This is a genomic window from Caballeronia hypogeia (genome assembly GCF_001544875.2).
GTDB lineage: Bacteria > Pseudomonadota > Gammaproteobacteria > Burkholderiales > Burkholderiaceae > Caballeronia > Caballeronia hypogeia.
The window spans coordinates 57,672-112,515 of the sequence record NZ_FCOA02000013.1 but is presented as its reverse complement, the minus strand read 5'-3'; the positions used below and the strand labels follow the sequence as shown (position 1 = coordinate 112,515).

Below are 54,844 nucleotides of genomic sequence, written 5' to 3'. Positions count from 1 at the left end.
GATTCGAAGCGTGCGAGCCCGAGCCGCTCGGAGATGCCGAGCGCCTTCATGATCTGCCACGCCGCCCAGTTCGAAACGCCGATATAACGCACATGCCCGTGCTGCACGAGGTTGTCGAGCGCGCGCAGCGTTTCCTCGATCGGCGTGGCCGGATCGAAACCGTGAATCTGGTACAGATCGACGTGATCGAGTTGCAGGCGTTTCAGACTCGCCTTCACTCCGTCGATGATGTGGTAACGCGACGCACCGCGCGAATTCGTGCCCTTGGTGCCGGTCTCGCCGAGAATCTTGGTCGCGACGACCACGTTCTCGCGCGGCACTTTCAGATTTTTCAGCGCCTGGCCGGTGATGACTTCGGATTGACCATCCGCGTAGACGTCGGCGGTGTCGATGAAATTGATGCCCGCATCGAGCGAGCGGCCGATCAGCTTGTCGGCATCGGCTTGCTGAAGCTGGCCGATGTTGTCCCAGATGCCGCCGGTCCCGCCGCCGAAGGTCATCGTGCCCAGACAGAGTTCGGAGACGAAAAGACCGGTATTGCCGAATTTCCTGTAGCGCATGGTTGCTCCCGAGTAACGGATGAGGCGCGGCGTCGCCACGTAGGCTGCGCGGTCCGCGCCGGCAATGCAGTATCTTCCCGGCGCGCCGCGCGTTCATAGCCTGATCCTGTCCAATCCTTGCCTGTTCCTGCAAACGCTGGGGATGCCTGCGAGCAATCTCGCGCCTGCGCGAGTAAGCTAGGCGGACCGCTCCTTCTCAAAAATGTCCGCAAACCATGGCTCTGAACGACACGCCCGGACTGGCCGGAAAAGACACTCACGAACAGCATCGTGACGCCCATCACACTGGCGCGCCCGATGCCGCACTGGATCAGGCGCGACTCGATCTCGTCGCGCTGCTCGACCGTTTCACCGCGGGCTGCGAGGGTTCCGTCGAAACGCCGGTGCCGGGCCTGTTCCTGCATCGCATCATGAATCCGGGCGGGCCGAAGCACGGCATCCAGACGCCCGCGCTCGCGCTGATCGCGCAGGGCAGCAAGCGCCTCATGGTCGGCGACGAAGTCTATGTCTACGATCCGATGCACTATCTCGTGTCGTCGGTGGATCTGCCGGTGTGCGGGCAGGTTTCGGTGGCGAGCGAATCGGAGCCGTATCTCGGCATGCGGCTCGATCTCGATGTCGACGAGATCACTTCGCTGATTCAGGACGAAAAGCTGCCGCCCGCGACGCAGGCCGACGCTTCGCGCGGCCTCTATGTGAACCGCCTCGGCAATTCCATGCTCGATGCCGTGCTGCGCCTTCTGCGCCTGGTCGACGCACCGGAGGACGTGGCGATCCTTGCGCCGCTGGTCAAGCGCGAGATTCTCTATCGGCTGCTGATGAACGGCTCCGGCGCGCGACTGCGGCAGATCGCGCTGCAGGACAGCCAGACGCAGCGCATCGCGAAGGCGATCCAGCTGCTGCGCCAGCATTTCGATCAGCCGCTGCGCGTCGAGGATATCGCGCGCGACGTACATATGAGCGTGTCGTCGCTGCATCATCACTTCAAAGCCGTGACGGCGATGAGCCCGCTGCAGTATCAGAAACAGTTGCGCCTTCAGGAAGCGCGCCGCCTGATGCTGCTCGATATCGCAGATGCAGCGACGGCCGCGCATCGCGTGGGTTACGAGAGCGCTTCGCAGTTCAGCCGCGAGTACAGCCGGTTGTTCGGCGCGCCGCCGTTGCGCGACACTCGCCGCTGGCGCGACGCCACCGCGGCGGCGGCCGGTGCGTGAGCGGCGCCACCACGACGAAATTTCGCTGAATCACTGGCCACGAGCGCCCGAATGGTCTTGAATGGATTGCCGAGCCAAGATGCGACAGCGCTGCCGCATCGATTTATTTCATCGTCCGCGGAATAGTGCAGCGCTTACGAACGTTCTACGGATACTTCGACAACAAGGAAGATGAAATGAAGAAGCGCATCCAGATGTTCGCCGCGGCCGCAACCGTCGCCACCGCTTTCGCAGCGCTCGCATCGAGCGCGTATGCCGCCGCGCCGAAAGAGTCGAACGGCATGTTCGTCGATGAAAACGGCATGACGCTCTATACCTTCGACAAGGACACGAAAGGCGGCCCGAGCGCCTGCACCGGCGGCTGCGCGAAAGCCTGGCCTGCGGCGATGGCAGGCGCTTCCGATACCCCGAGCGGCAAATGGACCATGGAAGCCGCGGACGGCGGCAAGCAATGGGCCTACGACGGCAAACGCGTGTATCGCTTTTCGAAGGACACCAAGCCCGGCGACAAAAACGGGGACAACTTCCACGATGTCTGGCACGCCGTGAAGCCCTGAGCGTCGCATCTTCCGGGCCGGACGCATACTCCGGAACATGGCGGACGCGCGGGGAATAAACCGGCGCGCCCGTCAGTCAATCAGGAAACGGGTAACGATCATGAAACGATCGATCGGGGTGACGGCGCTCCTGATCGCGCTCGGTCTGGCGCTGGGCGCGGCGGGTTGCGCGAGCGGCACGCAAAGTGCGCCGAATTCATCGGGCGGACCGAGTGCGCCTGCCGGCGGAGGCAGCTACTGATGGTGGACGCCGCACACGCTTTGGTCCCGCTCATGCCGCGAATGGACGCCACGCCGTGAGCTTCGAGGGCGATCTTCTCGCGCATCTGCCGCAGTTGCGCCGCTACGCGCGCGCGCTGACGGGCGATCGCGCATGGGCCGACGATCTCGTGCAGGACGCGACCGAACGCGCGCTCAATCGCGCGAAGTCGTTCCACGCCGGCACGAATCTGCGGGCGTGGCTGTTCACGATCATGCGCAACCTGTATATCGATCAGTTGCGTGGCCGGCGCGATATCGCCGTCGACGACGAAACCGCGCCCTGGCGGCAAATGGCCGCGCCGCGCGGCGAAGTGGACGGGCTCGTGCTGCGCGACGTCCAGCGCGCCCTGTATTGCCTGCCCGTCGAGCAGCGCGAAGTGATGCTGCTCGTGTGCGTCGAGGAAATGAGTTATCAGGAGGCTTCCGTGGTGTTGAACGTGCCGACCGGAACCGTGATGTCGCGCCTCTCGCGAGCGCGCGAACACATGCGCGTTCTGCTCGGCGAGGAACCGGGCCGCAGCAAGGCGTCGCCGACGTCCTCGCTGAAAGTGGTGAGCCGCTCATGACGAACCAGGACCGTCCATCCGAAGGCGGCGACCGTATGGGACCGCCGAAGCCCGATCGCGATCTGCAGGCGCTGTCCGCCTGGGTCGACGACGAATTGCACGGCGACGAACGCGACGCCGTGGCCGCGTGCATCGCCGGCGACGCCGCGAGCGAGGCGACCGTCGCCGCTTATCGCGCGCAGGACAATGCGCTGCGCGCGCTGTTCGCCGATCAGAGCGGGCCGCAGATCATCCGGCTCAAGCCGCGCCCCCGCGAGCGCTGGCTGATCGCGGCGTGTTTTCTGGTGGTCGGCATCGCGTGCGGTTTTCTGATGCACATGCTGCTGCCCGCGCTCGGCGATTCGAAGCCGCGCTTCGCGGAGCGTGCGGATATCGCCTATGCCGTGTTTGCGCCCGAGCAGCGGCACGCGGTGGAGGTGGCGGCGTCGCAGCAGGATCATCTCGTCACGTGGCTGTCGAAGCGGCTGAATCGCGCGGTCACGATTCCTTCGCTGACCGAATATGGCTTTCAGCTCGTCGGCGGGCGTCTGCTGCCGGACGAGGAGGGGCCCGCCGCGCAGTTCATGTATCAGAACGCGGCCGGCGAGCGTCTCACGCTCTACATGACCACGGCCACGATTCGCGGCAACGACACGAAGATCCGCACGCTGCGCGACGGCTCGCGCACGACGTTTTACTGGGCGTGGGATCGTGTCGGCTATGCGCTGTCGGGGCAGATCGGCGAGGCCAAACTGCAGGCGATCGCCTATGACACATGCAAGGAGCTCGGCGGCGATCCGAAGAGCTGGTGAAGTGCGAGTCGAAAAAAAAGCCGCAGCGGTATCTCGCCGCTGCGGCTTTTTCATGCGCGATCACCCTTAGTAGTAACGATGCGGAGGCGGGGGCGCGACATGGTGATGATGACGCTCCCATTCCTGGCGCTCCCAGTAGCGATGTCCGTCCCAGTAGCGGTCGCCATGCCAGCCCACTGTGACGTGGTGCGGCGCGGGCGCGTAGTGATGCTCGTCCGCCGAAGCGGCGTTCATCAGACCCATGCCCAGCGCAGCGGCAAGGGAAGCGATCAGCAGGCTCTTCTTCGTCTTGTTCATCATGATGTTGGCTCCTTCTTCGTATGCTTGCACGTGAAACCGCGATTCAGCGAGTAGCAGTTTCATTGTGATCCAATGGAACCCGGACACGGCTTCAGTCGCGGTAGTAGTCGTGATGATGGTGCCATCCGCCACCGTCCGGCACGACGATGCAGCCCGATAGCGCGCTACTCAGCAACACGCCCAACGCTGCAAGGATCGCTAGTCTCTTCATGAGTTTCTCCGTGTGAATCCATGGAGACCAATGTAGCGGACCGCAAAATGACAAGCCGTGTTCGTTTGTAAGCAAACGTGTAATCTGAAATATTTGCGACGGCCGTCTGTAAAGGCATGTCCGCGCCCGCGCAGTCGTTGCGCGCGGACGTGCGACGCGTTATCCTGAACTACGATTCAGAAAGTCGGAGTTAATATGTCTCACATCAGCACGGGCGTGGAGTACGCGCTGCACTGCATGCTTTATCTCGCGGAGCCGCCGCACGGCGTTCGCGAGGCCAGCGTACGCGATCTCGCGGAATTGCAGGGCGTGCCGGCGGAATATGTCGCGAAGCTCTTCACGAAGCTGCACAAGGCGGGGCTCGTCGTCGCGACCGAGGGCGCGCGCGGCGGCTTTGCGCTGGCGCGGCCGTCGAGCGAGATCAGCGTGCTCGATGTCGTCGACGCGATCGACGGCGACAAGCCGCTCTTCGATTGCAGGGAGATTCGCGCGCGCTGCGCGGTGTTCGGCGAGGACGCGCCGCCGTGGGCGACCAGCGGCGTCTGTGCCGTTCACGCGGTGATGAAGAACGCCGAGAAGCGCATGCGCGAGGCGCTCGCCGCGGACCGGCTGGCGGATCTCGCCGGCCGCATGCACGCGAAGGCGCCGCGCACCTTCGGGCCACAGGTCGTCAAATGGCTCGACGAACGCACCAGTCAGCGGCGCACGGCAAGAAGCTGAAGCGTCAACGAACGATCTTCGGCTTGAGATTCGGCGTGAGCGACACGCCGACCACCTGACCGTCGCGCACTCCGCAACGGCTGTCCACACGGGTCCATTGCGCCTTGCCGCGCGACTTCGCGAACGCGCGCATCACGATGACCTTGTCCACCGGAATCGGGTTTCCGACACTGAAGATCGCAGTATCGTCGTCGATCTTCGCGGCCAGCACGCGCCGGTCGGGCACGATGAGCGTGTCGTACTTCGGCGCGTTCTCAACCCAGCGGTCGAAAGCGGCGACGCATTGCACGACGGCGTCCGGCACGCGGAGCTTCGTCAGGTACGCATAGTCTTCCGGCATATCCGGCGCTTCCTGCGCCGCGACGAGTTGAAACATCGAGGCGGATAGCGCGAGGGCGCACAAGGCGGGAGAAAGAATGTTCTTCATGCGATGGGCGATGAAAAGAAGCGTTCGGGGCAGAGCGCGGATCGCCGGGGCACGGATCGCGTGAATGGCGCTGAAAGTGCAATGCGGTGCGCGCGCCTGCGCAGGGATGGCGCGGAGTATACCCTGTGACGTTTTGTGACGTCGAGTGAATCGCGGGTTTCGAATGCCGATCGAAAGCATTGCGGCGCGCGTTGTATCCTTCACGCACACAACTCACGCCCGAGAGGTGCGCGATGAAAGCGGCGCGATGGACCCAGCAGGACGGCACGGGGCTCGAGCATCTCGTCCTGAACGAGAGGCCCGACAACATCGTGATCGAGAGCGCGGTGGTCGGCGAGAATGAAGCGCATGCCTTCGGTCTGATCTACCGAATCGAATGCAACGCGCGCTGGCAGGTCACGCGGCTCGCGCTTAAACTCGCCGGCGGCGCGACGCTCGATCTGCATCGCCGCGACGGCAACAATGGCGACGCGCACGCCTGGAGCGATGCGGACGGCGCGCCGCGGGAAACGCTGCGCGGCTGCATCGACGTGGACCTCACCGCGACGCCTTTCACCAACACACTGCCCATTCGCCGGCTGAAGCTCGAACGCGGCGAGAGGCGTGTGATCCGCGTGGTCTATGTGCGCGTGCCCGAGCTGAGCGTGAGCGCGGTGGAGCAGGCGTACACGTGCATCGAACCGAATCATCGCTATCGCTACGAAGGGCTGGACACGGGCTTCACGGCCGATATCGCCGTCGATGAAGACGGCCTCGTGCTCGACTATCCCGGTCTCTTCAAACGCATCGTTGGCCCCGAGGCGCGATAATGCCGGTATCGAACGACTCAGCGCCCGACACTTTTCTCATGAACGACACGACTTCACCCCGTCTCACGAGCCTTTCTCACGGCGGCGGCTGCGGCTGCAAGATCGCGCCCGGCGTGCTTGCAGGTCTGCTCGCGCGCAGCGCGCCCATGCAGGCGTTCCCGAACCTTCTCGTCGGCAACGACACCGCCGATGACGCCGCGGTCTACAAGCTCAACGACGAGCAGGCGATCGTCGCGACGACGGACTTCTTCATGCCGATCGTCGACGATCCGTTCGACTTCGGCCGCATCGCCGCGACCAATGCGCTCTCGGACGTCTACGCGATGGGCGGCAAGCCTATTCTCGCGCTCGCACTCGTCGGCATGCCGATCAACGTGCTGCCGCATGACGTGATCGCGCAAGTATTGAAGGGCGGCGAAGCGGTCTGCGCGGAAGCCGGCATTCCGGTTGCGGGTGGCCATTCGATCGATTCGGTCGAGCCGATCTACGGGCTCGCGGCGCTCGGCATCGTGCATCCGTCGCGTGTGAAGCGCAACGCGGCCGCGCGTGCCGGCGACGTGCTGGTGCTCGGCAAGCCGCTCGGCGTCGGCGTGCTGTCGGCGGCGCTGAAGAAGGACAAACTCGACGCCGCCGGCTACAAGTCGATGATCGACGCCACCACGAAGCTCAATCGCCCGGGCGCCGATCTCGCGCAACTCGACGGCGTGCACGCGCTCACCGACGTCACCGGCTTCGGTCTGCTCGGTCACACCCTGGAACTGGCGCGCGGCGCGAAGCTCACCGCGCGCATTCGCTACGCCAATCTGCCGTGGCTGCCGCAGGTTCGCGAATTCGTGCGCGCGGGCATTTTCACGGGCGCGTCGGGCCGCAACTGGGCCGCGTACGGTCAGGACGTTGCGATGAGCGCGGAATCCGACGAGGCCCGCGCCTTGCTCACCGATCCGCAAACGTCCGGCGGCCTGCTGGTCTCGTGCGCGCCCGAAGCGGTCGATGACGTGCTCGCGATCTTCCGCGCCGATGGTTTCAGCGAAGCCGCGATCATCGGCGAAATGGTGGACGGCGCGAGCCGTGTCGAAGTGATTTGATCCAACATTAAAAGGCATGCAGGAAGAATCCCCGAAAGCCATTTTCTACGCGCTCGCCGCGAACTTCGGCATCGCCGTCTGCAAGTTCGGGGCGGCGGCCTTCACCGGCTCCGGCTCGATGTTCGCCGAAGCCATTCACTCGACGGCAGATTGCGGCAATCAGTTGCTGCTGCTGTTCGGCCTGAAGCGCGCGCAGGCGCCCGCCAACGCGCTGCATCCGCTGGGCTCGGGCCGCGAGATCTACTTCTATGCGCTGCTCGTCGCGTTGCTGCTGTTCTTCGTCGGCGGCGCGTTTTCGGTGTACGAGGGCGTGCATCGGTTGATGCATCACGAGCCGTTGTCGAACCCGATCGTGGCGCTCGTGATTCTCGGCATTTCCGTCGTGCTGGAAGCGTTTTCGCTCGCGGGCGCGATCCGCGAGATTCGCAAGGGCACGCCCGACAAGACCCTCTGGCGATGGTTCCGCGAAACGCGCGAATCGGAATTGCTGGTCGTGGCGGGCGAGGATGTGGCGGCGCTCATGGGTCTCGCGATCGCCTTCGCCGCCGTGCTCATGACGATGATCACCGGCAACGCCGCCTACGACGCGGCCGGTTCGATCGGTGTCGGCGTGCTGCTGATGGTCATCGCGTATCTCGTGGCGCGCGAAGTGAAGTCGATGATCGTCGGCGAGTCCGCGAGCCCGGAAGTGCGCAAGGCCATCGACGCCCGTCTGCGCGCGCGGCCCGAGATCACGCGCATCATCAGCCTCATCACGCTGCAATGGGGCAAGCACGTGGTCGTCGCCGTGCAGGCCGAAATGATCGATTACGCGAGCGGCCGCGCGATGATCGATGCGATCAATGTCATCGAGGACGATTTGCAGCGCGCGTTTCCGCAAGTGCGCTGGGTGTTCTTCGAACCGGACGTGGCGCGCGATCGCGGCGAGCCCGCAAGCGCCGCCTGAGCCGACCCGTGTTTCAAGCGGGAGCGCTTAGTGCTACCGCAATCGAATCGGCCCGAAGCGGGCGGCCGCATCTTGGTTGCACATCGTGAAACGATCGCGTGCGACCGCTCCGGAGCGTTTCTGCCGCGCCAACGGCATCGCGTTAACATCTGTCGTTCGCCTCGTCCGCATCGAGTCCCCGAAATTCCGTGATCTTCATCCGACCCCATGCGCAAATTTCTGCTTGCTGTATTGCTCGTCGCCATGTCGGGCGTTCTCTCGACAATTTCTTCATCCACTTACGCCGCAACCGCCGCCGCGCAGCAGGCATCGCAGGCGGTCGCGCTGACGCCGCAACAGGCGCGCGATGCGCTCGCGGTGCTCAACGATCCCGCGCGCCGTTCGCAAGTCGCGGATACGCTGCGCGCGATCGCGGCGGCAGGCGCGCTCGCCACGCCGGCGCAACCCGCGAGCGCGGCTAGCGGAGCATCGGCTGCCGCGGCCGCACCGGCGTCGGGTGCCTCCGGCGTGCTCGCTCATTCGCTGACGGCGAACGGGCTCGCTTCGCAGTTGTCCCGGCAGGCGAGCCACTCGCTCGTGCAGATCGGCGCAGGCATGCGCCATTCGACCGCGGCGCTGCTCGATTTCGGCTCGGTGCGCGCGTGGTGGCGCGAACGCACCGCGACCGACGCCGGGCGCGCGCTGATCGGCCATGTCGCGTGGACCGTGCTGGCGTCGCTCTTGCCCGCGCTGCTGCTCGAATTCCTGTGCGTGCGGCTGTTGCGCAAGCCGCGCGCAAGAATAGCGGCGCGCGGCGTCGCCGATGCCGAGGAGCGGCAGCCGGAACTGGTGCGCGAAGAGAAGGCCGCTGCACGCGCGGAGGACGCCGCGGCGCGAAGCGGCGACGAAACCGCGCTGCACCTCGCCGAGCGCCACGCCGACGACGCGCGCGGCCAGCGTCATGCCGCGCGTCACTGGACGCTGTTGCAGCGCCTGCCGAGCGCGCTGCTGCACGGCCTGCTCGCGCTGATTCCGCTCGTCGTGTTCATCGGTGTCGTGACACTGCTGATGTCGATTTTCATCGACGACAATACGCCCGAGGCGCGCGTCGCGGGTGCGCTGATCGACGTGTATCTCGCGTGCCGCGCGATCGTGATCGGCAGCGGCTTCTTCCTCGCGCCGCGTGCGCCGGGCCTGCGCCTCCTTCAGATGCGCGACCTCTACGCGGCCTATACGCATCGCTGGGTGCGGCGCACGGTGTGCGTCGCCGGCGCGGGCATCGCGATCGCCAACGGGGCCGAGCCGCTTGGACTCTCCGACGATGCACGCATCGCCATCCTCAAAGCCGTACTGCTGATCGTGCATCTGATGATCGCGTTCGTCATCTTCCAGTGCCGCACGCCGGTGGCCGAACGCATCCGCGAGCGCGCCCGGAACAATCGCTCGGCTCGCGTGGTCGGCGGCTGGGTGGCCGACGTCTGGGCCGGCGTCGCGATTTTCTTCGTCATCGCGCTGTGGTTCGTGTGGGCGCTCGACGTGCAGAACGGCTACAAGACGCTCTTCAACCTGGGGGGCCTGTCGCTGCTGGTCCTGGTCGGTGCGCGCGTGCTGGCGATCGTCGCGTTCGGCGCGCTCGGCCGCGTCTTCCACGACAACGACGCGGATGAGTTCGACGACCGCTCCATCGCGCGCCGCCGCGCCTATCGCTATTACCCGGCCTTGCGGCGCATCGTGCAGACGATCATCTTCGTGGTCACATGCGTCGCGCTGTTGCAGGTGTGGCACGTCAACATCATTCATTTCTTCACGTCCGGCGGCGTCGGCAACCGGCTCGCGGCGGCGCTCGTGACGATCGCGGTCGCGGCGCTGTTCGCGGTGCTCGTCTGGGAAGGGGCGAACATCGCCGTCGAGCGGCGTCTGGAGCAATGGACCGCGAGCGGCGAGCGTCTGCGCGCCGCTCGCCTGCGCACGCTGCTGCCCATGATGCGCACCGGCCTGTTCATCGTCATCGCGATGGTCGTCGTGCTGACAGGCCTCTCCGAGATCGGCGTGAACACCGCGCCCTTGCTCGCGAGCGCGAGCATCTTCGGCGTGGCGCTCGGCTTCGGCTCGCAGAAGCTCGTGCAGGATCTGATCACCGGCATCTTCCTGTTGATGGAAAACGCGATGCAGGTCGGCGACTGGGTGACGCTCGCGGGCGTGTCGGGCACGGTCGAGTATCTGTCGATCCGCACGGTGCGTCTGCGCGGCGGCGACGGCTCGCTCTACACGGTGCCGTTCAGTTCCGTATCGACGGTGAACAACACGAATCGCGGGATCGGCAACGCGGCGGTGCGCGTGTCGATCGCACTCGGTCAGGACGTCGATCTGGCGATCTCCACGCTCAAGGAGATCGGCTCGGCGTTGCGCGAGGACGAAGCGTTCCGCAACGGCATTCTTTCCGACTTCAGCTTCTGGGGCGTCGATGCCGTCGACGGTTCCACCGTCACGCTCGCCGGCCAGATACAATGCCGCGACAGCTCGCGCTGGCCGGTGCAGCGCGAATTCAACCGGCGCATCCTCAACGAGTTTACGGCGCGCGGCATCGAGATCGCCAATCCGCAGCGCAACTTCGTGATCGTGAACGGCGGCAATCCGGACAGCGCGCCGGAAGGCGAGGAAGGCGCGCCGACGGACACCGCGGGCGACGCCGGAGCGGAGCAGCGCGGCGAGCCATCGAAGGCCGCGCAGCATCCGACGAGCGAGGCCTCGGGGGCGCCGAGCGTCGCGTCGAACGCGCCGCCGCCGCGGGCATCCCAGAGCGGGACGTAGCGAAGGCGCGAAGCATCGCTGATCCGGGCTCCTATAATCGTTCGGCCGACCGCGCCAGAAACCGGGCGCGGTCTTTTTTCGCAGGTCGAACCTTTACGAGGAACCGCTCGTCATGAGAAGCGTCAGCGCGCAACGAACGAAACAACGGCCACGAACGAGCCGCCTCAAACGAGCCGCGCGCGCGGCGCTGTTCGCAGCCGGCCTCGCGAGTCTTTCCGCCGTCACCGGCTGCGCTTCCACCCAGCCATCCGATAAGGCTGACGGCGGCCGCAAGGTCAAGGTGATGATCGTCACGATGTTCGCGCCCGAAGGCAAGATCTGGCTCGACCGGCTCGGGCCGTGGCAGGCCGTCGAGGTGCCGGGGCTGTCGCCGGACTATCCCGCGGTCCACTGCAATCGCGACGACGTCTGTGTGACGACGACCGGCATGGGCCACACCAACGCCGCCGCTTCGATGATGGCACTCGCGTTCTCCGACCGCTTCGATCTCCGGCAGACGTACTTTCTGATCGCGGGCATCGCGGGCATCGATCCGGCGCAGGGCACTATCGGCTCGGCGGCATGGGCGAAGTATCTGGTCGATTTCGGCATCCAGTGGGAGCTGGACGCGCGCGAAAAGCCGGTGGACTGGCCGACAGGCTTCCTCGGCATCAACACAAAAGGGCCGCTCCAAAAGCCGCCGCTCGACTACCGGACGGAAGTATTCGCGCTCAATGCGTCGCTTGCCGATACGGCCTTCGCCATTTCGCGCAACGTGACGCTTTCGGACAGCGACGCCGCGAAAGTCGCGCGCGCGAAATTCGGGTATGCGCCGGCGAACCAGCCGCCGCGTGTGATCCAGTGCGACACGCTCGCGGGCGATACCTGGTGGTCGGGGAAATACATTGGCGAGCGTGCGCGCGCGTGGACGCGCCTTCTCACTGATGGCCGCGGCGTCTATTGCACGACGCAGCAGGAAGACAATGCGACCTACGAGGCGCTCAAGCGGGCTGCGAGCGTCGAGCGCGTGGATCTGTCACGCGTGGCCGCGCTGCGCGCCGGATCGGACTTCGACCGGCCATATGAAGGACAGACGGCGTCCGACAATCTGCTCAATTACGCGGATCAGGGCGGTTTCACACCGGCCATCGAGAATTTGTATCGGACCGGCAATCCGTTGGTTCAGGAAGTTGTTACACATTGGGACGCCTGGCGCGAAGGCGTGCCGCAAAAGTAACAGGGGTTGTTACATACGCCGGTTACAAACGGGCTGTTTCGGGCCGTAACATGGTCGTTACAGAGTGACGGTAAAAATTACGCTAATCGCCGCGAGTCGGGAAAAGTCGATTTCGCGGCATTTTTTCGCCTATTATTGTCAGATGATTAACCGCTGACAATTTGATTCCGGCGTCAACCGACTCCCGCAAATGCCCGTTATAGCAGGCGGCAGGCAATTATTAGGATAAAAATGAAGCCGCGCCGGCTGGTGCTCGCAAACGTTAGACAAATGGGGCGACAACGGCGTAAACGGTAGAAATCTCCATACCGAAAAAATTACCGATCTAAAGTGTTGTTTGCAACAAAATATTATTGAGATGATCTTGCTTTAGTTTCATACCGTACTTAGAATCCGTCTCACAGTGGTTGTTACAAGATGTAACGCCCTGAAACAAAGATTACGCAGTACGTAGCCGGGCGGAATTAGTCCGGTGAGGCACAAAAAAGATATCGGCAAAAAGCCGGCGGGAAATTCGGGGATTTACTGGAAGTTGCAACCATGAACGGTCGCGAAACGCTGGAATCGATCCGGGAAATCAACTTGTCGTACATCATGCTCGCGCAGCGTCTGTTGCGCGAGGACCGCGCCATCGGCATGTTCCGGCTCGGTCTGTCGGCGGAACTCGCCGATCTGCTGTCGGGCCTCACGCTCGCGCAGGTCGTCAAGCTCGCGTCGTCGGATAACCTGCTTTGCGCATTCCGCTTCAACGATCACACGATGCTGTCGGCTCTGGTGCAACCCGCGAAGAACGCGGATATCGCGCCGACGCACGCGGCAATCCTGCTGGCTGGCCAGCCGGCCGAACAGTTCGCTTAAGTGATGACGGAGCGAGCCATGCTGAAGAAGAGCCTCACTGAAGACGCCCAGGAAGTGTTCCGCGCCATCGCGCTGATCGAGCTCGGTGCGCGCATGCAAGTGCTGGAGAGCGAACTGACGCTCTCGCGGGACCGCATGATTCGCCTCTATCGCGAAGTGAAGGGTGTATCGCCGCCGAAGGGCATGCTGCCGTTCTCGGCCGACTGGTACATGACGTGGCTGGCCAACATCCACGCATCGCTTTTCTATAACACCTATACGTTCCTGAAGAACGAAGCCGGCTGTTCGCATCTCGATGCGTTGACCAAAGGGTATCGGCTGTATCTCGAGCACTGCAACCATAGCGGCGCCGAGGCGGTACTCGACCTTACGCGGGCCTGGACTCTTGTGCGCTTCTTCGACGCGGGCATGCTGCAGATGACGCCGTGCTGCCGCTGCACCGGGAAGTTTGTCGCACACAAACATGATTTGCAGAACAACGTGGTGTGCGGGGCCTGCCAGCCGCCGTCACGCGCGGGGAAGACCAAGAAAGCGGCGGCCGCGAAACAGGCCAGTCAAGAAGCCGCGCTGGAGGCAGTGATGTCGAAGAACGAAGTGCCGGAGCACGTGGAGCACACGGTACTCGGTAACGTAGCGGCGTTACAGCCGCAACGGGCAAGCCTGGTCGCACAGGCTGCTTAGGCGGTAGCGGCGCCGGCCGCCCTTTCCGGGGACCGTCCGCGAGGATGGTGGACGACCGAATCGCCGCTACCGCGTTTTACTTGTTTCCTTTTTCAGAATTGACGAGCCTGGCCACGAAAGTGCGCCGGGCTCTTTGTTTTGGGCCCAAGTAAAATGCTTCGTTGGCACGCGCTCATCGAAGGTAACGGCTTGGCTTCCGCACATCAGGGTTTTTTGCTGACTCGTCACTGGCGCGACACCGCGGCGGGGACCGAAGTCGATTTCTGGCTCGCCACCGACGACGGCCCGAAAAAAATCCGCATCGCGCTGCAGACGAGCGTCGCGTTCATTCGCGCGGAGGATCGCGGGAAGGCGGAGCCGGTCATCGCCAGCGTGCGCGACGCGCAGTTGCGCGAGCTGCCGCTGAAGGACTTCCGCCAGCAACCCATGCTCGGGCTCTATTGCCCGCAATACCGCCAGTTGCTCGCGCTCGAAAAGAATCTGCGGGCAGCGGGCGTCAATGTCTTCGAAGCCGACATCCGCCCGCACGAACGCTATCTGATGGAGCGTTTCATCACAGCGCCGGTGTCGTTCGAGGGCGCAGATCGCGATGCTCGCAATGGTTACATTCCCAGCGAGCTCAGGCCCGCGCCGGACTACCGGCCGTCGCTCCGGCTCGTGTCGCTGGATATCGAAACGAGCGTGAAGGGCGCGCTCTATTCGATCGCGCTCGAAGGCTGCGGCGCGCGTCAGGTCTACATGCTCGGCCCGCCGAACGGCGCCGCCGTCGAAACCGATTTCGCCCTCGAATATTGCGAGACCCGCGCCGACATGCTGCGCCGCTTCAACGCGTGGATCGCGAAGCACGATCCGGATGCGATCATCGGCTGGAATGTGGTGCAGTTCGACCTGCGTGTGCTGCAGCAGCATGCCGATGACTACGGCGTGCCGCTCGCGCTCGGCCGCGACGGCGGCACGGTCGAGTGGCGCGAGCACGGCATGAAGCGCAATCACTTCTTCGTGTCGATCGCGGGAAGGCTCGTCATCGACGGTATTGAATCGCTGCGTTCGGCGACATGGAATTTCCCGTCGTTCAGCCTGGAATACGTCGCGCAGTCCTTGCTGGGCGAGGGCAAGGCGATCGACAGTCCCTATGCGCGGATGGACGAAATCGAGCGGCGCTTTCAGGAAGACAAGCCCGCGCTCGCGCGTTACAACCTGGGCGACTGCGAGCTCGTCACCAAGGTCTTCGAGAAGACCGAGTTGCTGCCGTTCCTTCTCGAACGCGCGACCGTCACCGGTTTGCAGGCCGATCGCAGCGGCGGCTCGGTTGCGGCGTTCACGCATCTGTACATGCCGCGCATGCATCGGCTGGGCTACGTCGCGCCGAATCTCGGCGACGTGCCCGAGGAAGCCAGTCCCGGCGGCTTCGTCATGGATTCGCGGCCCGGTCTCTACGACTCCGTGCTCGTGCTCGATTACAAGAGCCTGTATCCGTCGATCATCCGTACGTTTCTCATCGATCCGGCCGGGCTCGCGCAAGGCATGAGCATGCCCGATGACGCCGACACCGTGCCCGGCTTTCGCGGCGCGCGCTTCTCGCGCGACAAGCATTGCCTGCCCGCGATCGTCGCGCAGGTCTGGGAAGGGCGCGAGGCCGCCAAGCGCCAGCACAACAAGCCGTTGTCGCAGGCGCTCAAGATCATCATGAATTCGTTCTATGGCGTGCTCGGTTCGAGCGGCTGCCGCTTCTTCGATCCGCGTCTCGCGTCATCGATCACGATGCGCGGTCACGAGATCATGCATCGCACGCGCGAGCTGATCGAGGCGCGCGGCTACAGCGTGATCTACGGCGACACGGATTCCACCTTTGTCTGGCTGAAACGCGCGCGCAACGAGGACGATGCCGCGCGCATCGGGCGCTCGCTCGTCGCCCATGTGAATGCGTACTGGCGCGACCATCTGCGCGAGACGTTCGCACTCGAAAGCGCGCTCGAACTGCAATTCGAAACGCACTTCAAACGTTTTCTGATGCCGACCATCCGCGGCACGGAAGAGGGCAGCAAGAAACGCTACGCAGGACTGACGACGCGCGCGGACGGCGGCGAAGAGATCATCTACAAAGGGCTGGAAACGGTGCGCACGGACTGGACGCCACTCGCGCAGCGCTTCCAGCAGGAGCTTTATATGCGCGTATTCAAGGGCGAGCCTTACGAGGATTTCGTGCGCGATTATGTCGGGCGCACGCGGCGCGGCGAGATGGACGAACAGCTCGTCTATCGCAAGCGCCTGCGCCGCACCCTCGGCGATTATCAGCGCAACGTGCCGCCGCACGTGCGCGCCGCGCGTCTCGCCGACGAGCACAACGCGCGCGCCGGCCGTCCGCTGCAATATCAGAACGGCGGCTGGATAAGCTACGTGATGACCACGGCCGGTCCCGAGCCGGTGGAGGCGCGACATGCGCCGATCGACTACGAGCACTATGTGAGCAAGCAGCTTCAGCCGGTGGCGGATGGCATCCTGCCGTTCCTGCGCGACGATTTCAGCGCGCTGATGTCCGGGCAGAAAGAGCTGTTCTAGGCTGGAAGCGCAGGCCGATCCCGCCTTCGATGATGTCCGCGTCGCGGTCGTAACGCGTGACCAGGCGATTCCACGAATGAGGAACATTCTCACCAAAATCGATCTCGTCTGAGCATATCGGATGCGCGTGGTGAAACGTTTGCGCCGGGGCTCTGTAGGCGTGCGCACAGAGAATCGATCGGCCTACGTTCGCAGCCACTCACAGGCAGGGTTACGCGCCGCGCGGACCTTCAGTAGATTGACCACATCTTCTGTCCATTCAAGCAAGCGAGGTCGGCGATGGACTGCACTCCAATCGAATATCGGGGCTGCGAGCTCTCGGTCATTGTCCGGCACCTGTCCGGTGAATTCGTCGCGACGCTGCTGATCGAGCGGCCGGGAGGCGTGCGTCGCGCGATCGGGCCGTTCCGGGCCTTTCCGACGGCGCAGGCCGCCGCGTCCTACGCAATCGAATACGGCAAGGCGGAACTCGACGGCCACCTGGCCGTGCGCGGACCGCGCGTCGCGCTCTCGAGCTGAGGCTTGCGGACGCAGGCGCGCCTCGCCCGAGGCGCGCATCGTTACGGAGCAGGCGTCGAGCCCCAAGGGGCTTCGTTGCGCGCAAGCTCCGCTCATCCGCAACCGGAAAGTCGGTTGACGCACCCTTCGGCCCGCCTCGAGTCGCATCGCGCAACACCGGAGAATTTTCTTAAATCACTCCGAAAATCGGCGGAATCCTAGCGTTGCGCGCGCCGTTTGACTCAATACTTTACAAGTCCTCGCCGCAGGCCGGATATCGTCCGTCCTCGCTCTCCGTTTTCCGTTTTCCGACTGCCGAACTCCCATGGTGACTCTGGTTAGCTGTTTCTCTGATCGCAACGCGAACTCGTCGTTGGACAATCATCTCGAATATTGCCGGCGCACGCGTGCCAAGCATCGCTTCGAGCCGATTTCCTGCTGCGTCGATTCGATCGAACTGCGCACACTGTACAAATACCAGTTACTGAGCGACGTGCTGCGGCAGGCACAAGAGGGCGAGGTCGTCGTATTCGCCACGGAGAACGCGCTGTTCGTGCGCTTCCACGACTTCGATGCGATCATGGCCGGGCGCGACATCCTGCTGACCCAGGGCCACTTCGGCGTGAACACGGAAATGTTCGTGCTGCGAAACACGGAAGAGAACCGGCGCATTGTCCGTGGCATGGCGGCCCGCTGCCGTCAGTATTACGAATACGGCAACTACGTCACCGAGGCCGCGCTCCTCGAAGACCTGCCGGCCATGACCGACTGTGACGAAGTGAACGGCGTGGTGCCGATCGCGTCGATGTGGTCAGGCCAGCATCCGGATCTTCGCGGCAGGCCGGTCGTCGCGGTCTCGCTCGTCTTCACGCCGCAGCTCTACAGCAAGTACGGGCCGCTGTGGCGCGCCATGTTCGCGCGCCATCTGAACGCGTGCCACGCGTCCGGCGAATTGCGTCTTTTCGAAGCAGCCGCGCCGGTTTCCGCAGATTCGGATCAGGCGCTGTCGGTGTACCAGCCGGGTCGGTCCATGGCGATCGTGATGCTCTATACGGCGAATATCGCAAGCTACGCGCGCTTCGGGGAAGCGAGCATGCGCGCCTATTGCGAGCAGCATGGTTACACACTTTACGTGCATCGCGAGGTGCCGCCGGAATTCGGGCGCGACGCGTGCGGCAACTGGGCCAAGCCTTTCCTGCTCAGCCAGTATCTGCCGCACCATGAGTGGGTGTTCTGGGTCGACGCCGATATCATCGCCATGAACCGGTCGGTGAAACTCGAAACCTTCACCGCGGAACGCGAGCGCGTGCTGACCGCGGATATCTGCGGCTGGCCCTTCAACTCCGGCGTGATGGGCTTTCGCAATACCGAGGAAAACGCGCACGCGCTTGCGACCGTGCTGGGCAAAGTGCGCGAGACCGAAGACGTCCAGTACACATTCTCGAGCCAGGGCGATCAACGCGTGTTCATGGAGGAGCTGATGAAGCTCGGCCTCTGTCCCGCGACGGATTCGCCCGATCTCGTGAGCTTCAGGGAACTGAACACGCCGTGGTACTACGCCGACCGCGACACGTTCCTGTGCCATTTCCACGGCCTGAGTGCGGAGATGCGCACGCTGTACATGTCGATGGACAGCGTGCCCGATGGCGGCTTCGAAGCAATCGAGGCAGCGGGCGCGTCGCCTGATGCGCCACGTATCTCGTTCGATGCCGCGCCCCGCATGGATCTGCAGATTCGCATGCCGACCTGAAGACGCGCGCCGATCACGCGCCCGTTAGCGCCATTTTCCTCATCGAAAGCAGGCGCGGGGCGGGAGCTTCCTGTAGCGCGGGCTCCGGCGTGAGCGGCCATACCAGGCTGCGCGCTCTCAGCCGTCGTTTCGGTTTCACGGTCTCGCGTCTGCGCACCAGCGTGCGCACGGCGCGGGCAAGCGCGAGGTCTATCGCGCCGCGCCAGTCGCGCGCAATCGAGGTCGCCACGACCTTGTTCTCCCGATTCACCTGCACTTCCACCTGGCAACGCTTGTCGACGCCGCCGCGCGGCCCGTTGATGTCGGACAGACTGACCGTCGCCTTCGAGATCAGCCACGCGAGGCGGCGAAACACGAACTCGCTGCGCGCCTGCGCGAGCTCGTGCATCGCAATGGCTTCGGGGTCGCGGAACTTGAACAAGACTTTCATGTACGCCTCCTTGTTGAACGTGGATTGAGCCTAAGGCGTACTCGAATGACGAAAAAGCAGAGGGAATAGAACTTCGACTTCGAATAAACCGAAGTTCACGCGACCGCGTGAGCGAGCACTTGCTGTGTCAGTGGATGATGCCGTCCGCGACGCGACACGATCGCGTGCACTTCTTCTTTCACGTCGGGCGAGCGACCGAGCCGGCGCAGGCCGCGCAAGAGCGGGGCATCGCCCGCACCGAATTCGGCGAGCGGAAACACGCCAAGCCCGCGTGCTCCGAACACCGCCATCAGTGCACTGTCCTCGAATTCGCCGACGATGCGCGGCACGATGCCCTGCGCTTCCAGCCATCGGTCGAGGCGTGCGCGCAGCGACGAATGGCCTGTTGGCAGCAGCATGGGCAGAGACGCGAGACTGTGCGGAAACTGCTCGATGACGCTTCTGCGCACCATCGACGCGGGACCGTACCAATCCACCGGGGACGCGACCAGACGCTCGCTCGTCAGCCGCAGATTCTGGTTCTGCGGCGCCGCGTGGCTCGACAGCACGAGGTCGAGCCGATGCAGCGCGAGTTCGCCGAGCAGCTCGTCGGTTTCGCCTTCGTGACAAAGGAGGCGCAGCGACGGATTGCCGAGAACCGGTGCGAGCAACGCATGCGCGGCGAGCTTGGAGATGCCGTCCGACAATCCGACCGCGAGGCGCGCGAGCGTGCCGCTTGCCGCTTCGCGCACCTCGTCCTGAATCAACTGACCGATCTGGAAGATCTCTTCCGCGCGCGAGAACGCTGCCTGGCCTGCTTCGGTCATGGTCACGCCGCGACCGGCGGGTTTCAGCAACTGATGACCGAGCGATTTCTCCAGTTCGCGCACTTGCGCGCTGATGGTCTGCACCGCCATGTCGAGCCGCTCGGCTGCACGAGCGAAACCGCCTTCCTTCACGACGACCCAGAAATAATGCAGGTGACGATAGTTGAGCATGCGGAACACGTCTCCGTGAGTTCGAAAAAACCGAAGTTTGGCTTCGATTATCGCTGATTTTTCCGGCGGACCGAATAGCCGATCATCGCGGGAAACGTCCAATCAATCGAAACCTATGGAATATCTCCTTTCACTCGCCGCCGACCCCGCCGTCTGGGCCGCACTCGTCACGCTGATCGTCATGGAAGTGGTGCTCGGCATCGACAATCTCGTCTTTATCTCGATTCTCAGCAACAAGCTGCCGGTCGCGCAACGCGCGCGCACGCAACGCATCGGCATCATGCTCGCGCTGTTGATGCGGCTCGGCTTGCTCGGCGCCGTCGCGTGGATCGCGCGTCTGACCGAGCCGGTCTTCTCCGTGTTCGATCACGCGTTCTCCTGGCGCGATCTCATCCTGCTTGCGGGCGGCCTGTTCCTCGTATGGAAAGCGACGAGGGAAATGCATCATCACGTCAACAAGGATGCCGACGACGTGCCCGGCGTCATCTCCGGCGTGGTCGCGATGACGGCGACCGCCGCCATCGGTCAGATTCTCTTGCTTGATCTCGTGTTTTCCGTCGACAGCATCATCACGGCGGTGGGCATGACGGAGCATCTTCCGATCATGTATATCGCGGTCATCTTCGCCGTCGCGACGATGCTGTTCGCGGCTCAGCCGCTCTCGCGCTTCATCGAACGCAATCCGACCGTCGTGACGCTCGCGCTCTCGTTCCTGCTCGTGATCGCGATGACGCTGATCGCCGAAGGTTTCGGCACGCACGTGCCGAAGGGCTATATCTACGCGGCGATGGGCTTCGCCGGATTCGTCGAAGGACTGAATTTGCTGGCGCGCAGTCGCCGGGCGAAGCGCGAAGCAAAGGCGAGCGGGCGCGGGCAACTCAGGCACGCGCAAACGCGTCTCGACGGCGCGTCGAACTAAGCCGGGTTCGTCATACGCATACTGACGAGATCGATATGAACCGATCATTCGCGTCCTCAATGTGCGCCGCGCCTCGATCCCCCTGCCTGTGAGCGGGAATTCGCCTTGCTTATCCAGGGGCAAGTGACTACGGTATGCCAATGGCGAACGGGCGATCGCGAGAAGCTCGCAAGCGTCCGGTTCCTTTCGGTTCCCGAACTATCTGGCGCGTTCAATCGTCGTGAGAAAGCGCCCGAAGAACCGGCATCGGATGGTCTGACGTTATCCGCTTTTCCGTTTTGCACTTCGAGCCGCGACCAACGCGGCCTCGTTCCCTCGTAACGATTGCGACTGGAGGGACGCATGAGCCCGCACTGGGAGATCGGCACGGCGAGCGATGGCTTCGAGCCCGTCGCGCCGCGCGCGCTGGCATCGGTCGCGCGGATCGATCCGTATATCGTGTGGGCCAACGCGACGCAATATCGCGATCTCGGCGGCATGCCTCGCGGCCGCATGCCGATCGCCATCGAGATGAAGCAGGGGGGCGACACCGCGCGGCAATTCGCGCAGGCGATCGAGCGAAACGGCTGGCACGACTGGATCTGGATGTCGGCGCTCTATCGCGATCCGCCGGCCGCGCTAGAGGCGACGCGCTTCTGCACCGCGCATGTGACGCGCGACTTCTTCGCGCATCTGGACACGGACCTTGCCGGCAAGTTCGAGCGCTTCACGGAGGCGCTCGCGCTCGATTCGCCTGGCCGCGCGTTCACGTCCGCGCCGCGGACCGATCCCTCGCCGCTCATGCACGCGCCGCTGCGTGCAAAGCTCGGCAGAGTGATCGTCGGCGTGTGCGATGAAAGCGTCACGTTTGCGCATCCGCGCTTCTGGGAGGACGCTTCCGGCGCGCGTACGCGCTTTGAGAGCTTCTGGAATCACAACGACGCGGCCGATTCAGCCAATGCGGCGGCGGGTCTCGGTTATGGCGGCGAGCTGCTGAAACATCAGATGGACGCGCTGCTGGCCGACCTCCGCCGGCCGGCCCAAACATCGCATGCGGCTGGCGGCGCGCGCGTCTACGGATTCCCCCGCGACGGCGCGGCGGTGGTCGAACTCGCCGGGCACTATCCGGCGCGCACGCTGGGACATGGCGTCCGGCACGACACCCCCCTGCCGATGATCGGCGTGCAGCTCAGAAGACGCTGCCGCGCGCTGCGCGCCGCGCTGGGCCCGTGTCCCGACGCCGAACTGCTCGACGCGGTGCGCTACGTCGTGCAGCGCGCGCAGGACATCGGCGGCGCGGCATGTCATGCGCTCGTCAGCGTGAGCGCGTGCAACTCGGCGTGGCAGCAGGACGGCAGCTCGCTGATCGAATGCGCGCTCGACGAACTGATGGACGCGGGCGCGTGCTCTGTGATCTTTCCCTCGGGCCACGCGGATCTGTCGCGCTGTCGCGGCGCGCTGACGATCGAGGACCGTGCGGAATTGCGCTGGCCTGTGCGCGCGCACGCTTCGTCGCCGAGCATCGCTGAAATCTGGCTGAAAAGCGATCAGGCCGCGCCCGACATCGACGTCCAGATCGTGCCGCCGGGCGGCATCGAGAGCGCGTGGCTCACGCTCGGCGATGTCGGCATCTACACGCGCGGCGGCGATGCCATCTGCACCGTGGTGCATCTCGGCCGGGGCGCGCGCGGCGACGGGCACATGATCCTCATCGCGCTCGCGCCCACGGCGGCGCGCAGCGGCATGCGCCGGGCGGAAGCGGGGCAATGGCTCATTCGACTGAAAAACAATGCGCGTTCGCGCGTGAGCGCCCATGCGTGGATGCAATGCGACGAATCATCCGATGACACGCCGTTGCCGTCTCCGTCCCATACGCGCGGCGGCCACGGCTGAGAGAGCTGCATTCGGCTTCAACCGCGCGAATGCAGCGCGATGATCTCCTGCAGGTCGAGATCGTGTTCGAGCGAATGCAGCAGCTCGTCGTGAATCTCTCCGGCGCGATGCATTTTCAGCAATTCCGCACGGCCGGCGGCGATCGCGGCGAGCACGACGTCGTAATGGGCGTGGCGCGCATCGGTCGGAAATTCCTCCATGTTCTGGAAGCGCTGCGTGAGCGTCGCGCGATACGTGTATTGCTCCAGCAGGCGCGGATGGATCACGTTGCCGTCCGTGTCGTGCACGAGCGGCTGGATCGCGGCCAGTTGCGCGTTCTCCATGCGCGCCCACGCCTGCGGCTCGCTCAGGTGAATCGACAGGCGCTCGTGGCCGGGCGTCAGGGACAACCAAGCGATCAGCGGCCCGATCGTCGCGCCTTGCAGCAGCACCGTGACGAGAATCACGGCGAAACCGGCGAACAGGATCAGATCGCGGCCGGGCATCGACTCGGGCAGCGACAGCGCGACCGCGAGCGTCACGACGCCACGCATGCCCGCCCAGCTCACGACAGTCGCAGCGCGCCAGTCCGCCGCGGCGCGTGCGCGGCCGGTGGCGCGCCACGCGATCCACTTGACGCCCTCGACGCCGAACACCCATACGAAGCGCGACAGGATCACGACGGCGATTACCGCGAGCGTTGCGGGCCCGAGTAGCGAGAACGCATCGCCAACGCCGCCGAGCCGCACCGCGATGCCGCGCAGCGACAGTCCGATCAGCACGAACACGAGCGCCTCCAGCACGAACACGACGACCTGCCAGAACGCCGTGCCGCGCATGCGCTGTGCCGCCGTGAAGACCTCGTGCTGATGCCAGCCGACCATCATGCCGCACGCGACCGTCGCGATCACGCTCGACACGCCGAGCATCTCGCCCGCAACGTAGCTGACCCACGACGTGAGCATGGAGGTCGTGATGACGAGGTAATCGTCCTCCAGCGCGCGCAACAGCTTCACGGCGATGTAACCCGCGACGATGCCCACCACGACGCCGCCGATCGCGAGTCCCGCGAAGCTCGCCACGGCGCGCGGCGCGCTGAACACGCCGCTCATCGCGGCCACCAGGGCGAAGCGGAACAGCACGAGGCCGGCGGCGTCGTTGAGCAGGCTTTCGCCTTCGAGCAGCACCATCAGCCGGCGCGGCAACGCCACGCGTTCGAGAACCGCCTTCGCCGCGACCGCATCCGGCGGCGAGACGACCGCGCCGAGCGCGAAGCACGCGGCCCACGGCAACTCCGGCACCACCAGATGCACCGCGACGCCGACGACGAGCGTCGTAAAGGCCACTGCGCCGATGGCGAGCAACAGGATGCCGCTCAGGTTGCGCTTGAAGTCGTCCCACACGAAGAAATAGGCGCCGTACATCAGGAGTGGCGGCAGGAACACGACGAGCACCAGCTCCGGGTCGAGGTCGAACTTCGGCAAGCCCGGCACGAAGGCCATCGCTACGCCGCCGACCAGCAGCGCGGCGGCGGGCGGCAGCCTCAGGCGCTTGGCGAGCACTTCGAGGGCGATGATCGCGATCAGCGAGACCAGCACCAGATTGAATGCCGTGGCGGCGTGCATGCGTTTTTCCTCGGGTTTTATAGCGATTTTGCTTGTCCCGCAATGCGCGGCGGCCCACGCTGACGCGCGCCGCGCGCTGCTAACATCGACGCGGGACCGGGCCGCGAGCCCGGGTCATCGTATCCGAAAGGGAGGGAAAATGAGACGAAAGTCGCAGGGCGTCGCGGTGGCGGCCGTGCTGATTGGCGTCGCGGTCGCGGCGGTGGTGTATATCGCGAGCATCGGCCATTCGCGTCACGCGGATGCGCCCGTGCCGCATTCGTCCGCGCTCGCCGCCACGCAGAACGCCGAGGCGAGCCAGGCCGCCGCGTTCGATGCAGGCCCGAAGGCACCCGAATCCGCGTCCGGGGAACAGACTGCGGCGCGCTAACCGCGTCCAGCATTTGCCCCGACACGCGAACCTGTCACGCGCGACAGGTATGAGACTTGCGGCCCGGCCGGCGTTGCCACACACGCACGAGGCTCGCCGCGAGCGCATTGCAATGGGACATCATCCGCAACAGGTTCCGCCTGCCGCGCTGCCCGTCGACGGGCGCGGCATGATCGGCAACATGAGGACGGCCGCGCTCGTGTCGCTGTCGGGCGCGATCGATTTCATGTGCTTTCCGCGCATCGACTCGCCCACGCTTTTCGCCGGTCTGCTCGACCGCGAGCGTGGCGGCGCCTTTGCGATCACGCCGCGCGAAACCCATGCGAACGTCAAGCAGATGTACCTGCCCGAGACGAACGTGCTGCTCACGCGCTTCATGACGGGCGCGGGCGTGTGCGAGCTGCTCGATCTGATGCCCGTGAAAGCGAATGCGGAGGACCTGCCGAACTGCGTGCTGCGCATCGTGCGGCTCGTGTTCGGGCGCATGACGCTCGATGTGCATTGCGACCCGCGCTTCGACTACGCGCGCGGGGAACATGAGGCGCGCGCGGTGGAGAAGGGCATCGGGTTCTTCCGCGCCGATGGCGCGCCGCCCGTGCGTCTGCTCGCCAGCGTGCCGATGCAGATCGATGGGCGAGGCGCATGCGCGACGCTCGATTTCGAGGAAGGCGATTGCGCGTGCTTCGTGCTCGGCGCGGGCGATGGCCTCGCCGACATCGAAGCGAATCACGATGAGGTGCTCAGCGAAACGCTCGCTTACTGGAAGGCGTGGTCGTCGCACTCGACTTATCGCGGGCGCTATCGCGAGGTCGTGCTGCGCTCGGCGCTCACGCTCAAGATGCTGAGCTCGGAGGAATTCGGCGCAATCGTCGCCGCGCCGACCTTCGGGCTTCCCGAGGCGCAGGACGGTTCGCGCCGGTGGGATTATCGCTTCACCTGGATTCGCGACGCCGCGTTCTCCGTCTATGCGCTGCTGCGTCTGGGCTATACCGGGGAGGCGCAGCGCTTCATGAAGTGGATCGCGGAGCGCAGCCGCGATTGCAGCGCCCACGGACAACTGCGCGTGATGTATTCGGTCGATGGCGAAGACGCGCTGGCGGAGGCCGGGCTGACGAGTCTCGTCGGCGAGACGCCGGGGCAGGTCGTCATCGGCAATGAGGCGCGCGAGCAGATCCAGCTCGATGTCTACGGCGCGCTGCTCGATTCCGTCTATCTCTACAACAAGTACGGCGCTGCGATCTCCTACGATGGCTGGCGGCACGTGACGCGCACCGTCGATTACGTGGTCGAGCACTGGCGCGAGGCCGATCACGGCATCTGGGAGTTTCGCAACGGCACGCGTGCGCTGCTGCATTCGCGCCTGATGTGCTGGGTCACGCTGGATCGTGCGTTGCGTCTTGCCGAGAAGCGCTCGCTGCCGGCGCCGCTCGCGCGCTGGTTCGAGACGCGCGACGAGATTCATCGCGAGATACACGAGCAGTTCTGGAACGACGACTTGCAGAGCTTCGTTCAGACGCCCGGTTCCGCGACGCTCGACGCGTCCACCTTGATGATGCCGCTGGTGCGCTTCATTGGTCCGCAGGACCCGCACTGGATCGGCACACTGGATGCGATCGGGCACGAGTTGCGCGTCGATCCGCTCATTTTCCGCTACACACGCGGCTCGACGCTCGATGGTCTGCCCGGTACGGAAGGCGGCTTTTCCGCTTGCTCGTTCTGGTATGCGGAGGCGCTGGCGCGCTCGGGACGCGTGGACGAAGGCCGCCTCGTCTTCGAGAAGATGCTGGCGTATGCGAACCACGTCGGACTGTTCTCTGAGGAAGTCGCGACCAGCGGCGAAGCGCTCGGCAATTTCCCGCAGGCGCTGACGCATCTCGCGCTCATCAGCGCCGCGTATCAGCTCGACAGGAATCTGGACCGCGTCCATGTGCCGTGGACGTGAGCGTCGGCGCGCGCTGCCGCGACGCAGTATTCTTTGTGCTCACGCTTACGCGAACGGAGGATCGGCGCATGAACGGCAAGACGGTCATGGCGTGCATCGACGCGGCGCATGCGTCGCTCAGGGAACATGCCGACGAAATCGCGTCGCTCGATCAGGCGATCGGCGATGGCGATCACATCATCAATTTGCTGCGCGGCATGGACGCGCTCGTCGCCATGCGCGCGCAGATCGAGGCCGAAGCCTTCGCGCCCGCGCTCAAGCTCGCGGCGACCAAGGTGCTGTCCACGGTCGGCGGCTCGTCCGGGCCGCTGTTCTTTTCGATGTTGACCGGCATGGCGAAGTCGTCGACCGATATTGGCGGTGTTGCCGGTTTCGCACGCGCATTCGCGGCGGGCGTGGAGGCCGTGGGGCAGCGCGGCAAGACCGGCACGGGCAGCAAGACGATGATGGACGTGCTGATTCCGGTTGCGGAACGCTTCACCGCATTGGCCGATTCGGGTGCGTCGAAACAGGAAGTGCTCGAAACGCTGCCGCGCGTGGCCGAAGAGAACATGCTCGCGACACGCGACATGCTCGCGACCAAGGGCCGCGCATCGTTTCTCGGCGAGCGCTCGCGCGGACATATCGATCCGGGCGCGAGGTCTAGCCAGCTCATGATCGCCGCGGCGTGCGCGCGGCTCGTGCAGGACGATGCCTGATTTGAAAACGGAGCAGGGGACATGAAGAAATTCATCAATCGCGTCGATGACTATCTGATCGAGAGCCTCGCGGGCTTCGCCGCCGCGCATGCCGATCTCGTCACGGTCAGCTTCGATCCGCTCTATATCGTGCGCAAGAGTCCAAAGCCGGGCAAGGTCGCGATCATTTCTGGCGGCGGTTCGGGCCATGAGCCCTTGCATGGCGGCTTCGTCGGACACGGCATGCTCGATGCGGCATGTCCCGGCCAGGTTTTCACATCGCCGACACCGGATCAGATGATGGCCGCGGCGCTTGCCGCCGACACGGGCGCGGGCGTGCTGTTTATCGTCAAGAACTACTCGGGCGATCTGATGAACTTCGAGATGGCGTGCGAGCTGTGCGAGATGCCGAACGAATCGGTGATCGTGAACGATGACGTCGCCGTCGAAAACTCGAGCTTCACGACGGGACGGCGCGGCGTCGCGGGCACGGTGATCGTCGAGAAGCTGGTCGGCAGCTACGCGGAAAGCGGCGCCGATCTGCAGGCGTGCAAGGCATTCGGCGAGCGCGTGACGGCGCGGACCGCGTCGATGGGCGTGGCGTTCTCGAGCTGCACGGTGCCGGCCGCGGGCAAGCCGACCTTCACGCTCGGCGACGACGAGATCGAGATCGGCGTCGGCATTCATGGCGAGCCGGGACGCAGGCGAGCGAAGTTCGAGACGGCCAATGCGATCGTCGATGAATTGTTGACCGCGATCGTCGGCGATCTGAAACCCGCGGCGGATGCGCGCCTGCTTTTGCTCGTGAACGGACTGGGAGGAACGCCGTTGTCGGAGCTGTATCTGCTTTATCACGCGGCGCGCGGCTGGCTCGACGGACGCAGCCTGAGCGTCGCGCGCTCGCAGGTGGGCGCGCTCACGACCTCGCTGGAAATGGCGGGCGCGTCGATCACGTTATGCGCGATGGATGACGAGATGGCGCGGCATTGGGATAGCCCGGTGCACACGGCGGCCTTGCGCTGGGGGATGTGAACTGGAGCGTCTGGGTTCGCGGGCGTATTTAAACGGATACTAAAAATGTTGCTAATTTATGTTATGTAAAATTTCAAATACGCATGAGCGATCGAATTGCCTTGCGCCCACGTACCCAAGGATCCACCAAACCAGCACCGCGAAAAAAATTTCATGCCAGCTCTTCCCACGACCCAAAACTCTCCTCTATAATTCGCGCCTTCTGTAGGCTCGTAGCTCAGCTGGTTAGAGCACCACCTTGACATGGTGGGGGTCGTTGGTTCGAGTCCAATCGAGCCTACCAACGGCATTCAAAACGCACCGCCGCGATTATTCGTGCCGGTGCGTTTTTCTTTTGACGCGCGGGTTTTGAGTCCGCGCGTCCCGCGTCATTCCCAGCAGTTTCGGAAAGCCACCGCGACGATCACCGGAACCGTAAGCACCAGCGGAATCGCGAAGTACGGCACTTCGAGGTGGACGATCCACGTGTAGATCAGCCAGGCGACGCCGAGCGCCAGTGTGGCAATGCCGATGAGCGCCGTCAGCACGTTGAGCATGCGCGGCGACATTTGCTTGCGGGAGGCTTCTTTGCCCGAAGGAGTTTCCATGGCGACGAGCGCATTCGAGCGCGAAAGAGATACTTTTTGATTTTATACCGCCCTGCCCGGCGCCGTGGTTCGTTTCACGGCTTGCGTGTGCATCCGCGCCGCGAGTCCGTTAGCATCATGCTCTGCCGTCAAAACAAGGAGCAAGGACATGATCGATGACATCGACAAGCAGCATCTGACCCGCTGCATCGAACTGGCGCAGGAAGCGCTCGACAGTGGCGACGAGCCGTTTGGCTCGATGCTCGTCGCGAAGGACGGGCGCGTGCTGTTCGAAGACCGCAATCGCGTGAGCAGCGGCGATCAGACGCGGCATCCGGAATTCGCCATCGCGAAGTGGGCGGCGGAAAACCTGCCCGAAGCCGAACGCAAGGACGCGGTCGTCTACACATCGGGCGAGCATTGCGCGATGTGTTCGGCCGCCCATGCGTGGGTCGGACTCGGACGCATTGTGTATGCCGCGTCGACGGAACAGTTCACGCGCTGGCGCACCGAACTCGGTGCGACGCCAGGCCGCGTGCGTCCGCTCGCCATACAAGACGTGATCGACGATACGCTGGTCGAAGGTCCCGTCGATGAATTCGCGGAGCGCGCAAAAGCACTACACGTGGCTTACTATCGCCGCTCTACGGGTCAGCAGTAGATCGCCATCCGAATGCCCGCCGCGTCGGTTTCGATCGCGTCGGGCACATGAAAGGCGTCGCCCGACGCGATGCGGCGCGCGCTCCACAACAGCGCGAAGGCATCGAGCACATCGTCTTGCGAAGCTTGCGCGGGCTTTCTCGCGCCCAACGCGGTATCGACAGCCGAGCCGAACGTCCGTACGAGCAACGCATGGCGCAATTCGAATCCCGCCGCGCGCGCCTTGCTTTCACGCAGACCGTGCGACGGGCCACCCGTCTGCATGCGCAAATGCATGAAGCTCAGTTCGGGATGCACCTCGAACACGCGCGCCGATGCGTCTGGATTGGCACGCAACACGTCATCGACTTCCCTGATCTTCTTCCCGATGTGAAAGGCCTGAATGGCGATGCGCTTGCCGCACGCCGCGTAGTTGATCTCGCACGCTTCCTGGTAGTCCGACGCCGCCAGCGCCGCGCGAGCCGGCGGCGAAAACACGGAACTCGCGCGCGGCCGCCCGAGCAGCTTGCGTGCGAGAGCGTCGCACGCGCGCATGCCGTCCGACGCGAGACCGATGGGCATATCGACCGCGACGATGGCATGCGTGTGCTCCCCGGCGAGCACATCCGCGAAGCGGCTCACCACGCTCGTGAATAAGTCGCCGCTTTGTCCGCATTGCCGGACGACGAACCATCCGGCCTTGCAGCCATCCACGCCGAGCAGATCAAACGGTTCTTTACGTTCGTTGTTCATCCGGCGATCTTATCAACACAAGCAAAAAAACCCGGCGGGGAAAACTCCCGGCCGGGTTGAAGCACGCCCTCGGAAATACTTAAAAGTTATGCCGTATGCCGAGCGTCACGGATAACTGCCAATCGCTGTTCGAATTCGGCAGATTGGGAATCTGCGCATAATTCGCCGGCCCGCCCGTCGCCGGGTCGACACCCAAGCCGGCACCCACGGCCTTCTGCATGATCGCGACGCCATACAGCGCGGTGCGTTTCGAAAGCGCATAATTCGCGCCAAGATTCAACTGATGAAAGCGTGTCGACGAACTGGCGTCCGGTTTCGCATTGTTATAGATGTACGCGAGCCCGAGTTGCAGAAACGGCGTGGCCGCATACGTCAGATTCACTTCGCCGATATCGAACGCGATATTACGTCCCTGTGGATTCGCGCTATCCGCAAAGTACTGGCTATGCTCCAGCCGGCTATGCGTATAAGTCAACGCAATGGTCGCCGGCCCGATTGCATAAGATGCGCCCGCGCCATAAGCCTTCAACGCTTCAGCATTCTGCAACTGGCAATAGAGCGCGGTCTGATTCGAGCAGGCGAAGTCGCCGATATAGCCATTCGCGCCGCCCAGTGCGGCATCGAGCGGGTTGCGCAGATTCAGATAACCCGCGCTGATCGAAACCGGCAGACGTGCATAAGTCGCCGCGATCGCATAGCCGCGACGCTGTGCGTAATCGCCCGCCACACCGCCGAGGCTATAAGTGCCGCCTACCGAAAATCCGTTCCAGTCGGGGCTGGTGTACTTAATCGAGTTATTGAGGTTGAACGCTTCGTTCAGGTTATCGACGTCGCCGAAATGTGAACCGTAAAGCGTCGCCCACGAATTGCTCGACGCGTACACGCCGAGCGCGTCCGAATACGAATCGTATTGACGCCCGAACGAGAGCGTGCCGAACTGTTCGTGCGCCAGTCCCACCCAGGCCTGACGGTTGAACATCGCCCCGCCCTGCACGAACGCTCCGGTGCCGGTATAGAAGCTGTTTTCCAGGTTGAACTTCGCCTGCAAACCGCCGCCCAGATCTTCCACGCCCAGCAGGCCGAAGCGCGAAGGCACGAGATTGCCGCCCGAGAATGCGAAGTTATGCCCCGAGCCGACGCTGCCATCGGCATTGGTGAACTGCTGATTGGTCGTGTAGGTCACGCCGGCATCGACAGTGCCGTACAGCGTCACGTTGCTTTGCGCCGATGCGCTGGCGCATACCGCGAGCGCCGCCGTCGACACGAGCTGGCGCGCGATCGTTTTGTTGGTCATGCGAACGCCCTCACGCGTAGTTGATCAGCACCGACTTGGTCTCGGTGTACATGTCGATCACCGCGCGTCCCAGCTCGCGCCCGAAGCCCGATTGCTTGAAGCCGCCGAACGGCATCGCGTTGTCGAGCAGCGAGTGGCAATTGACCCAGACGGTGCCTGCCTTGATGCGCGGCACGAGCTTGTGAATCGCCGAAAGATTGTTCGACCAGATGCTCGCGCCGAGACCATACGGCGTGTCGTTCGCCTTCGCGACCACGCTGTCGATATCGCTGAACGGCATCGCCACGAGCACGGGGCCGAAGATCTCCTCGCGCACGACGCGCATCGAATGATCCGTATCCACCAGCACGGTGGGCTTCACGAAGAAGCCCGCGCCTTCCTTGCGCGCGCCGCCCGCGATCGCGCGCGCGCCCTCGTCGCGCCCCGCTTCGATATAACTCAGGACGCGATCCATCTGCCGCGCGGAGACGAGCGGCCCGATCTGCGTCGATGCATCGAGTCCCGGCCCCATCGGCAGCGCCTGCGCGATGGCCGCGACGCGCTCCATCACGCGGTCGAATACTTTGTCGTGCACATACACGCGCGAACCCGCCGTGCAGACCTGTCCCGAGTTGAAGAAGATCGCATTGGCGACGCCTTCGGCAGCTTTGTCGATATCGACATCGGGCAGCACGATCACCGGCGACTTGCCGCCGAGTTCGAGTGACATGCGCGTCATGTTGTCGAGCGCCGCGTGACCGATCGCCTTGCCGGTCGGCGTCGATCCGGTGAACGCGATCTTGTCGATGCCTGGATGACGCGCGAGCGCCGCGCCGGCCGTGCGGCCGAGGCCGGTAACGACATTCACGACGCCCTTCTCGATGCCCGCTTCTTCGAGCAGCATCGCGAGGCGCAGCGCCGACAGCGGCGTGTCTTCCGCGGGCTTGAGCACGACGGTGCAGCCTGTCGCGAGCGCGGGCGCGAGCTTCCACGACGCCATCAGCAGCGGAAAATTCCACGGGATGATCGCGCCGACGACGCCCACCGGCTCTTTGCGCGTATAGCCGAAGAAATCATTCGACGGGCTGTACGGAATCGATGCCTCCAGCGTGCTGCCTTCGATCTTCGTCGCCCAGCCGGCCATGTAACGGAAGCACTGCGCCGCCATCGATACATCGAGGCCCTGCGCGACCGTCACCGGTTTGCCGTTATCGAGCGATTCGATTTCCGCGAGCTCGCGCGCATTTGCTTCGATGAGATCGGCGACGCGCAACAGGAGGCGTTCGCGATCGGTGGGCTTCATGCGCGACCAGGCCGAGTCGTCGAATGCGCGGCGCGCGGCGAGCACGGCGCGATCCACATCGGCTTCGTCGGCGCTCGGCACACGGGCGAGCAATTCGCCATCGGCGGGATTGATCACGTCGAGCGTGGCGCCATTCGAGCTCTCGATCCATGCGCCGTCGATCAGCATTTTTCTGGCTGACGCGAGAAATGCGCGCGTCGAATCGAGCATCGGCAGATGCTGGTTGTTATTCATTGCGGTGTCTCCTAGTAGTGTTCCGGGACGGCGTTCACGCCGTTCTCCTGCAATTGCTTTACGAGCTTCGTGCGAGTACGCGCGACGTCGGTGAGCGCGGGACGTCGATGCGCCGCGACCTCGTCCGCCGTATAAGGTTTGAACGACGCGGGCCGCGAGTCGGCGTTCATCGTCGTGAGCAGCCAGTTCAGGACGTTCGCGAGTTCTGCATCGTTGAGCGCTGAATTCGACGCGCCCGGCACGCTCATCACGAACTGACGCCCCTCGGGCAGCGAGACGAAATGACCGAGCGAATTGCGCAAGGGCGGCACCTTGCCGGGAATGCCAGAGCCATCGGCGGTGTGGCATCCCATGCAGTTGAGCACCCAGTCCTGACGCGCGCGCGCCGCGTCGTACGCTTGCGCCTGAGACGCAGCCACCAGCGCGAGCGCGGCGAGCACGGCGCGCGGCTTCATAGCCCCAGCCCCTTGATGACCGAGGCGCGCTGCTGATGCACGGCGGTCTGATCGAGCGGTCCAGCGCGCCATGCCTTGACCTCGGCGGCGTCGAAGGGCCTGGCCGCGCCGTGCTCCGCGTTGAGATCGAACACTACGTAATTCAGCACGTCGGCGATCTCTTCATCGGAGAGCGATGCGAAGCTCGGCATCTTGAAGTTATAGCTCTTCTCCTTCACCTTGATCGGGCCGAACATGCCGTACATCACGGTGTGCCCCAGTTGCGCGCGGCCTTCAGACGTGCCCGCATACTTGCCCGGATACTCGACGAGCGGCGGCGCGAGACCATCCATGCCGCGTCCGCCCGCCTGATGGCAGACGGCGCACTTGCCGTCGAAGGTCGATTTGCCGCCGGGGTAATGCACCGTTTGCGCGAAGGCTTGCGGTGCGAGACTCATCGCGCCGGCCATCAACGCGCTCATTAAAACGCTTGCAGTCTTCATTGCGTCGCCGCTCCCAACAATACCGATACCGAGCAGTGGTAATTCGAGTTGCCGTTCGCCATGCACCAGTTGATGTCGTTGTTGAGCGACAGCTTGTAGAGCGGCTTCTCGCGTTCATTGCGATTGCAGAAGCAACGTCCGCAACTCGTCTTGCCGCAGCAGTCGTTGTACGACACGATGTAGTCCGAGCCGTCGTGCGGATTGCGGCAGGTGCCGATCCACGTGATCGGCGAAGGTGTCGTGCCCGGCGGGCAACTGCTCGACGTGCCGCCGCAGCAACTGCAAAGCCAGCCATCGATCGCGCAATACTTCCAGTAATCGCAACTCGTCGGATCGTCGCTCATGGACGAGCCCGGCTTCTTGGGCTCCTGTGCATACGCAGTGCGATCCACCGGCAGCAGCGGCACCATTGCCGACCCGACCAGCACCTTGCCGAGCTTCGCCATTGCACTGCGCCGCGAACTGCGCTGCGCGACGCCACGCGCCTTATGCTCGAAGAATGAATCCAGCCATTTCATGGACGCTCACCTGTAGGATTGAATGTGTTATCGGCGTCTTCAGGCGTGCTGCCCGACATGCGCTTCGTGGTCGTCATGAGCGTGGTCATGGGCGTGATCGTCGTGCTTGCCATGCACGAATTCCTGCAACGATGCAACGCCGCGTTCCTTCGCTTCGAACAGGCTTTCCAGATGTTCACGCGTATTCACAAGGCCCTTCGCACGCACCTTGCCTTCTTCGTCGAGCAGAACCGCATACGGCAGCTTGCCGATCTGATACGAAAGGCCAAGCTCTTGCGAGAGCACATACGGATATTGCGAAAGACCCGTCTTGCGATAGAACGCGGCGTGTTCGTCGAATTCGCCGTCGCTGGCGAGCACGATATCCGTTGCTCCTTCGCGCGACTGGATCGACGGCAGCAGCGGCAGCAGCTTCTTGCAGACCGGGCACGTCGGCGACAGGAAGAACACCAGCGTATTGCGCTTCGAGTTGGACAGGCCGCCGACCTTCACCGCGCGGCCAGCTATATCGGCCAGTTCGAACATCGGTGCGACCGCGCCGACTGCCGGGCCTTTATCGATCATCAATGCGCCCGCGGGCATCATGCGTTCATACAGAATCCCGACTTGGCGAACGAGTGCGAGACAGATCGCGCCGAGCGCGAGCAAAGCGGCCCACGACAGTGCGGCCGAAATCATCAGGGCGGTTTGCATCATGAATTCCTCAGAGAATCGAGCTTGGGAAGATTGACCAGCAGCACGTCGAGCGTGAACCACGCGGCGACGGCGAAAAGCGTGCAGGCGCCTGCGCTCAGGTAGTCGAACCATACGAGCGCGCGTGCGGCTTCGGGCATAAGCGTGAGTGCGGCGAGCGCGACGAGCATGAAGGCACGCCCGACATGCCACCAGCCGATCGACTTCGGCGTGCGCGCCGAAGTGACGAAGCCCGAGCAGCCGCAGTCGATATCGGTATGACCGCGCAGCACGTTGATCGCGAGCGCCACGCCGAAGAGCGCGAACAACGCGATCAGCGCGATGGCGGCGGGCACGCGTGTATCGGCGAACAGCAGGCCGATCGCGCCCGCGGTTTCCAGCGCGGGAAACACCAACGACAATGGCATCACCGCGAACGAAGGCAACAACGCGAACGCCGCGAGCGACGCCCTGAAGCGCGCGGGCTCGCGCCACTTCGGCGCGGCGCTCGCGAGCGCGATGATCGTCGCGGACGCGATGCACACCATGAGAATGACGGGATCGATCATCGCGTCACCTCAAGGATTGAGCAGCAGCGTGGACGTGGTGCCCATCTGCTTTTCAACGTGCTGCTTCTTGCCGGTCGTCGCATCCATCATGACGAGATCGGAGGTCGGCGTGAGACCGTACAGAACCGGCTTGTCGTCGGTGCTGACCTGAATGGCGAGCAGCGGATCGATCTTCTGCTTCGCCAAATCCCAGCGCGCGATACGCTTCTTGCTCTCGGTATCGAAGACCCAGATCTCCGTGCCCGGGTCCTTGTGCGAGCCGTCAGCGCCCTTATGCATCGCGACATACAGACGATGACTCGCGACATGCAGCGCGGTCTGCTGCAAGCCGCCCGGTCGCCATCCTGCCTTGCGTTCCTGATCGCTCAGCAAAGACCACGACGTACCGAACATGGGCGCATCGCCGGAGAAGTCCGCACTGCGCACGTTGCCGTGAAAGGTCGTGAACAGATACTTGTTGCCATCGCGCACGGCGTTGATGAAGGCCGGATCGTGGTCGACGTCGATGAACGCATCGGAGAGCTTGCGGCTCGCTTCCTTGCCGGTCGCATCGAGCTTCACGGTCAGCGCCTTGCCGCTCTCGCACAGCGAGGTGAAGCGGTCGTTGCCGCTCGGATACGCGAGCACGCAGCCGTCCGTGTCGATCTCGCCGACCACGGTCTTCGTGGCCGTGTCGATCACCGTTACCGAAGTCGACGGCGTGATGTTCGACACGAAGAGACGGCTTGCGTCTGCCGAAAGAATCGTGCTGTAAGGCGTCGGCACGGTCTGTCCGTGCTTGGCCGGAATCACGATTTCACCGGTCACGTCGAGCGTTGTGTTGTCGATGATCTCAACCACATCCGTGCGTGCGCCGTGGCTGCCGCGCGCGAAGTACGTCGTCGCGACATAGCTCGTCTTGTGATCCGGGGAAATCGTGAAGCCCGGTGCGAAGCCGCCATCGATCTCGCCGACGAAGCGTTTCGTATCGCCATCGAATACATGGACGCGCGCATCGGTCATGCTCGCGAACGACACGTCCGTCACGAACACGCGATGCGGGTTATACGGCGGCACCTTCGCCACCGTCAGTTCTTCCGGTTTTTCGGCAGCGCCCGCGTGCATATGACACGCAAGCAGTCCATAGAATACGGCCCCCATCGCGGCGGCCAGCCGTTTCCGCTTCATCTGTGCTCCTCCTTGTTTATGTCGAACCGACTCTAAAGACGACAATAAAAAAGAGCACTTCGGAACCGGCAGCGCGTGCGTGCCGAAATGGAGCATTCGAAAGGCAGCCGACAGAGACGCGTGAATTCAATGCGCGAGCGGCTTCGCGCCGGACTCAGGCGAAAAGAAATGAAAGGATCAGGCCGATCCGCGCCGTGCGTGGGCGGCTATGGAAGACGAAGGGGAAATGTACCGCGCTTCAGCGAGCGCGAAAGGTCTGCGAAGGAAGCTCGCCGAAAAGGCTTTTGTAATCGCTGGCGAAGTGGCCGAGGTTCGAAAAGCCCCAACGCATGGCCGCTTCGCGCACCGGAAGTTCGCCTTGCGCTGTCGTCGTCAGAAGCCGCCGGACCTGAGCGAGGCGCACTGCACGCAGATAACTCACCGGATTCATTTGCGTGACCGATTGAAAGCTGTTTTGCACCGTGCGCCGGCTGACGCGCAGTTTTTCGCATACATCCAATACGGAAATGGGCTGCTCGGGCCGCGTGAGAACGAGATCGTGCGCGCGCCTGACGATGTCGGCGCGGCATGCGTAGGTCAGTCTGTCCTCGTACGACGGCACGTGAAAAGTCAGCAGATCCAGCATGCTTTCGGTCACGGCTTGCGTGAATCGATGCGCAACGTCATCGTCCGAAGAAAGGCTATCCGGCGCGGCCAGCACCGTTTCCACCGCTGCAATGATGCGCTTTCCGGCGCGCGCGCCCGCCGCGCCGGGAATGTTCAGCACGTGCCGACGGAGCACTTCGTCCTGGACATCGACGCCCGCCGCGTCCGCCGCGGATTCGAGCAGCTTCGCGTCGATAGCGACGCCGAGCAGCGACATATTGGGCGGCGAATGCAGCAGGAACTCTTTGTCGCCTGGCGCTACGACCAAGGCGTTCTCGTCGACCTTGATGCCCTGAAACGAGTAAGGCGCGCCGCCGCTCAGGACGAGACCGAAGGTCACGCATCCTGCCGGCAATTGTCCGCGCTGCACGATACGAACGTTCGCGGACTCCTGAAACACCTGGACGCCAGCCACCGAAACCTGCTTCACCGTGCTGCGGAATGCACCTTCGCCGACCTGGTCGTAGCGCTGCTCCCAACCGGTCAGCGCATGTGCGTGCCGGTCGGCGTCCTCGAAGGTTTGATAGTTGGCGTACATGCCCTGTTCCTGCGGATGACAGTCGGCGAATGCGACTGCTTATGCAATTTCTATTTGATGGCGTCAAGCTTTCTGATTCTTCTCTTTTGACGTGTACGACACAATTCTAGGAATGCACGATTGAAAATCGCGCGCAAGCATGCATAGGCGAGCAATTGCTCTCGCGAAGTTCAGAAATCACTTTACGACTTCTGGCCAATGACCGAAGTCTGTCGTCGAATGGCGCATATTTGCCGCACTGATGACCGCATCCGTTTTCGGCTGATTTGACGCGGATATGCGACGCATCGACACTGCGTTCCTTCCGTATTTCCTTCTACACCCATTCGCGCGGCGCTGATCCGCGTGAAAGCCTGCGCACGCGTTCAAAAAAGCGGAGACACACGATGCAATCCCCTAGCAGCCCTCAATCAGGAAACAAGCGCTACACCTACGAGTGGTACGTCGTGGTGATCTGCATGCTGGCTTATGTGTTCTCGTTCATCGACCGCCAGGTGCTCGCGCTGATGATCGAACCGATCAAACGCGACCTGCATCTCACCGATACGCAGTTCAGCCTTCTGCACGGATTCGCGTTTTCGCTCTTCTACGCGGTGATGGGCATGCCGATCGCCTATCTCGCTGACCGTTTCGCGCGCCCGAGAATCATCGCGACGGGCATCGCCCTGTGGAGTGTCGCCACCGCGACATGCGGGCTGAGCCAGAGCTTCGTGCATATGTTCGTCTCGCGCATGAGCGTTGGCGTGGGCGAAGCGGCGCTTTCGCCCGGAACCTATTCGATGCTCGCGGATTGCTTTCCCAAGGAGAAGATGGGGCGCGCGGTCGGTGTCTATTCGTTGGGCTCGTTCATCGGCGGCGGCATTGCCTTTCTCGTCGGCGGCTATGTGATCGCGCTGCTCAAGCACGCGAGCGTCTTCACTTTGCCTCTCTTCGGCGAGATGCGCGCGTGGCAGCTCACGTTTTTCATCGTCGGCTTGCCGGGCCTGCTGGTCGCGCTGCTCTTCACGCTCACGGTGCGCGATCCCGGGCGCAAAGGGCTCGCGCAGGACGGCACGGGCAAGGCGAAGCGTGTTTCGATGAGCGATGCCATGCGTTTTGTCGCGAGCCATCGCAAGACTTTCTTCTGCCATTACGTCGGCTTCTCGTTCTATGCGATGGGCCTCTATTGCCTGATGAGCTGGACGCCCGCGTTCTATATGCGGCGCTTCGGACTGACGCCGGTCGAAACGGGCTATACGCTCGGCGTGATCATGCTCGTCGCCAACACGACTGGCGTGTTCTGCGGCGGATGGCTGAACGACTGGCTATTGCGACGCGGCCGCGCCGATGCGCCGATGCGCGCCGCCTGGATCGGCGCCGCCTGCATGCTCGTGCCGGCCATTGCGTTCACGCAAGCGGCAAGCCTCGGTGCGTCGCTTGCGTGGCTCGTCGTGGCGATGTTCTTTGCATCGTTTCCGTTGCCCACCTCCGCCGCCGCGGTGCAGTCGCTCGCGCCCAATCAGATGCGCGCACAGATCTCGGCGATGTTCCTGCTGGTCTCCAACCTCATCGGTCTGGGTCTCGGAACGACGCTGGTCGCGATTTTGACGGACAAGCTATTCGGCTCACCGCTCGCAGTCGGCCATTCGATGGCGATCATCAACGCCGTCGCGATCGTTCTTGCGGCTGTATTGCTCTTCATCGGCTGCAAGCAGTATCGATCGAGTCTCGAACGCGAGGCGCGTGAAGCGCGCATCACGCTGGATGCGGTTGAGACCAACGAGCACCTACCCGCAGGCGCGACGAACACAGGTTCGCGTCGAGGCATTGCGTGAGGAAAATTCACCTGTCCCTTCGCGCGTGAGATCGGCTTCCTGCCCTGATCCGATGATGCATCCGCGCGCGCGCCGATGCATCTTTCATTCGACTAGCGGCAACGCGAAGCAGCATTCGAGGCCGCCGTCGGCCGGGCGTTGCGCCCATATGCGCCCGTCATGACGCGACACGATGTTCTTGCACAGAGACAGGCCAATGCCATTGCCGCCTGCCTTCGACGAGGAAAAGCCGTCGAACAGACGTTCGAGCGCTTCGTCGGGAACGCCCGGGCCGTTGTCGATCACATGCAGTTCCGCGGCCTCGCCGTTCCTCACGGTCGCGAGCGTGACGATGCCACTCGAAGACTTCGCGCCCGTCAGCGCTTCGACCGCGTTGAAGGCCAGATTGAGGATCACCTGGCCGATCAGCACGCGTTCGCAGCGTATCGGCAAAGGCGCGCGCCATTGCTCGATCTTCACGGCTACGCCTTCGTCGCGCGCGCGCAGTTGAATGAAGTACGCGACATCGGCGAGCACGTCGCGCAGGTCGATCTCGATCTCCACGGGTTCGCGTTTCACGACGAACTCGCGCACGCTCTTGATGATATGTGCCGCATGCTCGGCCTGACGATCGGCTGCCCGCAACCCCCATACGGCGCTCTCGACGGAATCCGGCTGAGACAGGCGTTGAATCGCCCCTTCAATGAAGTTGCGCACCGCCGCGAGTGGTTGACTCAATTCGTGCGCGATGGCTGTGGCCATTTCGCCCATTGCGTTATAGCGGCCCGCGTATTCCAGCATGCGCGCCTCTACGCGGCGTGCTTCCTCGGTCGCGACTTCGTCGGTGATATCGCGAAAGTGCACCAGCACGCCATTCGCCTCATCGTCGATATCGATGCGCCGGCAAGTGATGCGCAACCACCGCCTGATGCCGTCGCGGCGCGTGATCGGATAACGTTGCGCGGGCGTCGAATGCTGGCGCGTGGCGCTGCGCAGTTGCGCGATCAGGCGGCCGCGGTCTTCGGGCGTGCAGTAGTCGAGCGCGACGCCTAGCGGCGCATCGCCCGCCAAGCCCAGCACGCGCCGCCCCGACTCGCTGATGAAGCTCACCTTGCCGCGCGGCGTGAGCACCGCGACGCCTTCGCCCAGGTCCTGCATGTATTCACGCAAACGCGCCTCGTAGCGGCGCAGTTTCTGACGCATCGCTTCTTCCACGCTGATGTCGCGGAACTGCACCATCACCACCGCGCGCTCGCGCAAGGGCACATACGTGGCCACCGCCTCCGACAACATATGCACGCCCGCGCGCGAGCGATAACACCATTCATAACTTTGCGGACCTTCGGTGACCGAGCGGTCCATTGCATTCACCGCGATTTCGCGCCGGTATTTCACGTCCTCGCGCGTCATGTCGTGCGCCTTGAGCGGCAGCAGTTCCTCGACCGAAAAGCCGAGCGCGACGCACGCCGCGCGATTCGCCCAGACGATGGCTTTGGTTTCCGCGTCATGCAGCAGCACGCATTGCGTCAACGCATCGAGCAGGCGGTGGAAATCGTCTTCGGCGGGAAAGTTCATTGGAGTGCGCGAGGAATGCGTTCTTGCAAAGCAAACCATAGCATCGGCGGGCGCGCCATGTCCCTAAAGATTTCTTTAGATGACCGGGATGCTTTACCATCAAGCGCCCACGCCTTCCCAATTGGGCATCGCGGGCATTCCGATGGGCACGCCCGGTTCCGCCGATCACATCGCCGATGTCGACGTGCAGCTCGCGCCACCCGATGCGTATTTCGCCAATGGAGCGTACCGGGGCATGAACAGCGGCCCTTATATGCGCTAGCGCGCGCCTCAGGCGCGCTCGTCGTCCGGCGGACTCCATACTTCGAGCACGTCGCGCACGAGCGTCGCGATGGAGGCCGCGCCGAGCTTGTCCTTGATGCTCGCGCGATGCACGTCGACGGTCTTCACGCTGATCGACAGATCGGCGGCGATGCGCTTGCTCGCCTTGCCTTCGATCACGCCGCGCAGGACATCCTTCTCGCGTGCGGTCAACGACTCGACGCGTTCGCGCAGCTCACGCTGGCGTTGCTCCTTCGCATGCCGCTGCGTGGCGAGCTTCATTGCGCGCTGTACGCGCTCGAGCATCTGCTGCGAGTTGTAGGGCTTCTCGACGAAGTCGATTGCGCCGTGCTGCAATGCGCGCACGGACATCGGGATATCGCCATGGCCGCTCACGAAAATGATCGGCAAGGTCGCGCCGCGGCGGTTGAGCTCGGTCTGCACGTCGAAGCCGCTGGTCTCGGGCATGCGCACGTCGAGCACGAGGCACGCGGGCCGCGTGACGTCGAAGGCGTTCAGGAATTCGGCTGCGCTGGCAAAGCCTTCCGACTTCACGCCGACCGAGTCGAGCAGCCACGCCAGAGAGGTGCGCATGCCGTTGTCGTCGTCGACGATATACACCACGGGAGCGGGAGAATTCATTGCTGAAAAGGGCTCATTCGATGCATGCACGGGACCGCGCGTGCCGGAGATTCTGCTGTCTCGCCGCGTGGTCTGGTTCTTGTGGAGCGTCCATGATAGCCAGCCGGAATTCGCGGCGAAAGTGCTTTCCTCACGGCGCCTATCCCATATCGGTAAAACCTTTAGTGCGCTCGGTAACGAGACCGGCCAAGTCGGCGGATCATGCGGATTCTTTTTGTGCGCTTCGACGCGTACGCTTGAACCATAACTTGATATACACAGCATGAACATGAACGAACAGGAGACGCCCTTATGTCCGCCACGCCCCTCCAGGCCGTCCGGAATGACCTCGAACCCGTGCGCAAGCAGTTCCGTCAGGCCATGGCGCATCTCGGCGCAGCCGTGAACGTCATCACCACCGCGGGTGCGTCCGGCCGATGCGGGATCACCGCGAGCGCGGTGTGCTCCGTCACCGATGCGCCGCCCACGCTGCTCGTCTGCATCAACCGTTCGAGCACGATGCATGCTGCGTTCGTCGCCAATCGCGAGGTATGCGTAAACGTGTTGCCGGGGCATCTCGAGCAGATTGCACGGCATTTCGCAGGCCACACGCCGTTATCGATGGAAGAGCGCTTCTCGCTGCCCGTCTGGGACGAAGGGCATAACGGCGTGCCCGTCCTGCGCGATGCGCTCGCGAGCCTGCAAGGGACCATCGTCGAGGCGAAGGAAGTGGGATCGCATTCGGTGATGTTCGTCGAAACGAGCGTGATCCGCGTGCGCGACGATGGCGACGGCCTGATTTATTTCGATCGGAATTTCCATCGCGTGCCACGCGTCTGCGCGGCGCAATGATATTTGAACGTCCCGGCGAAGCGCCTTGTCAATTCAGCCCAGTGAGACGCGCACTCAGCCGGGCGCGCGTGATTGCCCCGATCTGGGCGAGGGCCTCGTCGAGCTCCTGCTGCGAGCTGCGCCCGATGCGCCGCTCCAGCGCACTGAAAATGCCTTCACGCGTGTAGTGCCGCACGCAGATGATGAAGGGAAAGCCGTGACGCTTCAGATAAGCCGCGTTGAGCTGATCGAGCGCGGCTTCCTGCTCGCGCGACATGGCGTCGAGGCCGGCACTCTTCTGCTCGTCGTTCGAATCGGCCGTCATGGTTCCCGCACGGATGTTTGCGCCGGACAAAAGCGGGTGCAGATTCAGAAACGCGCGCTGACCCTGATCATCGAGGCGGCGAATCACATCCATCATCGCTTCGTGCAGCGCGCCTTCTGATGCGAAGGGCCGCGCGCTCCACGCGCCTTCGGCCGCCTGCGGAAAGTGCTCGAACACGCTCGCGAAGGCGCCGAGGAAGGCCGAGTGATCCAGCGCGTTGACTGGTTCCAGATTGATCGACTGTGACATGAGCTGCTCTCTCCCTGAAGACTCGTAAAGCACGATATTCGTGCCGAGTATAGGAAGCGCGCGCGGGCCCGGCGAGACAGCCGATCCTATGAGCCATATAACAGAAGCCGATAGCCCTACGGGCGATGCATGTCGCGCAGCATGCGAAGCTCCTGGGACGCTGCCGTCAGCATGCCGCGCAGCCATACATGCGAAGCCGAGCGATGCCGCGACGGATGCCACAACTGATAAAAGCGCATGAACGGAAAGTCGATCGGCGGTTCGAGAACCGCGAGTGGCAGATTTTGTGCGTGATAGTTCGCGAAGTGCCGTCCTGTCGTGAGAATCAGGTCGGTGCCCGGGATCAGGCTTGGCGCGAGATTGAAATACGGACAGCTCACGCGATTATCGCGATGTACGCGCATGGTGCTGAGCCCCGTATCGACCACTCCGCGCTGGTCCCGCGAGTACGGCGTCGGCACGATATGCGAAGCGCTCAGATAGTCCTCGGCATCGAACTTGCCTGATAGCGCGTGCGCGCTGTCGTTCGCGACGACACAAACCACGTCGTCTTCCAGCAGCACGGACAGGTGCAGATGCTCCGGAGGATTGGGCCAGTTGCCGATGACGATATCGGGCGAACCTTCGGAAAGCGCCTGCTCATAGTTGAACGAAGCCGACAGCGGCACGGCAATCAGGCGCGCATGGGGCGCAGCGCGCCTGAATTCGCGCACGACATGCGCAAAAAAGGGCGGCGCCAGATAGTCGGGCATGCCCACGGTAAAGCTTTGCTCGGTGGTCGCGGGGTCGAAATGGTCATCCGATACGAGCAGGTTATCCAGCGCGGATAGCGCTGCCTGCGCGCTCTGCGCCAGTTGAATGGCGCGCTCGGTGGGCACCATCACGTTCTTTTCGCGCGTGAGCAAGGGGTCGTTGAAGATCGCCCGCAGCCGCTTGAGCGCCGAACTGATGGCCGGCTGCGACTGGTTCATACGAATGGCCGTGCGCGACACGCTGCGCTCGGCGATCAACGTGCATAGCACGCGCAGCAGATAGGTATCGAATGGATCGTCGGTGCGATTCATGGTCAGTTCCGTGCCGGGATGGTTCGCGTGGGCTGCGTCGCCATTCTGCCAGCGAGCGTGACCTTATCCGCCACTCGGCGGCGGCGCTAGGGTAATCCATAAGTAAGGAGAAGCACGTCGAAAATCCGCGCGAAGCCAGGCCACACAAGGCTTCGCAACCCATATGCATGTTGCTATGGGCCTTATTGGCCCCTCCCCCGTTTCCGAATTTCAGGCCGTTTCTATACTTGCTTCCAACTGGTCGCGCGGCTGTGTCCGGGCGACGCAAACCGACTGGAAAGGAGAAACCATGTCGCTCATCAAACAGGAGATGCCGGTGTTCGCGAGCGAGGCCGAAAGCGCCGAAGCGAGCGTCTATCGCAAGGTCTCATGGCGTCTGCTGCCGTTTCTCGGCGTGTTGTGGGTACTGGCCTGGCTGGATCGCGTGAACATCGGCTTCGCCAAGCTGCAGATGCTGGACTCGCTGCACTTCAGCGAAGCGGTGTACGGTCTCGGCGCGGGCATTTTCTTCATTGGGTACTTTCTCTTCGAAGTGCCGTCGAACATGCTGCTGCAGAAGATCGGCGCGAAAAAGACGATCATGCGCATCACGATCTGCTGGGGCGTCATCTGCATGCTGCAAACGCATGTCACCACGCCCACGCAGTTCTATGTCCTGCGCTTCCTGCTCGGCGCATTCGAAGCCGGCTTCTATCCGGGCGTGATCCTCTACCTCACGTACTGGTATCCGTCGCAGCGCCGTGCGAGGGCTTTCGGCACGTTCATGTCGGCATCGGCGATCGCCGGTGTGCTGGGCGGCCCGCTCGCGGGCTGGATCATGACGTCGATGAGCGGCGTGCACGGCATGTACGGCTGGCAGTGGCTTTTTTTCATCGAAGGCATTCCTTCGGTGCTTGCCGGCATCTTCGCGTTCTTCTACATGACCGACAAGCCCGAGCAGGCGCGCTGGCTCAGCGACGCTGAAAAGCGCATCGTGCTCGACGTCCTGCAACGCGACAACGCAGCGATGGGCGAGCGTGGTCACGACTGGCGCTCGCTGTTCTCGAACCGCAAGGTGTGGCTGCTGATCGCGATATTCTTCTGTCTGCTGTGCGCCAACTCGACGCTGACGTTCTGGATTCCCACCGTCATCAAGGACGTGGGCATCGGCACGCCGATGGCGGTCGGCTGGATCGCGGCGGTCGCCTATCTGTGCGGAGCGCTGGGCATGATCGTCAACGGCGCTCACTCCGACCGCAGCAACGAAGTGCGCTGGCACTTCAGCGGCGCGGCGATCGTGGGTGGCGTATCGATGGCGCTGCTTGCCGTGCTGATGGGCTTCGACAAGGTATCGCCCGTCATCGCGCTGTTGGCCATGACGGCATCGCTCGTCGGCACCATGAGCGCGATTCCCGTGTTCTGGCAGTTGCCGAACCGCTATCTCGCGGGCAGCGCGGCGGCTATCGGCGTCGCGCTCATCAACTCGGTCTCGAACCTCGCGGGCTTCGGCGCGCCCTATGTGATGGGTCTCATCAAGAACGCAACGGGCAAAGTCACGACGGGGCTGTATCTCGTCGCCATCATCGAAGTGCTGGCCGCGGTGCTCGTGATCATCGGCATTCGGAAACTCGGCAACAAACAAGAGGCGTGACATGAGCGACAAGGACACATCCCCGGCTTTCGATGTCAGCCGCCGCCGTTTTGCCCTGCAATCCGTGGCGCTGGGCGGCAGCATGCTGATGGCCCGGGCGGCGCTCGCTGCGGACACGCAATCGTCGCCCTCCCCCAACCAGACTTCCGGCCCCGTGCAACAGGACGGCCTGAGCCCGCGCCTCACCATGCACGGTCTGGATACCTGGCACGGCACCCCGGCAGCGGGCATGCGTGTGGACCTGTTCGCAATCGAAAACGGCAGCCCGAAGCTCTTGCAGACGATCACGCTGGCGGCGAGCGGCCGAAGCGAGCCGCCGCTCCTGATTGGCGAGACGTATCGTGTCGGCACGTACGAACTGCTGCTGCATGCGGATGATTATTTCGCTACGCGTAAGGTAAATCTGCCGCAACCGATGTTTCTCTCGAAGATCCCGCTGCGCTTTCGCATCACCGACGCGAGCCAGAGGATTCATCTGCCGGTGCTGTTCGGCCCGTGGAGCTACAACTACTATCGCGGCAGCTGAGCGAACAACACGCAAGGAGCAACATCATGGCCGCAGGCATTACCACTCATGTACTCGACGTCGCGCTCGGCAAGCCCGCGGGGGGCATGCAGATCGAGTTGTTCGACGTCGGCACGCAGCCGCCGACGCTCATCGCGCGCACGCGTACCAACCGCGACGGACGCACCGATGCACCAATCCTGCCCGCCGCGCAGGCACGTGCAGGCGACTTCGAATTGCGTTTCTGGGTGGCGGATTACTTCAAGACGCCCGATGTGTTCGCCGATGTCGTCCCCGTGCGCTTCACGCTCGCCGATGCTGCCCAGCACTATCACGTGCCGTTATTGTGCTCGCCGTGGAGCTTCGGAACCTATCGCGGCAGTTGAGTTTGCTACCAGTCCGGATTGATTCCGGGGCAGATCATGGAGTTGGGCACGCTCGACGGCATCGTGTCCTGTGTCGCGGCGGGCATGGGCATCACGCTTCTGCCTAAAGCCGTGGTCGAGCGTCACGCCAGCCGCCGCTCGGTTCGATGCCACACTCTTCCGCCCGCATTCGCCAATGTGACGACGGTGTTTATCCGCAATCAGCATGCCGTCGTGACGCCCGCATTATCCGCAATGCTGGAGCTCGCGCACGAGCAGTTCAGCCAAGGTGTCGATACCGAGGCTGCATTGACTGAAAGCGTTTGATCACAAGCTGCATTAAACATGCAGCTTCGCGTACGACGCGTGTCATGCGAACTCACGCATATCGAAGCTGCAATTTCTCGCGTGCCGCGCCCGCAATCTCGCTCTCCTGCTCCAGGCCGCTGGCCAGTTCAGCGACGCGCTCCGCGGCAGGCATCACACGATCGATCTTGCCCACTCCTTGCCCCGCATAGAGCGATAGCTTCTGCACCATTTTCGGTTTGTCGATGGCGCGCGCCGCCGCCCATGAAACGCAGCAGATTCCAGCGATCCCGGTTTGGCATGACCCGATGCGGTGTGCCGTATTTCCAGCCGAACGAATAACCTGTTCGGTACTCGGTATCGTCGACCGTTGCCTCGACTATCTTCTGCTTGTACAGCGGATGCGCGTTGGATTCCTCGCATGCCACGAACGCCGTGCCCACAGCACGCCAGAAGCGCCCATACCCATGACGGTTGCGACGTCATGCCTGTTCGTGATTCCGCCGGCGGCCAGAACCGGCCGGTCGCCTGCGATCTCCAGAAGCGCAGGCAACAACGAAAACAACCCAATGGTGCCGCGATTCAAATGGCCGCCGCTTTCGCTGCCTTGCGCGGTGATGATATCCGCGCCGTTGGCTATCGCCTGCTTCGCCAGTTCGACCGACCCGACCTGCACCATCACCGTCATGCCTGCATCTTTGGCGCGCCCGATCATGTCGGGATAAGCTTCCGCATAAAAGAGCGAAAGCATTTGCGGCCTTTCCTGCAAGACGGCCTGGAATTGTGCTTCGAACACATCCGGACCGCCAAAGGACGGTACGAGGTTCACACCGAATGGATTTTCGGTCAAAGCTCTCGTTTCAGCGATCCAGCGGCGCAGCGCAAGCGGGGGCAGCCTCAGACCGCCCAACATTCCCATGCCGCCTGCATTGGCGACGGCGGCGACCAGCTTCGGTCCGGAAATGGCGGCCATGCCAGCAAGAAAGATGGGATATCTCACTCCGCAAAGCGCCGCTACGCTGTTTGCTTTCTGATTCGATTGGAGTGCATTCATGATTCAGAGCTCCACATGCTTGCCGAGCATTCGTTTCAGGGAATCGTTCTTCAACACGAAATGATTCTTGCAGGCCCCGAAGACATGCAACGCCAGTCCGCCGAGAAATGCGCCGGCGCCAATGTCATACAGCACGTCGAAGATATGCGCGGCGCCGGAATGCGCTGGCATGATCGCGGGCAGGACGACTCCACCCGGCAATCCGATTGCAACTCCCGCACTCGATTTCGCGAGCCACGCGGCGATGGGCAGCAGGACCATCGCCAATGCGAGTGCCACCGCCACCGAGCGGCTGACGATCAGCTCCACCGGATTCGGCGTGCCCACCGGCAGTGGATGCCAGGAAGTGACGCGCGCCCAGAATCGATAGATCGAAAGCGGAAACAATATCGCCGCTCATAGAGTGAGCGCGCGCTCTGGATTCCATGCGGGCTCGGCGAGCGCGAGGAATTTCATCGCAAGGATCGGCAGCACGAGCAACGCGATGATCCAGTGAAGCGCAATCGTGATCGGCGAAAAGCCGAGTCCGTTGTCTCGCGCCTTGAAGTGCAAGGGCTTGCGGTGTTTATGAACCGGACCGCCCGGCATGATCTGATGCTGGACTTTCGACATGACGTCTCCCATTCGGGGATCAATGACTCACCGCGCCCGAGAGGCCGATGCCGGCACGAACTGATCGTGAAATTTCTCGCGTTCTTCATTGGCCTGCGCCCGGCGATCCGTTACCGAACCGAGCCACATGAGGAAGAACGCAATGCTCATCGAGATGATTGCCGGATAGTCGTACGGAAAGACCGGTACGGCGTGTCCCAGAACTTTCAACCGCTGTCGATGTAACCACGATGTCTCTAGTCTCAAGGACGATATGGCGCATTTCCGGCGCTCGCCGGATGCGTTTTAGTGTGCTTTTCCGGCAAGATAGGCTCGTGGAGGACTCATGTAAAATGATGATTGATGATTTGATGCATCATCACTGGTGAACAAACATCGGACGAAGAACGCGGCACTGCAGACTCATCGAAACAATCCCCGCGCACTGACCGCTTGCCAAAATGAATCGCGCGATGCTCAGCCGGGGCGAAGAAGTGGAGATAACGTGGAGTACGCTTTCAGTGTCTTTCTCTTTCGCTTCGAAGCATTGAGATACCGAAGTGTGCGCCCTGCCTCATAACGCTTCAAAGTAGTCCTTTTAATCTCCCTTTAAGCTTTCATTGCGACGCAATTCCACGAATACTCCTCTAGCGATTTATTGCCATGCGTGGCATAGTGCAATAAACAATCTTTAGAGGTTAGCCATGTCCACGCTCGAAAGTATTCAGGCACGTATAGAAGCACTTCAAGCGAAAGCCGACGCGCTCATCGCGACTCAGTCGGAAAGTGCGCTGCAAAAGATTCGAGATTTGATGTCGCGTTATGGGATTACCGTTTCGGACATCGAGAATTTCAGCGGCTCGCGAAGAAAAGCGGGACGCTCGGCCTCGGCCTCCGTGCACAAGCAAGGTACCGTCGCATATCAAGACCCGAAGACCGGTGCAACATGGAGTGGCCGTGGCCGCGCACCCGCCTGGATTGCGAAAGCCAAAGACCGTAGCAAGTTTGCCGTGGGCGCAGGTGGCGAGAAGAGCACAGCCAAAACAAAGGCAGGCGGCGCAAACAAACGTAAGGGCAAGGGTCAGCCACGCGGACGTCAGCCCGCGCTGTATCGCGATCCGCAATCCGGCGCAACCTGGAGTGGCCGTGGCCGTGCACCGGGCTGGCTTGCTTCAGTCCAAGACCGCACTCCCTTTTTGATTGCCTGAACTGATTCGCTGAGGAGCATCGGTCAACGGCGGAGCTTATCGATAGCTCCGCCGTTGTGCTTTGCGCCATACCCCGAAGCGAGAACCTTTTGACTCCCATAACATTGCAGGCCGGCAGGCGCTAATCCGTGCGTGGGGGCAATGTCAGAGTCGTGGATCAAAATCGAATTCGATTCGAATTCCGCCCGGCTCATAGATCATCATATGGCGCTTCGGCCCCGCGCCTAGCTGCTCCGGCGCAAACTCCACACTGACTCCCGGCCATGCTGAAACGCGCTCCAGAATCGTCGTGAGCGCCGTTTCGTCCGTCACTCGCAACGCAAGATGATGCAAGCCAATGTTCTTGCGCCGGTCGAATGCGATCGTCGACGCGACATCCTTGACTTGCCATAGCGTGACCATCAGTTTGTCATCGGATACGAATACGGCCGGATAGTCCGGCCGCTCGCCGACGATTCGCCAGCCAAGACACTCGACGAAGAAGTCGCGCGTTGCCGCGAGGTCGCGCACGGTGAGACCGACATGATCGATTCCGGACGTCAGCATCAGATCCTCCGCATGGTCAGACATGAAGCGCATGGACGCGCCTCGTTCGATTTCAATCGCATGCTATCCCATTCCCGAACACCTTTATCGGCACGCGCTTCATTTCAGCGTTAATCTCATTAGTATCGACAACGCATCCATACGGGAGAGCGTGACATGTTGAAAGCGACCTACCCTTACTATCTCGCCAACGAGCCCGTTGCGGCCAATACCGAACTCGAGGTGACCGATAAATTCAGCGGTGAAGTTGCGACCCGCGTCGCACTCGCAGATGCAAAGGCTATCGACGAGGCTATCGGTCTGGCCGTCGCGGTGATGCCCGAAATGCGTGCCTTTGCGCCATTCAAGCGGCAGGCAGTGCTCGAGCATTGCGTGAAGCGTTTCCGCGAGCGCGCCGATGAGATGGCCATGGCGCTATGCATCGAAGCAGGCAAGCCAATCAACGATTCGCGCGGAGAAGTGACGCGCCTGATCGATACATTCAAGGTTGCGGCAGAGGAATCCGTGCGTATCGACGGCGAAATCCTGAATCTGGAAATCTCGCCGCGCGCGAAGGGATATCACGGTTATGTGAAGCGCGTGCCGATCGGCCCGTGTTCCTTCATCTCGCCTTTCAATTTCCCTTTGAATCTCGCCGCGCACAAGGTGGCGCCCGCGATTGCAGCGGGGGTGCCGTTCGTCATGAAACCCGCGAGCCGCACACCGATCGGTGCGCTGATCATAGGAGAGGTGCTCGCCGAGACCGATCTGCCCAAAGGTGCGTTCTCCATCCTGCCTGCGCATCGCGACGGCGCCGATCTCTTCACCACCGACGAGCGTTTCAAGCTCCTGTCATTCACAGGCTCGCCCGCAGTCGGCTGGGATCTGAAAGCGAAAGCGGGCAAGAAGAAAGTGATTCTGGAACTCGGCGGCAATGCTGCGGCCATCGTCGACAGCGATCAGGCCGGTAAGCTCGACTACGTCGTCGACCGGCTCGCATTCGGCGCGTTCTATCAATCGGGGCAAAGCTGCATCGGCGTGCAGCGGATTCTCGTACATGAGTCCCTCTACGAGCGCTTGCGCGAAAGGCTGATTGCGAAGACGAACTCCTTGCAGATGGGCGACCCGAAGGACGAAAAGACGTTCGTCGGGCCGATGATCTCCGAGTCGGAAACCAGGCGGCTTGCGGGCTGGATGGAAAACGCCGTTAAAGCCGGCGCGAAAATCATCGCGGGCGGCAAGGTCAAAGGCGCGATGTTCGAAGCGACGCTGCTGGAGAACGTCGGACGGCAAACCGATCTCTATCGCAAGGAAGCGTTCGGACCGGTCGCGATACTCGAGCAATTTGACGATTTCGGTAAAGCGCTCGATATCGTGAACGACAGCGATTTCGGCCTGCAGGCGGGCATTTTCACAGATTCGCTTGCGCATGCGCATCAGGCATGGGATCGACTCGAAGTCGGCGGCGTGGTGATCAACGACGTGCCCTCGTTCCGTGTCGATAACATGCCGTATGGCGGCGTGAAGGACTCTGGCCTGGGCCGCGAGGGCATTCGCTATGCAATAGAAGATATGACTGAAGCGCGTCTGATGGTGATGCGTCAGACGTGGTGAACAGTTGGTGCAGAATGTTCGAGCATCCGTGAAGGATGCTCGAACGATCGACAAAGCTTACGCAAGCGTCAGCTTGACATCGATGTTATTGCGGGTCGCATTCGAATACGGGCATACGATATGCGCCTTGTCGACCAAAGCCTGTGCGTCTGCGCGATCCATGCCCGGCAGTGATATCTTCAATTCGACTTCGATGCCGAAGCCGTTCGGGATCTGCCCGATACCCACGCTGCCATCGACCGCCACGTCTTTCGGCAGCGTGATCTTGTCGCGCGCTGCGACGAACTTGATCGCGCCGATGAAGCACGCGCTATAACCTGCGGCAAAAAGTTGCTCCGGATTAGTGCCGTCGCCACCGCCGCCACCCAGTTCCTTCGGGGTCGTCAGCTTGAGGTCGAGATTGCTTTCCGGCACGGTCGCGCGCCCATCGCGCCCGCCGGTGACATGGGCATGGGCACGATATAGAACCTTTTCAATCGACATCGTCAGACTCCTGTGCGTTGATGTGATGCGGCCCGTGCGGCGCGCCTCGCGCTGATCCTGGCCGCTGACATGGATTCACGATGGGACACCGCCCGCATGGGGCGGGTTCCAACGTCGAAGGATACTCAAGACGCGGCAAGCTCGCTCACGCGATGCCTGCGCAAAGGGAAACCGCGGCGCGCCGAAACGCGCCGCGCTCAGTCTGCATCAGAGGGCAACCGATTCCCGGCCCGGAAACGCCGGGTCCGCGACAGGCGGACTCATCTCCTTGGTCACGCTTTCGCACAACGCAATCACTTGCGCAGACGCGGCCGACATGAACAGTGAATGATCCACGTTCGGAAAGATCGCCATCCGCACGTCCTGAAAGCGGGAAAGGCGGGCGCCCTGCTTGCCGAAGTGCGCGGCGATCAGATCCATGCCGGCGTCGTATGCGCCATAGACGAGGACGGTCTTCACGCGCTTCGCAGCGAGCGCACGAATGATCGGGCCCGGCTCGGTCGCGAGTTCCACCGTCGTCTGACTCAGACGGTCGAGCCTCAGTACATCGACCACGCGCGAACGCACGCGCGTCATCATGTAACCGAGCACGAAGCGCAGTACGCGCGTCAGCTGCTTTTCTCCGCGCAGGATCGCTTTCCATTTCTTCGGATCGAGCATGGATAACGCATAACCCGCCATGGAATTGCGCGTTGCCTGTCGCAGCCCGTCGGGCGCCACGTCCGCCGGTTTCTTGAAGGTCGGCAGATTGACCGTGATGACGCCCGTGATGGCGTCCTCGACAAGCGCCGCCTTGAGCGCGTGATACGCGCCGGAGCATACGCCGAACGAGAAAATCGACTTGTACCCTTGGCGCGCGAGCCAGCGCGCGGCGATCGCCGTATCGTCCGTTGCGACCGACGCGTAGATGCGGCCGAAAGCCGTGTCCGATTGCACCTCGCCAGGCGCCGCCGGGCTATCGCCGCGGCCGCGTGCGTCGAAGCGCAGCGATGCAATGCCACGACGAGCGAGCTCGCGTGCGATGCGCACGGAAAGCCTGCTATCGCCCATGCGCGCGCTCGCGGATGTATTCGCAATCAGGAAGATCGCGCCGCGTGGCGAGCCCGTGCGCGGTTCGCACAGAACACCGAATAGCCCTTCTTCGCCGACGCGCACGGGACGCTCGATCGCCTCGGGCGTTTCGACTTGCAGCGCGGACCAGTCATTGGACTCGATCGCGGCCGCTTCCAGCGTTTGCCGCGCAGCGCCGGCCGTCATCCATTGCACAGCCTCGTCGAAGGCCGCGAGCGGCAGGACATTGAATGCGGTCTCTTGAATGAATCCCAGCAAATCTTCGAACGGACGGGCTTCCGCCTCGACACCGGCTTCCGCGAGGGCGTCGCGCAATGGATCCTTGCCGCCCGCTCTC

General features: G+C 63.0%; 60 protein-coding genes, 1 tRNA gene and 1 pseudogene (2 of these 62 only partly in view). 33 read left to right on the top strand and 29 right to left on the bottom strand.

Annotation, left to right across the window (positions count from 1 at the left end; translation table 11 throughout):
• Positions 1–560, bottom strand: partial view of an aldo/keto reductase gene (locus tag AWB79_RS20065; protein WP_061169178.1) — the 5' portion only. Its footprint begins 493 nt before the window's first position; only the first 560 of its 1,053 coding nucleotides appear in the window; its start codon is at positions 558–560; the stop codon falls past the left edge of the window.
• Positions 561–775: 215 nt separating this feature from the next.
• On the opposite strand from AWB79_RS20065, the gene AWB79_RS20060 reads away from it, so the two are divergent.
• From AWB79_RS20060 to AWB79_RS20045, 5 genes are all read left to right on the top strand, one after another.
• On the top strand, positions 776–1,774 hold the full coding sequence (locus AWB79_RS20060; RefSeq protein WP_061169177.1) for an AraC family transcriptional regulator: 999 nt from the start codon (positions 776–778) through the stop codon (positions 1,772–1,774).
• 176 nt (positions 1,775–1,950) lie between these two features.
• Entirely contained in the window at positions 1,951–2,331 is a 381-nt protein-coding gene (locus AWB79_RS20055) for a COG4315 family predicted lipoprotein (protein WP_061169251.1), read from the top strand.
• A gap of 100 nt (positions 2,332–2,431) precedes the next feature.
• A complete protein-coding gene (locus AWB79_RS39575; protein WP_157695808.1) occupies positions 2,432–2,572 on the top strand; it encodes a hypothetical protein in 141 nt (46 codons plus the stop codon).
• Positions 2,573–2,627: 55 nt separating this feature from the next.
• The gene (locus tag AWB79_RS20050) at positions 2,628–3,158 is read left to right on the top strand and encodes an RNA polymerase sigma factor (protein ID WP_061169176.1); all 531 of its coding nucleotides are present in this window, start codon (positions 2,628–2,630) and stop codon (positions 3,156–3,158) included.
• Positions 3,155–3,949: an anti-sigma factor family protein gene (locus AWB79_RS20045; protein ID WP_082862396.1), complete on the top strand. Its 795-nt coding sequence runs from the start codon at positions 3,155–3,157 to the stop codon at positions 3,947–3,949. The genes AWB79_RS20050 and AWB79_RS20045 overlap by 4 nt, the downstream gene beginning before the upstream one ends.
• A 66-nt stretch (positions 3,950–4,015) precedes the next feature.
• On the opposite strand, the gene AWB79_RS20040 is transcribed toward AWB79_RS20045, so the two are convergent.
• The gene (locus AWB79_RS20040; protein ID WP_061169249.1) at positions 4,016–4,246 is read right to left on the bottom strand and encodes a hypothetical protein; all 231 of its coding nucleotides are present in this window, start codon (positions 4,244–4,246) and stop codon (positions 4,016–4,018) included.
• A gap of 409 nt (positions 4,247–4,655) precedes the next feature.
• Between AWB79_RS20040 and AWB79_RS20035 the strand changes: the two genes are divergently transcribed.
• Positions 4,656–5,180: an RrF2 family transcriptional regulator gene (locus AWB79_RS20035; RefSeq protein ID WP_061169175.1), complete on the top strand. Its 525-nt coding sequence runs from the start codon at positions 4,656–4,658 to the stop codon at positions 5,178–5,180.
• 4 nt (positions 5,181–5,184) lie between these two features.
• On the opposite strand, the gene AWB79_RS20030 is transcribed toward AWB79_RS20035, so the two are convergent.
• Complete coding sequence (locus AWB79_RS20030; protein WP_061169174.1) at positions 5,185–5,607, bottom strand: BspC domain-containing protein; 423 nt, start codon at positions 5,605–5,607, stop codon at positions 5,185–5,187.
• A 233-nt stretch (positions 5,608–5,840) separates the two neighbouring features.
• Between AWB79_RS20030 and AWB79_RS20025 the strand changes: the two genes are divergently transcribed.
• The 10 genes from AWB79_RS20025 (at position 5,841) to AWB79_RS19980 (ending at position 18,799) form a co-directional block, all read left to right on the top strand.
• Positions 5,841–6,416, top strand: coding sequence for a putative glycolipid-binding domain-containing protein (locus AWB79_RS20025; protein WP_061169173.1), 576 nt, complete (start codon positions 5,841–5,843; stop codon positions 6,414–6,416).
• Between the two features lie 38 nt (positions 6,417–6,454).
• The gene (selD, locus tag AWB79_RS20020) at positions 6,455–7,501 is read left to right on the top strand and encodes a selenide, water dikinase SelD (protein ID WP_061169248.1); all 1,047 of its coding nucleotides are present in this window, start codon (positions 6,455–6,457) and stop codon (positions 7,499–7,501) included.
• 16 nt (positions 7,502–7,517) lie between these two features.
• A complete protein-coding gene (locus AWB79_RS20015) occupies positions 7,518–8,447 on the top strand; it encodes a cation diffusion facilitator family transporter (RefSeq protein ID WP_061169172.1) in 930 nt (309 codons plus the stop codon).
• 207 nt (positions 8,448–8,654) lie between these two features.
• Positions 8,655–11,237 carry a mechanosensitive ion channel family protein gene (locus AWB79_RS20010; protein WP_061169171.1) on the top strand — a complete coding sequence of 861 codons (2,583 nt, stop codon included), beginning with the start codon at positions 8,655–8,657 and terminating at the stop codon, positions 11,235–11,237.
• 112 nt (positions 11,238–11,349) lie between these two features.
• Positions 11,350–12,453, top strand: a complete 1,104-nt coding sequence (locus tag AWB79_RS20005; RefSeq protein WP_082862395.1) for a purine-nucleoside phosphorylase — start codon at positions 11,350–11,352, stop codon at positions 12,451–12,453.
• Positions 12,454–12,993: 540 nt separating this feature from the next.
• Positions 12,994–13,311 (top strand): flagellar transcriptional regulator FlhD, encoded by a 318-nt coding sequence (flhD, locus tag AWB79_RS20000; protein ID WP_008353371.1) that lies wholly within the window; start codon positions 12,994–12,996, stop codon positions 13,309–13,311.
• Between the two features lie 18 nt (positions 13,312–13,329).
• Positions 13,330–13,992 (top strand): flagellar transcriptional regulator FlhC, encoded by a 663-nt coding sequence (flhC, locus tag AWB79_RS19995; protein ID WP_061169170.1) that lies wholly within the window; start codon positions 13,330–13,332, stop codon positions 13,990–13,992.
• 153 nt (positions 13,993–14,145) lie between these two features.
• On the top strand, positions 14,146–16,551 hold the full coding sequence (locus tag AWB79_RS19990) for a DNA polymerase II (RefSeq protein WP_198399059.1): 2,406 nt from the start codon (positions 14,146–14,148) through the stop codon (positions 16,549–16,551).
• Between the two features lie 279 nt (positions 16,552–16,830).
• Positions 16,831–17,070: a hypothetical protein gene (locus tag AWB79_RS19985; protein ID WP_061169169.1), complete on the top strand. Its 240-nt coding sequence runs from the start codon at positions 16,831–16,833 to the stop codon at positions 17,068–17,070.
• A gap of 352 nt (positions 17,071–17,422) precedes the next feature.
• Positions 17,423–18,799, top strand: coding sequence for a glycosyltransferase family protein (locus tag AWB79_RS19980; protein ID WP_232470939.1), 1,377 nt, complete (start codon positions 17,423–17,425; stop codon positions 18,797–18,799).
• 13 nt (positions 18,800–18,812) lie between these two features.
• On the opposite strand, the gene AWB79_RS19975 is transcribed toward AWB79_RS19980, so the two are convergent.
• Together AWB79_RS19975 and AWB79_RS19970 are read right to left on the bottom strand one after the other, a co-directional pair.
• The gene (locus AWB79_RS19975) at positions 18,813–19,229 is read right to left on the bottom strand and encodes an HPF/RaiA family ribosome-associated protein (RefSeq protein WP_061169168.1); all 417 of its coding nucleotides are present in this window, start codon (positions 19,227–19,229) and stop codon (positions 18,813–18,815) included.
• Positions 19,230–19,324: 95 nt separating this feature from the next.
• Positions 19,325–20,206, bottom strand: a complete 882-nt coding sequence (locus AWB79_RS19970) for a LysR family transcriptional regulator (RefSeq protein ID WP_061169167.1) — start codon at positions 20,204–20,206, stop codon at positions 19,325–19,327.
• A gap of 115 nt (positions 20,207–20,321) precedes the next feature.
• Between AWB79_RS19970 and AWB79_RS19965 the strand changes: the two genes are divergently transcribed.
• Positions 20,322–21,125, top strand: coding sequence for a TerC family protein (locus tag AWB79_RS19965; protein ID WP_061169166.1), 804 nt, complete (start codon positions 20,322–20,324; stop codon positions 21,123–21,125).
• Between the two features lie 342 nt (positions 21,126–21,467).
• The gene (locus tag AWB79_RS19960) at positions 21,468–22,997 is read left to right on the top strand and encodes a hypothetical protein (RefSeq protein WP_061169165.1); all 1,530 of its coding nucleotides are present in this window, start codon (positions 21,468–21,470) and stop codon (positions 22,995–22,997) included.
• A 17-nt stretch (positions 22,998–23,014) separates the two neighbouring features.
• Here the strand turns inward: AWB79_RS19960 and AWB79_RS19955 are convergent, their stop codons facing one another.
• Positions 23,015–24,601: a Na+/H+ antiporter gene (locus AWB79_RS19955; protein ID WP_061169164.1), complete on the bottom strand. Its 1,587-nt coding sequence runs from the start codon at positions 24,599–24,601 to the stop codon at positions 23,015–23,017.
• A 139-nt stretch (positions 24,602–24,740) separates the two neighbouring features.
• On the opposite strand from AWB79_RS19955, the gene AWB79_RS19950 reads away from it, so the two are divergent.
• The 5 genes from AWB79_RS19950 to AWB79_RS19930 all read left to right on the top strand — a co-directional run bounded on the left by AWB79_RS19950 (position 24,741) and on the right by AWB79_RS19930 (position 28,905).
• Positions 24,741–24,971 carry a hypothetical protein gene (locus AWB79_RS19950; RefSeq protein ID WP_061169163.1) on the top strand — a complete coding sequence of 77 codons (231 nt, stop codon included), beginning with the start codon at positions 24,741–24,743 and terminating at the stop codon, positions 24,969–24,971.
• A gap of 112 nt (positions 24,972–25,083) precedes the next feature.
• Positions 25,084–26,913 (top strand): glycoside hydrolase family 15 protein, encoded by a 1,830-nt coding sequence (locus tag AWB79_RS19945; RefSeq protein ID WP_061169162.1) that lies wholly within the window; start codon positions 25,084–25,086, stop codon positions 26,911–26,913.
• 68 nt (positions 26,914–26,981) lie between these two features.
• Positions 26,982–27,611: a dihydroxyacetone kinase subunit DhaL gene (gene dhaL / locus AWB79_RS19940; RefSeq protein WP_061169245.1), complete on the top strand. Its 630-nt coding sequence runs from the start codon at positions 26,982–26,984 to the stop codon at positions 27,609–27,611.
• Between the two features lie 21 nt (positions 27,612–27,632).
• Positions 27,633–28,622 carry a dihydroxyacetone kinase subunit DhaK gene (gene dhaK, locus AWB79_RS19935; RefSeq protein ID WP_061169161.1) on the top strand — a complete coding sequence of 330 codons (990 nt, stop codon included), beginning with the start codon at positions 27,633–27,635 and terminating at the stop codon, positions 28,620–28,622.
• A gap of 206 nt (positions 28,623–28,828) precedes the next feature.
• A tRNA-Val gene (locus AWB79_RS19930) sits at positions 28,829–28,905 on the top strand.
• An 85-nt stretch (positions 28,906–28,990) separates the two neighbouring features.
• On the opposite strand, the gene AWB79_RS19925 is transcribed toward AWB79_RS19930, so the two are convergent.
• The gene (locus AWB79_RS19925; protein ID WP_374728555.1) at positions 28,991–29,170 is read right to left on the bottom strand and encodes a hypothetical protein; all 180 of its coding nucleotides are present in this window, start codon (positions 29,168–29,170) and stop codon (positions 28,991–28,993) included.
• A 187-nt stretch (positions 29,171–29,357) separates the two neighbouring features.
• On the opposite strand from AWB79_RS19925, the gene AWB79_RS19920 reads away from it, so the two are divergent.
• Positions 29,358–29,849 carry a nucleoside deaminase gene (locus tag AWB79_RS19920; RefSeq protein ID WP_061169159.1) on the top strand — a complete coding sequence of 164 codons (492 nt, stop codon included), beginning with the start codon at positions 29,358–29,360 and terminating at the stop codon, positions 29,847–29,849.
• Here AWB79_RS19920 and AWB79_RS19915 read toward each other — a convergent pair.
• From AWB79_RS19915 to AWB79_RS19870, 10 genes are all read right to left on the bottom strand, one after another.
• Complete coding sequence (locus AWB79_RS19915; RefSeq protein ID WP_061169158.1) at positions 29,840–30,580, bottom strand: DUF429 domain-containing protein; 741 nt, start codon at positions 30,578–30,580, stop codon at positions 29,840–29,842. The two genes, AWB79_RS19920 and AWB79_RS19915, sit on opposite strands and share 10 nt — an antisense overlap.
• A gap of 79 nt (positions 30,581–30,659) precedes the next feature.
• Positions 30,660–31,874 carry a porin gene (locus tag AWB79_RS19910; protein WP_096031574.1) on the bottom strand — a complete coding sequence of 405 codons (1,215 nt, stop codon included), beginning with the start codon at positions 31,872–31,874 and terminating at the stop codon, positions 30,660–30,662.
• Between the two features lie 10 nt (positions 31,875–31,884).
• Positions 31,885–33,390 carry an aldehyde dehydrogenase family protein gene (locus AWB79_RS19905; protein WP_061169157.1) on the bottom strand — a complete coding sequence of 502 codons (1,506 nt, stop codon included), beginning with the start codon at positions 33,388–33,390 and terminating at the stop codon, positions 31,885–31,887.
• 11 nt (positions 33,391–33,401) lie between these two features.
• Positions 33,402–33,845: a c-type cytochrome gene (locus AWB79_RS19900; RefSeq protein ID WP_082862393.1), complete on the bottom strand. Its 444-nt coding sequence runs from the start codon at positions 33,843–33,845 to the stop codon at positions 33,402–33,404.
• Positions 33,842–34,327: a c-type cytochrome gene (locus AWB79_RS19895; protein WP_061169156.1), complete on the bottom strand. Its 486-nt coding sequence runs from the start codon at positions 34,325–34,327 to the stop codon at positions 33,842–33,844. The genes AWB79_RS19900 and AWB79_RS19895 overlap by 4 nt, the downstream gene beginning before the upstream one ends.
• Positions 34,324–34,845, bottom strand: a complete 522-nt coding sequence (locus AWB79_RS19890; RefSeq protein WP_061169155.1) for a methylamine dehydrogenase light chain — start codon at positions 34,843–34,845, stop codon at positions 34,324–34,326. Before AWB79_RS19890 ends, AWB79_RS19895 begins: the two co-directional genes overlap by 4 nt.
• A 39-nt stretch (positions 34,846–34,884) precedes the next feature.
• A complete protein-coding gene (mauD, locus tag AWB79_RS19885) occupies positions 34,885–35,541 on the bottom strand; it encodes a methylamine dehydrogenase accessory protein MauD (protein WP_061169154.1) in 657 nt (218 codons plus the stop codon).
• Entirely contained in the window at positions 35,538–36,086 is a 549-nt protein-coding gene (locus AWB79_RS19880) for a MauE/DoxX family redox-associated membrane protein (protein WP_061169153.1), read from the bottom strand. Before AWB79_RS19880 ends, mauD begins: the two co-directional genes overlap by 4 nt.
• 9 nt (positions 36,087–36,095) lie before the next feature.
• On the bottom strand, positions 36,096–37,226 hold the full coding sequence (locus AWB79_RS19875) for an amine dehydrogenase large subunit (RefSeq protein ID WP_232470946.1): 1,131 nt from the start codon (positions 37,224–37,226) through the stop codon (positions 36,096–36,098).
• Positions 37,227–37,491: 265 nt separating this feature from the next.
• Positions 37,492–38,436 carry a helix-turn-helix domain-containing protein gene (locus tag AWB79_RS19870; RefSeq protein ID WP_061169151.1) on the bottom strand — a complete coding sequence of 315 codons (945 nt, stop codon included), beginning with the start codon at positions 38,434–38,436 and terminating at the stop codon, positions 37,492–37,494.
• A gap of 386 nt (positions 38,437–38,822) precedes the next feature.
• On the opposite strand from AWB79_RS19870, the gene AWB79_RS19865 reads away from it, so the two are divergent.
• Positions 38,823–40,250, top strand: a complete 1,428-nt coding sequence (locus tag AWB79_RS19865) for a spinster family MFS transporter (RefSeq protein ID WP_061169150.1) — start codon at positions 38,823–38,825, stop codon at positions 40,248–40,250.
• A gap of 84 nt (positions 40,251–40,334) precedes the next feature.
• Here the strand turns inward: AWB79_RS19865 and AWB79_RS19860 are convergent, their stop codons facing one another.
• Positions 40,335–41,804, bottom strand: coding sequence for an ATP-binding protein (locus AWB79_RS19860; protein WP_061169149.1), 1,470 nt, complete (start codon positions 41,802–41,804; stop codon positions 40,335–40,337).
• Between the two features lie 88 nt (positions 41,805–41,892).
• Here AWB79_RS19860 and AWB79_RS39125 point away from each other — a divergent pair, with 88 nt between their 5' ends.
• On the top strand, positions 41,893–42,066 hold the full coding sequence (locus AWB79_RS39125) for a hypothetical protein (RefSeq protein ID WP_198399058.1): 174 nt from the start codon (positions 41,893–41,895) through the stop codon (positions 42,064–42,066).
• 8 nt (positions 42,067–42,074) lie between these two features.
• On the opposite strand, the gene AWB79_RS19855 is transcribed toward AWB79_RS39125, so the two are convergent.
• Entirely contained in the window at positions 42,075–42,707 is a 633-nt protein-coding gene (locus AWB79_RS19855; RefSeq protein WP_061169148.1) for a response regulator transcription factor, read from the bottom strand.
• A 291-nt stretch (positions 42,708–42,998) separates the two neighbouring features.
• On the opposite strand from AWB79_RS19855, the gene hpaC reads away from it, so the two are divergent.
• Positions 42,999–43,538 (top strand): 4-hydroxyphenylacetate 3-monooxygenase, reductase component, encoded by a 540-nt coding sequence (gene hpaC / locus AWB79_RS19850; RefSeq protein ID WP_061169147.1) that lies wholly within the window; start codon positions 42,999–43,001, stop codon positions 43,536–43,538.
• Positions 43,539–43,566: 28 nt separating this feature from the next.
• Here the strand turns inward: hpaC and uraD are convergent, their stop codons facing one another.
• Positions 43,567–44,091 carry a 2-oxo-4-hydroxy-4-carboxy-5-ureidoimidazoline decarboxylase gene (gene uraD, locus AWB79_RS19845; RefSeq protein WP_061169146.1) on the bottom strand — a complete coding sequence of 175 codons (525 nt, stop codon included), beginning with the start codon at positions 44,089–44,091 and terminating at the stop codon, positions 43,567–43,569.
• A 116-nt stretch (positions 44,092–44,207) separates the two neighbouring features.
• Positions 44,208–45,155 carry a LysR family transcriptional regulator gene (locus AWB79_RS19840; RefSeq protein ID WP_061169145.1) on the bottom strand — a complete coding sequence of 316 codons (948 nt, stop codon included), beginning with the start codon at positions 45,153–45,155 and terminating at the stop codon, positions 44,208–44,210.
• A 289-nt stretch (positions 45,156–45,444) separates the two neighbouring features.
• Here AWB79_RS19840 and AWB79_RS19835 point away from each other — a divergent pair, with 289 nt between their 5' ends.
• The 4 genes and pseudogenes from AWB79_RS19835 to AWB79_RS19820 form a co-directional block, all read left to right on the top strand.
• A complete protein-coding gene (locus AWB79_RS19835) occupies positions 45,445–46,785 on the top strand; it encodes an MFS transporter (protein ID WP_061169144.1) in 1,341 nt (446 codons plus the stop codon).
• Between the two features lies 1 nt (position 46,786).
• Positions 46,787–47,311, top strand: a complete 525-nt coding sequence (locus AWB79_RS19830) for a hydroxyisourate hydrolase (protein WP_061169143.1) — start codon at positions 46,787–46,789, stop codon at positions 47,309–47,311.
• 26 nt (positions 47,312–47,337) lie between these two features.
• Positions 47,338–47,676: a hydroxyisourate hydrolase gene (gene uraH, locus AWB79_RS19825; RefSeq protein WP_061169142.1), complete on the top strand. Its 339-nt coding sequence runs from the start codon at positions 47,338–47,340 to the stop codon at positions 47,674–47,676.
• A 15-nt stretch (positions 47,677–47,691) separates the two neighbouring features.
• Positions 47,692–47,982 (top strand): annotated as a pseudogene (locus AWB79_RS19820) (LysR substrate-binding domain-containing protein); the annotation flags it as partial.
• Positions 47,983–48,034: 52 nt separating this feature from the next.
• Here AWB79_RS19820 and AWB79_RS41065 read toward each other — a convergent pair.
• The 5 genes from AWB79_RS41065 to AWB79_RS19805 form a co-directional block, all read right to left on the bottom strand.
• On the bottom strand, positions 48,035–48,157 hold the full coding sequence (locus tag AWB79_RS41065; RefSeq protein WP_269767974.1) for a hypothetical protein: 123 nt from the start codon (positions 48,155–48,157) through the stop codon (positions 48,035–48,037).
• 183 nt (positions 48,158–48,340) lie between these two features.
• Positions 48,341–49,015 (bottom strand): nitronate monooxygenase, encoded by a 675-nt coding sequence (locus AWB79_RS19815; protein WP_232470937.1) that lies wholly within the window; start codon positions 49,013–49,015, stop codon positions 48,341–48,343.
• A 3-nt stretch (positions 49,016–49,018) separates the two neighbouring features.
• Entirely contained in the window at positions 49,019–49,402 is a 384-nt protein-coding gene (locus AWB79_RS19810; RefSeq protein ID WP_332459668.1) for a cytochrome b, read from the bottom strand.
• A gap of 9 nt (positions 49,403–49,411) precedes the next feature.
• The gene (locus AWB79_RS40955) at positions 49,412–49,627 is read right to left on the bottom strand and encodes a hypothetical protein (RefSeq protein WP_332459667.1); all 216 of its coding nucleotides are present in this window, start codon (positions 49,625–49,627) and stop codon (positions 49,412–49,414) included.
• A 27-nt stretch (positions 49,628–49,654) separates the two neighbouring features.
• On the bottom strand, positions 49,655–49,837 hold the full coding sequence (locus AWB79_RS19805; protein ID WP_061169140.1) for a hypothetical protein: 183 nt from the start codon (positions 49,835–49,837) through the stop codon (positions 49,655–49,657).
• Positions 49,838–50,310: 473 nt separating this feature from the next.
• Between AWB79_RS19805 and AWB79_RS38350 the strand changes: the two genes are divergently transcribed.
• Complete coding sequence (locus tag AWB79_RS38350; protein ID WP_074169398.1) at positions 50,311–50,814, top strand: H-NS family nucleoid-associated regulatory protein; 504 nt, start codon at positions 50,311–50,313, stop codon at positions 50,812–50,814.
• A gap of 144 nt (positions 50,815–50,958) precedes the next feature.
• Here the strand turns inward: AWB79_RS38350 and AWB79_RS19800 are convergent, their stop codons facing one another.
• A complete protein-coding gene (locus tag AWB79_RS19800; RefSeq protein ID WP_061169242.1) occupies positions 50,959–51,384 on the bottom strand; it encodes a VOC family protein in 426 nt (141 codons plus the stop codon).
• Positions 51,385–51,516: 132 nt separating this feature from the next.
• Here AWB79_RS19800 and AWB79_RS19795 point away from each other — a divergent pair, with 132 nt between their 5' ends.
• Entirely contained in the window at positions 51,517–52,953 is a 1,437-nt protein-coding gene (locus AWB79_RS19795; RefSeq protein ID WP_061169139.1) for an aldehyde dehydrogenase family protein, read from the top strand.
• Positions 52,954–53,010: 57 nt separating this feature from the next.
• Here the strand turns inward: AWB79_RS19795 and AWB79_RS19790 are convergent, their stop codons facing one another.
• Both AWB79_RS19790 and AWB79_RS19785 read right to left on the bottom strand, forming a co-directional pair.
• The gene (locus AWB79_RS19790; RefSeq protein ID WP_061169138.1) at positions 53,011–53,436 is read right to left on the bottom strand and encodes an organic hydroperoxide resistance protein; all 426 of its coding nucleotides are present in this window, start codon (positions 53,434–53,436) and stop codon (positions 53,011–53,013) included.
• A 207-nt stretch (positions 53,437–53,643) separates the two neighbouring features.
• Positions 53,644–54,844, bottom strand: the 3' portion of a protein-coding gene (locus AWB79_RS19785) for an alpha/beta fold hydrolase (RefSeq protein WP_061169137.1). The gene runs 488 nt beyond the window's last position; the window shows 1,201 of its 1,689 coding nt (coding positions 489–1,689); the start codon falls outside the window, past its right edge; it ends in the stop codon at positions 53,644–53,646.

Excerpts from the sequence above, each read along its gene's own strand:
- AWB79_RS20060 (WP_061169177.1), top strand. The coding sequence starts at position 776 with ATGGCTCTGAACGACACGCCCGGACTGGCCGGAAAAGACACTCACGAA.
- AWB79_RS20055 (WP_061169251.1), top strand. The coding sequence starts at position 1,951 with ATGAAGAAGCGCATCCAGATGTTCGCCGCGGCCGCAACCGTCGCCACC.
- AWB79_RS39575 (WP_157695808.1), top strand. The coding sequence starts at position 2,432 with ATGAAACGATCGATCGGGGTGACGGCGCTCCTGATCGCGCTCGGTCTG.
- AWB79_RS20045 (WP_082862396.1), top strand. The coding sequence starts at position 3,155 with ATGACGAACCAGGACCGTCCATCCGAAGGCGGCGACCGTATGGGACCG.
- AWB79_RS20040 (WP_061169249.1), bottom strand. The coding sequence starts at position 4,246 with ATGAACAAGACGAAGAAGAGCCTGCTGATCGCTTCCCTTGCCGCTGCG.
- AWB79_RS20035 (WP_061169175.1), top strand. The coding sequence starts at position 4,656 with ATGTCTCACATCAGCACGGGCGTGGAGTACGCGCTGCACTGCATGCTT.
- AWB79_RS20030 (WP_061169174.1), bottom strand. The coding sequence starts at position 5,607 with ATGAAGAACATTCTTTCTCCCGCCTTGTGCGCCCTCGCGCTATCCGCC.
- AWB79_RS20025 (WP_061169173.1), top strand. The coding sequence starts at position 5,841 with ATGAAAGCGGCGCGATGGACCCAGCAGGACGGCACGGGGCTCGAGCAT.
- selD (WP_061169248.1), top strand. The coding sequence starts at position 6,455 with ATGAACGACACGACTTCACCCCGTCTCACGAGCCTTTCTCACGGCGGC.
- AWB79_RS20015 (WP_061169172.1), top strand. The coding sequence starts at position 7,518 with ATGCAGGAAGAATCCCCGAAAGCCATTTTCTACGCGCTCGCCGCGAAC.
- AWB79_RS20010 (WP_061169171.1), top strand. The coding sequence starts at position 8,655 with ATGCGCAAATTTCTGCTTGCTGTATTGCTCGTCGCCATGTCGGGCGTT.
- AWB79_RS20005 (WP_082862395.1), top strand. The coding sequence starts at position 11,350 with ATGAGAAGCGTCAGCGCGCAACGAACGAAACAACGGCCACGAACGAGC.
- flhD (WP_008353371.1), top strand. The coding sequence starts at position 12,994 with ATGAACGGTCGCGAAACGCTGGAATCGATCCGGGAAATCAACTTGTCG.
- flhC (WP_061169170.1), top strand. The coding sequence starts at position 13,330 with ATGCTGAAGAAGAGCCTCACTGAAGACGCCCAGGAAGTGTTCCGCGCC.
- AWB79_RS19990 (WP_198399059.1), top strand. The coding sequence starts at position 14,146 with ATGCTTCGTTGGCACGCGCTCATCGAAGGTAACGGCTTGGCTTCCGCA.
- AWB79_RS19985 (WP_061169169.1), top strand. The coding sequence starts at position 16,831 with ATGGACTGCACTCCAATCGAATATCGGGGCTGCGAGCTCTCGGTCATT.
- AWB79_RS19975 (WP_061169168.1), bottom strand. The coding sequence starts at position 19,229 with ATGAAAGTCTTGTTCAAGTTCCGCGACCCCGAAGCCATTGCGATGCAC.
- AWB79_RS19970 (WP_061169167.1), bottom strand. The coding sequence starts at position 20,206 with ATGCTCAACTATCGTCACCTGCATTATTTCTGGGTCGTCGTGAAGGAA.
- AWB79_RS19965 (WP_061169166.1), top strand. The coding sequence starts at position 20,322 with ATGGAATATCTCCTTTCACTCGCCGCCGACCCCGCCGTCTGGGCCGCA.
- AWB79_RS19960 (WP_061169165.1), top strand. The coding sequence starts at position 21,468 with ATGAGCCCGCACTGGGAGATCGGCACGGCGAGCGATGGCTTCGAGCCC.
- AWB79_RS19955 (WP_061169164.1), bottom strand. The coding sequence starts at position 24,601 with ATGCACGCCGCCACGGCATTCAATCTGGTGCTGGTCTCGCTGATCGCG.
- AWB79_RS19950 (WP_061169163.1), top strand. The coding sequence starts at position 24,741 with ATGAGACGAAAGTCGCAGGGCGTCGCGGTGGCGGCCGTGCTGATTGGC.
- AWB79_RS19945 (WP_061169162.1), top strand. The coding sequence starts at position 25,084 with ATGGGACATCATCCGCAACAGGTTCCGCCTGCCGCGCTGCCCGTCGAC.
- dhaL (WP_061169245.1), top strand. The coding sequence starts at position 26,982 with ATGAACGGCAAGACGGTCATGGCGTGCATCGACGCGGCGCATGCGTCG.
- dhaK (WP_061169161.1), top strand. The coding sequence starts at position 27,633 with ATGAAGAAATTCATCAATCGCGTCGATGACTATCTGATCGAGAGCCTC.
- AWB79_RS19925 (WP_374728555.1), bottom strand. The coding sequence starts at position 29,170 with ATGTCGCCGCGCATGCTCAACGTGCTGACGGCGCTCATCGGCATTGCC.
- AWB79_RS19920 (WP_061169159.1), top strand. The coding sequence starts at position 29,358 with ATGATCGATGACATCGACAAGCAGCATCTGACCCGCTGCATCGAACTG.
- AWB79_RS19915 (WP_061169158.1), bottom strand. The coding sequence starts at position 30,580 with ATGAACAACGAACGTAAAGAACCGTTTGATCTGCTCGGCGTGGATGGC.
- AWB79_RS19910 (WP_096031574.1), bottom strand. The coding sequence starts at position 31,874 with ATGACCAACAAAACGATCGCGCGCCAGCTCGTGTCGACGGCGGCGCTC.
- AWB79_RS19905 (WP_061169157.1), bottom strand. The coding sequence starts at position 33,390 with ATGAATAACAACCAGCATCTGCCGATGCTCGATTCGACGCGCGCATTT.
- AWB79_RS19900 (WP_082862393.1), bottom strand. The coding sequence starts at position 33,845 with ATGAAGCCGCGCGCCGTGCTCGCCGCGCTCGCGCTGGTGGCTGCGTCT.
- AWB79_RS19895 (WP_061169156.1), bottom strand. The coding sequence starts at position 34,327 with ATGAAGACTGCAAGCGTTTTAATGAGCGCGTTGATGGCCGGCGCGATG.
- AWB79_RS19890 (WP_061169155.1), bottom strand. The coding sequence starts at position 34,845 with ATGAAATGGCTGGATTCATTCTTCGAGCATAAGGCGCGTGGCGTCGCG.
- mauD (WP_061169154.1), bottom strand. The coding sequence starts at position 35,541 with ATGATGCAAACCGCCCTGATGATTTCGGCCGCACTGTCGTGGGCCGCT.
- AWB79_RS19880 (WP_061169153.1), bottom strand. The coding sequence starts at position 36,086 with ATGATCGATCCCGTCATTCTCATGGTGTGCATCGCGTCCGCGACGATC.
- AWB79_RS19875 (WP_232470946.1), bottom strand. The coding sequence starts at position 37,226 with ATGGGGGCCGTATTCTATGGACTGCTTGCGTGTCATATGCACGCGGGC.
- AWB79_RS19870 (WP_061169151.1), bottom strand. The coding sequence starts at position 38,436 with ATGTACGCCAACTATCAAACCTTCGAGGACGCCGACCGGCACGCACAT.
- AWB79_RS19865 (WP_061169150.1), top strand. The coding sequence starts at position 38,823 with ATGCAATCCCCTAGCAGCCCTCAATCAGGAAACAAGCGCTACACCTAC.
- AWB79_RS19860 (WP_061169149.1), bottom strand. The coding sequence starts at position 41,804 with ATGAACTTTCCCGCCGAAGACGATTTCCACCGCCTGCTCGATGCGTTG.
- AWB79_RS39125 (WP_198399058.1), top strand. The coding sequence starts at position 41,893 with ATGCTTTACCATCAAGCGCCCACGCCTTCCCAATTGGGCATCGCGGGC.
- AWB79_RS19855 (WP_061169148.1), bottom strand. The coding sequence starts at position 42,707 with ATGAATTCTCCCGCTCCCGTGGTGTATATCGTCGACGACGACAACGGC.
- hpaC (WP_061169147.1), top strand. The coding sequence starts at position 42,999 with ATGTCCGCCACGCCCCTCCAGGCCGTCCGGAATGACCTCGAACCCGTG.
- uraD (WP_061169146.1), bottom strand. The coding sequence starts at position 44,091 with ATGTCACAGTCGATCAATCTGGAACCAGTCAACGCGCTGGATCACTCG.
- AWB79_RS19840 (WP_061169145.1), bottom strand. The coding sequence starts at position 45,155 with ATGAATCGCACCGACGATCCATTCGATACCTATCTGCTGCGCGTGCTA.
- AWB79_RS19835 (WP_061169144.1), top strand. The coding sequence starts at position 45,445 with ATGTCGCTCATCAAACAGGAGATGCCGGTGTTCGCGAGCGAGGCCGAA.
- AWB79_RS19830 (WP_061169143.1), top strand. The coding sequence starts at position 46,787 with ATGAGCGACAAGGACACATCCCCGGCTTTCGATGTCAGCCGCCGCCGT.
- uraH (WP_061169142.1), top strand. The coding sequence starts at position 47,338 with ATGGCCGCAGGCATTACCACTCATGTACTCGACGTCGCGCTCGGCAAG.
- AWB79_RS19815 (WP_232470937.1), bottom strand. The coding sequence starts at position 49,015 with ATGAATGCACTCCAATCGAATCAGAAAGCAAACAGCGTAGCGGCGCTT.
- AWB79_RS40955 (WP_332459667.1), bottom strand. The coding sequence starts at position 49,627 with ATGTCGAAAGTCCAGCATCAGATCATGCCGGGCGGTCCGGTTCATAAA.
- AWB79_RS38350 (WP_074169398.1), top strand. The coding sequence starts at position 50,311 with ATGTCCACGCTCGAAAGTATTCAGGCACGTATAGAAGCACTTCAAGCG.
- AWB79_RS19800 (WP_061169242.1), bottom strand. The coding sequence starts at position 51,384 with ATGTCTGACCATGCGGAGGATCTGATGCTGACGTCCGGAATCGATCAT.
- AWB79_RS19795 (WP_061169139.1), top strand. The coding sequence starts at position 51,517 with ATGTTGAAAGCGACCTACCCTTACTATCTCGCCAACGAGCCCGTTGCG.
- AWB79_RS19790 (WP_061169138.1), bottom strand. The coding sequence starts at position 53,436 with ATGTCGATTGAAAAGGTTCTATATCGTGCCCATGCCCATGTCACCGGC.